Origin of the sequence: Microcoleus sp. BR0-C5, assembly GCF_036705045.1 — a bacterium.
Lineage (GTDB): Bacteria > Cyanobacteriota > Cyanobacteriia > Cyanobacteriales > Microcoleaceae > Microcoleus.
The window spans coordinates 85,326-141,303 of the sequence record NZ_JAUBTR010000008.1 but is presented as its reverse complement, the minus strand read 5'-3'; the positions used below and the strand labels follow the sequence as shown (position 1 = coordinate 141,303).

Annotated in this window: 42 protein-coding genes and 2 pseudogenes (1 of these 44 running past the window's edge); 18 read left to right on the top strand and 26 right to left on the bottom strand. The window is 43.0% G+C overall.

Features of this window, described 5'->3' with window-relative positions; genetic code table 11:
• The first annotated feature begins 137 nt into the window (after positions 1-137).
• Positions 138-281 (top strand): hypothetical protein, encoded by a 144-nt coding sequence (locus tag QUB08_RS06160; protein WP_333223934.1) that lies wholly within the window; start codon positions 138-140, stop codon positions 279-281.
• A gap of 130 nt (positions 282-411) precedes the next feature.
• Here QUB08_RS06160 and QUB08_RS06155 read toward each other — a convergent pair whose 3' ends face one another.
• Together QUB08_RS06155 and QUB08_RS06150 are read right to left on the bottom strand one after the other, a co-directional pair.
• Positions 412-1,932, bottom strand: a complete 1,521-nt coding sequence (locus QUB08_RS06155) for a tetratricopeptide repeat protein (protein WP_333223933.1) — start codon at positions 1,930-1,932, stop codon at positions 412-414.
• Between the two features lie 172 nt (positions 1,933-2,104).
• Positions 2,105-3,889: a putative capsular polysaccharide synthesis family protein gene (locus QUB08_RS06150; protein WP_333223932.1), complete on the bottom strand. Its 1,785-nt coding sequence runs from the start codon at positions 3,887-3,889 to the stop codon at positions 2,105-2,107.
• Positions 3,890-3,939: 50 nt separating this feature from the next.
• Here QUB08_RS06150 and QUB08_RS06145 point away from each other — a divergent pair, with 50 nt between their 5' ends.
• From QUB08_RS06145 to QUB08_RS06135, 3 genes are all read left to right on the top strand, one after another.
• Positions 3,940-4,812, top strand: coding sequence for a nodulation protein NodZ (locus tag QUB08_RS06145; protein ID WP_333223931.1), 873 nt, complete (start codon positions 3,940-3,942; stop codon positions 4,810-4,812).
• 79 nt (positions 4,813-4,891) lie between these two features.
• On the top strand, positions 4,892-6,361 hold the full coding sequence (locus QUB08_RS06140; RefSeq protein ID WP_333223930.1) for an FkbM family methyltransferase: 1,470 nt from the start codon (positions 4,892-4,894) through the stop codon (positions 6,359-6,361).
• 12 nt (positions 6,362-6,373) lie between these two features.
• Positions 6,374-8,128 (top strand): glycosyltransferase, encoded by a 1,755-nt coding sequence (locus QUB08_RS06135; RefSeq protein ID WP_333223929.1) that lies wholly within the window; start codon positions 6,374-6,376, stop codon positions 8,126-8,128.
• Here the strand turns inward: QUB08_RS06135 and QUB08_RS06130 are convergent.
• Both QUB08_RS06130 and QUB08_RS06125 read right to left on the bottom strand, forming a co-directional pair.
• Positions 8,121-8,306: a tetratricopeptide repeat protein gene (locus tag QUB08_RS06130; protein WP_333223928.1), complete on the bottom strand. Its 186-nt coding sequence runs from the start codon at positions 8,304-8,306 to the stop codon at positions 8,121-8,123. The genes QUB08_RS06135 and QUB08_RS06130 overlap by 8 nt on opposite strands.
• 31 nt (positions 8,307-8,337) lie before the next feature.
• A complete protein-coding gene (locus QUB08_RS06125) occupies positions 8,338-9,927 on the bottom strand; it encodes a tetratricopeptide repeat protein (protein ID WP_333223927.1) in 1,590 nt (529 codons plus the stop codon).
• Between the two features lie 450 nt (positions 9,928-10,377).
• On the opposite strand from QUB08_RS06125, the gene QUB08_RS06120 reads away from it, so the two are divergent.
• Both QUB08_RS06120 and QUB08_RS06115 read left to right on the top strand, forming a co-directional pair.
• On the top strand, positions 10,378-11,313 hold the full coding sequence (locus QUB08_RS06120) for a glycosyltransferase family 1 protein (protein WP_333223926.1): 936 nt from the start codon (positions 10,378-10,380) through the stop codon (positions 11,311-11,313).
• Positions 11,314-11,407: 94 nt separating this feature from the next.
• Positions 11,408-13,444: a sulfotransferase gene (locus QUB08_RS06115; protein ID WP_333223925.1), complete on the top strand. Its 2,037-nt coding sequence runs from the start codon at positions 11,408-11,410 to the stop codon at positions 13,442-13,444.
• A 991-nt stretch (positions 13,445-14,435) separates the two neighbouring features.
• On the opposite strand, the gene QUB08_RS06110 is transcribed toward QUB08_RS06115, so the two are convergent.
• Positions 14,436-15,047, bottom strand: a complete 612-nt coding sequence (locus tag QUB08_RS06110) for a DUF5678 domain-containing protein (protein WP_333223924.1) — start codon at positions 15,045-15,047, stop codon at positions 14,436-14,438.
• A 303-nt stretch (positions 15,048-15,350) separates the two neighbouring features.
• On the bottom strand, positions 15,351-15,503 hold the full coding sequence (locus QUB08_RS06105; protein WP_333223923.1) for a hypothetical protein: 153 nt from the start codon (positions 15,501-15,503) through the stop codon (positions 15,351-15,353).
• 120 nt (positions 15,504-15,623) lie between these two features.
• On the opposite strand from QUB08_RS06105, the gene QUB08_RS06100 reads away from it, so the two are divergent.
• The 4 genes from QUB08_RS06100 to QUB08_RS06085 all read left to right on the top strand — a co-directional run bounded on the left by QUB08_RS06100 (position 15,624) and on the right by QUB08_RS06085 (position 23,250).
• Entirely contained in the window at positions 15,624-16,649 is a 1,026-nt protein-coding gene (locus QUB08_RS06100) for a class I SAM-dependent methyltransferase (protein WP_333223922.1), read from the top strand.
• Positions 16,650-16,929: 280 nt separating this feature from the next.
• On the top strand, positions 16,930-17,706 hold the full coding sequence (locus QUB08_RS06095; protein ID WP_333223921.1) for a DUF1698 domain-containing protein: 777 nt from the start codon (positions 16,930-16,932) through the stop codon (positions 17,704-17,706).
• A 166-nt stretch (positions 17,707-17,872) separates the two neighbouring features.
• A complete protein-coding gene (locus QUB08_RS06090; protein ID WP_333223920.1) occupies positions 17,873-20,728 on the top strand; it encodes a tetratricopeptide repeat protein in 2,856 nt (951 codons plus the stop codon).
• A gap of 134 nt (positions 20,729-20,862) precedes the next feature.
• Positions 20,863-23,250 carry a tetratricopeptide repeat protein gene (locus tag QUB08_RS06085; RefSeq protein WP_333223919.1) on the top strand — a complete coding sequence of 796 codons (2,388 nt, stop codon included), beginning with the start codon at positions 20,863-20,865 and terminating at the stop codon, positions 23,248-23,250.
• 5 nt (positions 23,251-23,255) lie between these two features.
• Here QUB08_RS06085 and QUB08_RS06080 read toward each other — a convergent pair whose 3' ends face one another.
• The 10 genes and pseudogenes from QUB08_RS06080 to QUB08_RS06035 all read right to left on the bottom strand — a co-directional run bounded on the left by QUB08_RS06080 (position 23,256) and on the right by QUB08_RS06035 (position 33,459).
• Positions 23,256-24,020: a CmcI family methyltransferase gene (locus QUB08_RS06080; protein ID WP_333223918.1), complete on the bottom strand. Its 765-nt coding sequence runs from the start codon at positions 24,018-24,020 to the stop codon at positions 23,256-23,258.
• A 38-nt stretch (positions 24,021-24,058) separates the two neighbouring features.
• Positions 24,059-24,985 carry an NAD(P)-dependent oxidoreductase gene (locus tag QUB08_RS06075; RefSeq protein ID WP_333223917.1) on the bottom strand — a complete coding sequence of 309 codons (927 nt, stop codon included), beginning with the start codon at positions 24,983-24,985 and terminating at the stop codon, positions 24,059-24,061.
• A complete protein-coding gene (gene rfbC / locus QUB08_RS06070; protein WP_333223916.1) occupies positions 24,982-25,515 on the bottom strand; it encodes a dTDP-4-dehydrorhamnose 3,5-epimerase in 534 nt (177 codons plus the stop codon). Before rfbC ends, QUB08_RS06075 begins: the two co-directional genes overlap by 4 nt.
• The gene (locus QUB08_RS06065) at positions 25,512-26,744 is read right to left on the bottom strand and encodes a class I SAM-dependent methyltransferase (protein WP_333223915.1); all 1,233 of its coding nucleotides are present in this window, start codon (positions 26,742-26,744) and stop codon (positions 25,512-25,514) included. The genes rfbC and QUB08_RS06065 overlap by 4 nt, the downstream gene beginning before the upstream one ends.
• A gap of 44 nt (positions 26,745-26,788) precedes the next feature.
• The gene (locus QUB08_RS06060; protein WP_333223914.1) at positions 26,789-27,787 is read right to left on the bottom strand and encodes a GDP-mannose 4,6-dehydratase; all 999 of its coding nucleotides are present in this window, start codon (positions 27,785-27,787) and stop codon (positions 26,789-26,791) included.
• Positions 27,784-28,560 (bottom strand): glucose-1-phosphate cytidylyltransferase, encoded by a 777-nt coding sequence (gene rfbF, locus QUB08_RS06055; protein ID WP_333223913.1) that lies wholly within the window; start codon positions 28,558-28,560, stop codon positions 27,784-27,786. Before rfbF ends, QUB08_RS06060 begins: the two co-directional genes overlap by 4 nt.
• A gap of 90 nt (positions 28,561-28,650) precedes the next feature.
• Complete coding sequence (locus QUB08_RS06050; protein ID WP_333223912.1) at positions 28,651-29,610, bottom strand: GDP-mannose 4,6-dehydratase; 960 nt, start codon at positions 29,608-29,610, stop codon at positions 28,651-28,653.
• Between the two features lie 342 nt (positions 29,611-29,952).
• Positions 29,953-30,972 (bottom strand): type I glyceraldehyde-3-phosphate dehydrogenase, encoded by a 1,020-nt coding sequence (locus QUB08_RS06045; protein WP_333223911.1) that lies wholly within the window; start codon positions 30,970-30,972, stop codon positions 29,953-29,955.
• A gap of 191 nt (positions 30,973-31,163) precedes the next feature.
• Complete coding sequence (nadD, locus tag QUB08_RS06040; protein WP_333223910.1) at positions 31,164-31,880, bottom strand: nicotinate (nicotinamide) nucleotide adenylyltransferase; 717 nt, start codon at positions 31,878-31,880, stop codon at positions 31,164-31,166.
• Between the two features lie 370 nt (positions 31,881-32,250).
• Positions 32,251-33,459 (bottom strand): annotated as a pseudogene (locus QUB08_RS06035) (RNA-guided endonuclease InsQ/TnpB family protein).
• 686 nt (positions 33,460-34,145) lie between these two features.
• Here QUB08_RS06035 and murC point away from each other — a divergent pair.
• The 4 genes from murC (at position 34,146) to QUB08_RS06015 (ending at position 37,941) form a co-directional block, all read left to right on the top strand.
• The gene (gene murC / locus QUB08_RS06030; RefSeq protein ID WP_333223909.1) at positions 34,146-35,699 is read left to right on the top strand and encodes a UDP-N-acetylmuramate--L-alanine ligase; all 1,554 of its coding nucleotides are present in this window, start codon (positions 34,146-34,148) and stop codon (positions 35,697-35,699) included.
• Between the two features lie 150 nt (positions 35,700-35,849).
• Complete coding sequence (gene murB / locus QUB08_RS06025; RefSeq protein WP_333223908.1) at positions 35,850-36,806, top strand: UDP-N-acetylmuramate dehydrogenase; 957 nt, start codon at positions 35,850-35,852, stop codon at positions 36,804-36,806.
• A 62-nt stretch (positions 36,807-36,868) separates the two neighbouring features.
• Entirely contained in the window at positions 36,869-37,219 is a 351-nt protein-coding gene (locus QUB08_RS06020) for a YbaB/EbfC family nucleoid-associated protein (protein WP_006634273.1), read from the top strand.
• A gap of 221 nt (positions 37,220-37,440) precedes the next feature.
• On the top strand, positions 37,441-37,941 hold the full coding sequence (locus QUB08_RS06015; protein ID WP_333223907.1) for a low molecular weight protein-tyrosine-phosphatase: 501 nt from the start codon (positions 37,441-37,443) through the stop codon (positions 37,939-37,941).
• Here the strand turns inward: QUB08_RS06015 and QUB08_RS06010 are convergent.
• The 3 genes from QUB08_RS06010 to QUB08_RS06000 form a co-directional block, all read right to left on the bottom strand.
• On the bottom strand, positions 37,938-39,338 hold the full coding sequence (locus QUB08_RS06010) for a hypothetical protein (RefSeq protein WP_333223906.1): 1,401 nt from the start codon (positions 39,336-39,338) through the stop codon (positions 37,938-37,940). The genes QUB08_RS06015 and QUB08_RS06010 overlap by 4 nt on opposite strands.
• A gap of 58 nt (positions 39,339-39,396) precedes the next feature.
• Positions 39,397-40,131: a DNA-binding response regulator gene (locus QUB08_RS06005; RefSeq protein WP_333223905.1), complete on the bottom strand. Its 735-nt coding sequence runs from the start codon at positions 40,129-40,131 to the stop codon at positions 39,397-39,399.
• Positions 40,132-40,203: 72 nt separating this feature from the next.
• Complete coding sequence (locus QUB08_RS06000; RefSeq protein ID WP_333223904.1) at positions 40,204-41,796, bottom strand: glucose-6-phosphate isomerase; 1,593 nt, start codon at positions 41,794-41,796, stop codon at positions 40,204-40,206.
• A gap of 463 nt (positions 41,797-42,259) precedes the next feature.
• On the opposite strand from QUB08_RS06000, the gene dusB reads away from it, so the two are divergent.
• Together dusB and argF are read left to right on the top strand one after the other, a co-directional pair.
• Positions 42,260-43,270, top strand: coding sequence for a tRNA dihydrouridine synthase DusB (dusB, locus tag QUB08_RS05995; protein WP_333223903.1), 1,011 nt, complete (start codon positions 42,260-42,262; stop codon positions 43,268-43,270).
• Positions 43,271-43,369: 99 nt separating this feature from the next.
• The gene (gene argF, locus QUB08_RS05990; RefSeq protein ID WP_333223902.1) at positions 43,370-44,290 is read left to right on the top strand and encodes an ornithine carbamoyltransferase; all 921 of its coding nucleotides are present in this window, start codon (positions 43,370-43,372) and stop codon (positions 44,288-44,290) included.
• 285 nt (positions 44,291-44,575) lie between these two features.
• Here the strand turns inward: argF and QUB08_RS05985 are convergent, their stop codons facing one another.
• From QUB08_RS05985 to QUB08_RS05965, 5 genes and pseudogenes are all read right to left on the bottom strand, one after another.
• On the bottom strand, positions 44,576-45,157 hold the full coding sequence (locus QUB08_RS05985) for a Uma2 family endonuclease (RefSeq protein WP_333223901.1): 582 nt from the start codon (positions 45,155-45,157) through the stop codon (positions 44,576-44,578).
• Between the two features lie 202 nt (positions 45,158-45,359).
• A complete protein-coding gene (locus QUB08_RS05980; protein WP_333223900.1) occupies positions 45,360-46,976 on the bottom strand; it encodes a family 10 glycosylhydrolase in 1,617 nt (538 codons plus the stop codon).
• A 107-nt stretch (positions 46,977-47,083) separates the two neighbouring features.
• Positions 47,084-47,209, bottom strand: a pseudogene (locus tag QUB08_RS05975) (alpha-E domain-containing protein); the annotation flags it as partial.
• Positions 47,210-47,213: 4 nt separating this feature from the next.
• The gene (locus tag QUB08_RS05970; protein ID WP_333223899.1) at positions 47,214-47,996 is read right to left on the bottom strand and encodes a hypothetical protein; all 783 of its coding nucleotides are present in this window, start codon (positions 47,994-47,996) and stop codon (positions 47,214-47,216) included.
• The gene (locus tag QUB08_RS05965) at positions 47,989-49,359 is read right to left on the bottom strand and encodes an AAA family ATPase (RefSeq protein WP_333223898.1); all 1,371 of its coding nucleotides are present in this window, start codon (positions 49,357-49,359) and stop codon (positions 47,989-47,991) included. The genes QUB08_RS05970 and QUB08_RS05965 overlap by 8 nt, the downstream gene beginning before the upstream one ends.
• Positions 49,360-49,480: 121 nt before the next feature.
• Between QUB08_RS05965 and QUB08_RS05960 the strand changes: the two genes are divergently transcribed.
• Both QUB08_RS05960 and QUB08_RS05955 read left to right on the top strand, forming a co-directional pair.
• Positions 49,481-51,628, top strand: a complete 2,148-nt coding sequence (locus QUB08_RS05960; protein WP_333223897.1) for an Eco57I restriction-modification methylase domain-containing protein — start codon at positions 49,481-49,483, stop codon at positions 51,626-51,628.
• Between the two features lie 128 nt (positions 51,629-51,756).
• Entirely contained in the window at positions 51,757-53,121 is a 1,365-nt protein-coding gene (locus QUB08_RS05955) for an MFS transporter (protein ID WP_333223896.1), read from the top strand.
• Positions 53,122-53,479: 358 nt separating this feature from the next.
• Here the strand turns inward: QUB08_RS05955 and QUB08_RS05950 are convergent, their stop codons facing one another.
• Both QUB08_RS05950 and QUB08_RS05945 read right to left on the bottom strand, forming a co-directional pair.
• The gene (locus QUB08_RS05950) at positions 53,480-54,838 is read right to left on the bottom strand and encodes a calcium-binding protein (RefSeq protein ID WP_333223895.1); all 1,359 of its coding nucleotides are present in this window, start codon (positions 54,836-54,838) and stop codon (positions 53,480-53,482) included.
• Between the two features lie 215 nt (positions 54,839-55,053).
• A protein-coding gene (locus tag QUB08_RS05945; protein ID WP_333223894.1) for a calcium-binding protein crosses the window boundary here: on the bottom strand, positions 55,054-55,978 show its 3' portion. It continues 437 nt past the right edge of the window; the window shows 925 of its 1,362 coding nt (coding positions 438-1,362); its start codon lies beyond the right edge, outside the window — the gene reads right to left on this strand; it ends in the stop codon at positions 55,054-55,056.

The window sequence follows — 55,978 nt, the reverse complement described above, 5'->3', positions numbered from 1 at the left end:
TAATGGTTGCTCTACTTGCACCAATTATTATACCTTAAAAAAACCTCAAATCATTGCATAGCAATCATTTGAGGTTTGGAAAATTCTGAATTCTTTTCAAATTAAATCCGATCGAATATCTGCGGAATGTGGGTTATATGACTCAGGAACAAGTTGAGGCCTTCCAAATAAATATGTTTATAGAAGACCTTGTTTCAACACATATTGGTTACGAAACAGTTAAGAAAAATAAAATTTTTCGTAAGATTTTGGCAACACATCAGCTTGATAAATCTAACTAGGCTTTGACTAAAGTCAATTATTATGACTTTAACTTCAGGGGATGACAAGAAGGCTACAAAGGTTGCTGCATAAGCTTCATAGCCTTCAATCCCTTAGTTATCAAATTAAGTTTCAAGATTATCAAGATTTTCACGCTATTACAGCAAAATATTTATTATCCTTATTATCCTTGTAAACTTTCGGAATCTTCCGCAAATGTTTAGCTAAAGCAATCGCCACACTCATATCATACTGGCGATTCACATCATCTAAAATAATAGGTACATTCCAATTAAACAGATTCAGATAACTTAAAATACCCTTGCGACGATGCTGTGGGGGGCCATCTACTAAGATGAGATGATACTTCCTGTTTCGCAACTCTCGACCTAAAATCTCTCCGTCATACCACATATCATCAACCAAAGGAGCATAAATATAATGGGAATTATACTTATTTAACCAGTCTTGATTATGCTCAATAGAAACCATATTGTAATACTTAGATAGCTCCCAAGTTCCCGTGCCACTCCCTAGTTCTAGTATAGTCGAACCGACAGGGAAAGTTTCTAAAATATACAGAAATAAATCCTCTGAAATCGCCCATCCATTTAGATTATTAACGTCATAAGTTTGCCTGAACTTCTCGTATGGAAAAGAATAGTGAGGATTAATCAAACCCCACTTGCGATAAGCACTGATGGCTTGACTCAACTGCCCCCGTCCGAGAAAAATATCACCTAAAGTATCATAAACGCCATAACAATTAGGCAAAATATTATTAACCTGTTGTAGCAAGTCTACAGCTTCATCAACATTTTTAAAATCACCAAAATTAACCCGAGATTGTGACCCAGCCCTTGCGCCCTTATTATGATTATGATTGAGGTCTTCTAACAAAGGAACTACCAAATCACAGGCTAGCTTTAGCTTTGAATCTAAAATAATTTGCTTTTCATGATGCCAGGTTCTCAAACCCAAACGCAAGTAGTAAGTATCATAAGTGGTATTAAATGGATTAGTCTTAAACTCAGATAAATGTTTTCCAGATGTTGAAATTTCAATATAAGTACCTACTTTTTTATGAATGGAAATGCCTGAGTATGGACTTGGTATGAGTTTTTGATTTTTATCCAAAAACTCAACTTGTATTAAGCCTTGATTATAAGCGGGAGGCTGTTCAGAAGAACTTTGACCAATTATAGAATAACTCCTTAAAGGTTTAACAGGTAAAGTTACCCATCTAGGCTGTTCTGTTAATTCGATAAAATCTTCATTATCTGACAGACAAAAAACGCAAGATTCTTCTTGCTGAATAGCATCAAAAATTTGCTTGTAATTACCATCCAATTCATATAATAAATCTGGCTTAATCCGAATCCCTTGCCTCAAGTAGTTAATTCCTTCATTAAAACAATCTTTTTTAACAAGAACTCGACCCAATTTTATATATAACCAAGCCGACTTGGGATTAATTTCAAGAGCGTGATGATACTCAACGATAGCCTCATCTAAATTCCCCTGTTTAACCAAAGCATCGCCCAAATTATGATAAGCCCAAGCAAAATGGGGGTTAATCTCGATCGCCTGATGATAAAGTGCGATCGCCTCATCTAACTTCCCCGCCCGCTTCAAATGATTAGCCTGCTTTAGCAACTGACCTGCACTCATCGCTTGATTCTCCATCACAAATCCAACATTAACTTACACTAACATAAAGATATGAGCAGATCACGAATATATAGAAATATTATCACAAACAGAATGTACTATGCAATATCCTGATCGAGAAATTCCTTCAATAATATTATTAATTAATCCAAGCAGTGACATTTAAAAGTTTTTATCTGTTAAGATTTCCATAAAAACCCTCAATTTGAGACGAAGTATAAAAATGTTTGGTGAATTGTGATTTTAACATTTTATCCAAATATTCTTCAGAAATTACAAGGTTTTTATTAAAATTTTTAGACAGATTACCGTACCACTTCTGGGAACTAATATTATGGTTTTCTATTTCAAAATCTATCATCCCAGTAAACCCTCGAAGAATCTCCTGTTTTTGACTATCAATAAGTTCAGCTTGCATAATCAAGATATGATAGGACTGATGGAAATAGGTTTTCCATCCCAAAATCGAAAAAGGTTGCGAATAAACATCAAAATTAAAAGATTTATTAAACTCTCGCTCAAACCAACCCAGGGGATAGTTGGAGTTTAATGTCCAAAATTTGTCAATCAGTTCTTCAAAAGTTAACTGCTGAATTTGTTCTCGGGTTAAATGGGGATAATAAATCTCGATATTTTGAAAAAATCCCCCAATATTGACATCAATCGGATTTCTGACCAGTGAAATAACTTTCAAGGGTTTTCCTAACCAATTTTTTAACACAAAATAGCCATCAACACAATGACCCTTGTGCATATTATTATGCAAATAGGTTTCGTCTAAAAAATGAATATCATAGACCTGTAGAGCATACTTTTTTAAAGACATTGAAATAGAAGTTGAACCTACTTTTCCCATTGTATAGACTAAAAATCGCTGCTGATTGGCTTTTTCTTCAATCTTATGATTTTTTACACTTTGAATCCTCGGTTTATAATTTCTTAGTTTCTGCAAGCAGCGGGCTTTTTCATCGTTTAAATTCATTAAATCTGGTCTAAAATTAATACACTTTTCCCAAATCTCTAACGCCGATTCATACTGTCCTTGATTAAATAAATCAATAGCATTTTGTCGCAGACCCCTGAGATATTTTCGACCCGTAAACCTGACTTTATCAATCACTGCTTCAGCCTGAATATTAACTGTAACCTTCGTCGGATGGTGTAGAGGAAAATCAATAGATTGGGTGGGTAAATTGGCAATTTCATCTACTTCCCAAGTTGTATGGGCGGCATCTTCCCCAAAACCAACATTAGAAATTAAATTCTGATTAGGGAGTGCACATAAACCTTGATTAACAAAACAAGTAAACGTCCAAGCCCATCCCCAAGAATTAAAGCCATTATAGGTTAAATCAAAGATTTCCGCCCAATATTGAGCCGATGGGTAATCTCCTAAATAGTCTTGTAACCATTGACTTTCCCGTAGCTGTAGCCATTGTTTCAAACTTCCATCAAAATATTTCCAAGCTCGTTTCCAAGTAGCCCAACCCCAATAAAAGCTATAGGCTGAAAAGTAATAACTAGAATCTGAACAACGGTATCCATGAGTGTTTTCTCCTGTAATTTGAAAAACACGCTCATTATGGCGGTATCGCTCTAATAACTCCTGACAAAATCGAAAAAAACTAAGTTCAGGAATACAATCATCTTCTAAAATAATTGCTTCTTCAACTTGGCTGAAAACCCAATCCAACCCGCTAGAAATCCGCTTTTTACACCCTAAATTAATATCAGAGTAATTTTTATAAACTTCACACTTCCAGTCAACTCGATCGATAATCGCCCGTGTAGCTGCACATTTTTCAATTTCTCCAGGGTGTTCAGGGTTGGGGCCATCAGCAATGACGAATAACTGACAGGGTTGTAATGTTTGAATCACCTCAAAAACCTGCTTGGTTGTATGAGGTCTTTTAAAGATAATTAAAACAATAGGTGTTGTGAAAGGCGGCTGATTCATGGTATGATTACGACATCAAAAAATATTCAAGCATTAGTTAATTTAATGATATGGAGCAGTATATCATCCTTAAAGGAATAGCAGGACTAGGAAATAGACTATCGGCTTTAAGCGCAGCTATTAAATATGCTCAAACCACTAACAGAAAACTAATCGTTGAGTGGAATGATCATTGGTACAGTAGCCATTCCTCCAAAAATGTCTTTTTTGAATTTTTTCAGCTTGTCAATATAGATAGTAGTCTTCAGCATACCTATGATATTCCCAATTATAGCCAAAAAACTGTTGCTCCTGCAATGTGGTTTAATCATTTAACTGACCCTAGCGATCAAGTTATGCAATTTCCTCTTGTTTGGAAATTAAACGATCAATATTTAGGTCAAAAATGTGTGGTGGAATTAGATCGTTCTTACACAGAAGATATTGTCATTTTTACTTCTTATGGAGGATTAGATAGAAAAATTCTGAGTCATCATCTAAAACTTAAACCCGCTGTTCAAAAGATCGTGTGTGAATTTGCTGAAAAATATTTTTCTGAAAGTGTAATTGGTATTCATGTACGTTTTACCGACAAACAACCTAAACAACCTTTAAAGACGGTTTTTCAAAAAATTGATGACCTTTTATCTCTAGAACCTACAGCTAAAATTTTTTTAGCTACTGATAATCCTGATATCATTATTGAATTTAAACTCCGATATGTTAATCATATGCTAGTGAGAAATAAATGGTTCCCCTCCGATCACACACCAATCCATCGCTATCAATCTGGACGAATTCCTGAAGAAATCCTTCTAGATGCTGTTGTTGAAATGTTTTTGCTCAGCCACTGCAAATATTTAATTGCACAAGCTAATTCATCGTTTTCTAGGATATCAACTTGTTATTTTAAATCAGATAGCAATAATATCATGCTTTGGTAATTCATGCTAAAGTTGATTTTCCTCATTCTATCCCCTGATACAATAAATCCAAAACGCATAAAAATTCAAGGCTTCCTGCATGAAACTCGACTTCCTCAACCTCTGTCAACAACATAATATCACCCCACGCGGTATTATCTCCATAGGCGCTTACGACGGCAAAACCCTCAAACGCCTCAACCTCCCCAATACCATTAAAACCCTACTCATCGATGCCAACCCCGCTGCTGTTGAACGACTGCAAGAGAATTTTGTCAATAGTCCCAATATCCAAGTCGTTCAAGCTGCCATTGCCAACCACAACGACACCGTGACCCTGCATCTGACTTCCCTAGAGTCTAGCAGCTCCATCCTACCCTGGCAACAGTACAGCGAAATTTACCCCAATATTAAAGAAACGCAACAACTCACCCTCCCTTCCCGCACCCTGGATACTCTCCTGCAAGAACTGCATCTCTTTACTACAGACTTTAATATTCTGATTCTCGATATCCAAGGTGCTGAACTCCTCGCCTTAGAAGGCGCTACCCAACTCCTCAACACCCTAGATGCCATTTACACCACAGTTCATTATCAAGAACTGTTTAAAGGCGGGGCTTTAGCGGAACAAGTCGATCAGTTCCTCACCGACTACCAATTCCAGCGTGTAGCAGAGGAGACTCCCTACCATCCCGCTTGGGGAGAAGCGTTCTATGTCCGTCAGCCTGTTAGAACTGAGGATGGGGTGCTTCCCCTTCAACCCCTATCCCCAACCTCTCAACTGCTTCAGAAAACCCAACAGGAGTTAGAAACTTTACAGTTACAGTACCAAGAAACTTTGGGAACCTTGGAACAAACCCAAGATCAACTGCAACAAAAAGCAGATAATTTAGCTGAGTTAGAATCTCAACGGGATCAAATATTAGTAGAATTAGAACAATCTCAAACCCAACTTCAACAAACCCAAACCCAACTTCAACAAACCCAAACCCAACTTCAACAATCTCAAACCCAACAGGAACAACTCCAAACCCAACTTCAACAATCTCAAACCCAACTTCAACAAACCCAAACCCAACTTCAACAAACCCAAACCGACCTTAAACAATCTCAAACCCAACAGGAACAACTCCAAACCCAACTTCAACAAACCCAAACCGACCTTAAACAATCTCAAACCCAACAAGAACAATTACAAACCCAACTTCAACAAACCCAAACCGACCTTAAACAATCTCAAACCCAACAGGAACAACTCCAAACCCAAGTTCAACAAACCCAAAAAGAATCTGATCAATCTCGTTCTGAACTCCATGAAGTTCGAGAAGAATTGGAACTCACCCAATTCCAACTGGATGAAGTACAAGTTGAGTTAGAACAATATGTTGCTAAGTTTCATCAACAGAAAGAAGAAATCACCAAACTCCAAATGGAACTGGAACAAACTAAAACCCAATTAACTCAAGTTCAACCCCAACCTGAACCCACCGTTAGCACAAAATCTAAATCAGATAATGCAGCGATAGTCAAACTCTTGGCCAAAGTTCTAGCAGAAACCCTAGAAGATTAGTGAGGAGAGATTATGACAGCTAGCCCTTTATCAATTCTTCCTAATCTTCAACCCACACTAAACTTCACAATTTTTGCAGTCCCTAAACCCTTTCGAGGTCAGATTGGTATTATTCAACGGAATGCAATTCAAAGTTGGTTACACTTGCAACCCCAACCGGAAATTATCTTATTGGGAAACGATGAGGGAACAAGAGAAACTGCCAGAGATTTTGGTTTACGCCACATTCCCAACATCCAACTCAATACTCAGGGAACTCCCCTGTTAAATGATATTTTTTTCCAAGCTTACCAACAAGCGAAATACCCGATATTAACCTATGTTAACTCGGATATTATCTTAACCAGTGACTTCCTGCCAACGGTTCAACAAGTTGCAAACCAATACCAGCAATTTTTAATTCTAGGAAGACGTTGGAATCTGGATATCACTGAAACCTTAAACTTTCATCATTGCCATTGGGAACAAAATTTACGCGATCGCGTTCATCAATCCGGAACCTTCAGTGGCGTTGGAGCCTTAGATTATTTCGTTTTCCCCAAACCTCTATTTTCCCAACTACCAAAATTTGCCGTTGGACGCGCAGGGTGGGATAACTGGATGGTAGGAGAAGCCCTCAAACAGAAGATTCCGGTCATCAATGCCAGTCAATTAATTACCGCGATTCATCAAAACCACGATTACAACCATTTGCCTGGACATCGTTTAGAAGCATTTCAAGGAACCGAAGCACAACAGAATCAAACCTTTCTCCAAGGTCATTTTGCGGGTAATAGTGCCGATGCGACTGTTTACTTAACTCCTCTCTCTCCCAACCACACCCCTAGAGTTAGTGTGATTATCCCCGCCACCAATGTAGAGAAGCAAGATTTTGCATCTCTCCCTCTGCGTCAAAGCATTAACAGTGTTTACCAACAAACCCTGACTGACTTTGAAATTATCGTCGTTGATGATAGTTTTACGCAGGAAATGCGATCGCGACTCAAAGCAGAATATCCCTCCATCCGCTACATCCATCAACCCTCTCAAGGGATTGTAGCCGCCTTTAATCAAGGTTTGGACATCGCCCAAGGGGAATTTGTGACTTTTTTGAATACCTCAGAGGTATTTTTGCCAGAAAAACTCGCCCAACAAGTCGCTTGCTTTGAACAGAAAGCAGGTTCTTTAGAAATGGTTCTCAGTGCTTGGCAAACCCCTTCCGGCAGTAGGAGTCAGGCCATTAATATTGCAGCCTTTAATTCCGTTTTACAAGGACGGGAAGGGTTGCATGGCGTTCATATTTGGATGTTACCAACACTGTGGCAATTCATCCGAACTAACACAATTCTATTTCGGCGCAGTTGGTTACAGCGTTATGGTGGCTTTAACCCCCAACTCTCTCAACAAGCCGCTACCCTTGACCTGCTACTAAATTTATCCTCAAGGGGGGCGGCGGCGGTTTGTTTAGAACAGCCAACAGTTTGCTGTCGAGAACCCCAACCCTATACTCCTGAAACCATCGCTCAAATGGCGCAAGAGTCAGAACAACTTCTGCAAAACTATTTTTCACGCCCCACCGTTAAACCTTGGATGCGTCCCTTGGAGTCCCAGGCCTATACTCAAACATTCCTCTGGCTAGTACGCTTGATGTCAGATATCGGCAATGAACAGCAGAAAGCAAAATTCCTAGGCTGTTATCATTCTTATCTGAAAAGGAGTTTATCAATTGACACCAATGATTTAGATTCGATATCAAAGTCTAGGTTGGGTTCTGCTAAGCTCAAATAGCTTGCTCAAGTTCTAACAACGCTTCTCCTAAATTCCGATAGAACCATAAATGAATCGGTTCGCCCTGCAATTCCATCCCTTTGCGGTAACAATCAATGGCTTCTTTTAAACAGCCTTGACGATGCAATTCTTGTCCCAGCTCCTGATAAATCTCAGGAGCATTATGACGGTTTTTCAATATCTCTTGATATCGAGAGAGAGGCTCTAAATTAACTCCCTTTTTTTTTTGAATTTACACGACCCATCCCTTCATAAGCCAAATCAAAGTCCGGTTTGAGGCTAATTGCTTTTTGGAAATAAGCTAGTGCATCTTGATAATTTCCTTTCTGTTCTAATGCTTCTCCCCAATGTAAATTAATATCGGGAGAATCTGGATAAATCTCACAAGCGCGGCGATAACAACTAATCGCTTCATCCCACTTTTGAAGCATAGCAAAAGTATGACCTAAAACGTGATAAGCAACGGCAGAACCTGGGTTGAGAATATAAGCTCGACGTAAAGCAACAATAGCATTTTCAATTGCGCCTTGTTGTCGGAGGGTTTGTCCTAAGTTTTGATAGGACTCAAAGGAATCAGGATTAAAATCTTGACTGCGACGGTAGGAGGCGATAGCCTCTTCAAATTGGCGTTGTTTGCCTAAAATTTGTTCTAAGCGATTTTCAATGGAACGCGGATTGGCTGGATTTAATTCTAAGGCTTGCCGATAGGCAGCGATCGCTTCTTCCCATTGATAAAATTGTGCTAACGCCTGGCCCAATTCATCATATAACTCAGCCGAACTTGGGTTCAAAGCACAGGCTTGATGATAGACACTAATTGCTTCTTCCAAGTTATGATTTTGTACCAGTGCTTGAGCTAAACCCCATTGATGCTGACTAGAATTAGGATGCAATTCAACGGCTAGACGATAAACCCTAACCGCTTCTTCCCATTCATTTTGTGCAGCTAAAGCTTTTCCTAACTGCTCATAAGCCTCTGCTAAATTAGGATTAAGTTCACAAGCTCGACCTAATGCTGTTACAGATTCCTTCCACTCCTGTTGGTGCATTAATGCCGTTCCCAAATTATAGTAAGCAGTCGCCGAGTTAGGATTTACCTGACAACACCGACGCGAGAAAGTAATGATTTCATCCCATTGTTCCCACTGTTCTAATAATTTTCGTGCTTTTTCGTAAGCTTCTATTAAATTAGGATTGAGTTGACAAGCACGACGATAATGTTTGAGTGCTTCATCAGTTTGACCGCACTGTTCTTGAACTTTTGCTAATGATAAATAACATTCTGACCAATAAGGATTAATCTCTAACGCTTGATGGTAAGCCGCGATCGCCTCTTGCCCTTGGTTCTGTTGCGCGAGAGCCAGTCCTAGATTATAATAGGTTTCGGCATCCTTGGGTTTAAGCTCTAATGCCTTGTGAAACGAAGAAATCGCTTCTACAATATTGCCTTGCTGGGTGAGAGCAATCCCCAAATTCGTGTAAAATTCATAAAAGTTCGGCTCTAAGGCAATGGCTTGTTGAAAGCAACTGATCGCTTGGCTCAAATGTCCGGCTTGCAGTTCCACAGTACCTAAGCGGTCATAGAACCAAGGGGAATTAGCGTTGAGTTCAACAGCTTTCTGATAAGCTGATCTCGCGTCCTCAAAACTTCCCTGTTGACTGAGAGCTTCCCCCAAGTTATAATAAAGCCAGGGGGATGATGGGTTTTCTTGTATCCCCTGCTCATAGCTGAGAATTGCCTTTTCCAACTGGCTTGTCCGTAACTCTTGATTTGCTGTCTCAAAATGGCTAATGCTCATACCACAACTCTCGATTATTTCTAGGATTCAATTATATCATGTCTGCTAGCATTGAGCGTGTCAACAACTTCTCACAACTTCTTGGAGCAGTTATCTATTTCTATCTACGCTGCTCGGCGGTTAAATCTTACCAGCAGCAAGAAGGATACCAGCAGACACAATAACATTATATTGGTTATGGACACTTGAGGGAAGTTGCAAACAGTCACTCAACATTTAGAGATTGAGATGCCAGTCACTCCCTGGTGGTTACCGTCAAGTTTTTACCCCTCTCTATCCGTTTTTAATAACTTTATATATATGCCCTTGCCTTCGGAATTGCCAGAAATAAAAAACAAACTAGAGCGATCGCAGTCGTGGCTACACCAAATTAAAAGCGAGATGGCATCTTGGGAATCGCTAACAACTCTACCACCCTCATCCCCCTTAGCGGAACCCTCTCGTCAGTCGATGTTATTTTACCGAGATTATGGAGGTTTTACAGGTGGGCACTTAAAGGTTTGGGACTATTTTAATCATGTCAAATTTTCCCATACTTATGCTCCTTTTATTTATTTCACACCTCAAAGCAGTTGGGAACCCAACAATCCTTGGTTAAATTCAGATCAAACCGTTATCTTATCTGAACCCCTAGTAAATCCCGCTCTAATTTTTATGGAAGGATTAGATTGGCATTTCCTTGATGAACACTATAAAAATAATTCACCGATTCCGATTATTAATTTAATTCAGCACGTCCGACACGCCTATCCTGATAATCCTCGTTATTCCTTTCTCAAATATAGATCAATTCGCATTTGTGTCAGTCCTGAAATCAAAACTTATTTAGAAGAAACTCATCAAGTCAACGGAGAACTATTCGTTATTCCCTGTGGATTGGATCTGAGTGAACTACCCCAACCTTTAGATTGGGAACAAAAAAATTGTGATATTTTAATTTGCGCGTTGAAAGAACCTATTTTAGGACAACAGTTAAAAAAAGAATTAGAAACAACCGAAAACAAAGTGGAACTTCTCACAGCACAACTTTCCAGAGCAGAATATTTACAAAAGCTAAATAGTGCAAAGATGACGGTATTTCTTCCTAATCAACAAGAAGGAGAGGGGTTTTATCTTCCGGCTTTAGAAGGGATGGCGCTAGGAACACTGGTGATCTGTCCCGACTGTATTGGCAATCGCTCCTTTTGCCTTTCATGGTATAATTGTATCCGTCCAGAGTATCGGGTAGAAAGTTTATTGAATGCAATCCAACAAGCATTACAATATCCTCGAAGTAAAATTCGGGAAATTTTAACCCAAGCGAAACAAACCGCCAATGAGCATAATCTTCTCAAAGAGCGTCAGGCTTTTTTAGAAATTCTCGATAATATTCGGCAAATTTGGTAAGATTGTCTTACCTAAATTCTTTATAGTTTTGATTTACAGTCATCTAAAAATAGAACTCCATAAACCTTTACCTGAAGAAAACCCTTCTAAAATCATGCAAAAATCCAACACCGAACAAAGCGTTTTCATTATCACCGGAATGCACCGTTCAGGAACCTCCTTAACCGCATCTATTTTGCAGAGTGCCGGTATTCACATTGGTCGAAATTTGTTAGGTGCAGATCAGGTCAATATTAAAGGTCATTGGGAAAATATTGACTTCTATGAATTTCACATGAATATTCTTGACTCACAAGGAATCAGTAGTGCGGGCTGGACATTACAGGACAATTTAGAAATTAAGGAAGAATTTATTGAGCGAGCTAAACAAATTATAGAACACAATGCTTTAAGTTCTGTTTGGGGATGGAAAGAACCTCGAACCACTCTCTTTTTAGACTTTTGGGCAAAACTGTTACCAGAAGCCAGGTTTTTATTAATTTATCGCTCTCCTTGGGAAGTGGCGGACTCTCTATATCGGCGAAAAGATGAACTTTTTCAAAGTCAACCAGAATTAGCCATTAAATATTGGCAGCATTACAACCAAAAAATTCTCAATTTTTATAACCAGGAACAAAATCGTTGTCTACTTGCGAATGTTAAAACGATTATTCAATACCAAGCCACCTATATTGATACGATTAATCACAAGTTCAACGTTAATTTAAGTCATCCTGCTCCTACAGCTTACGATCCATCGATGTTGAGAACAGAGGTTTCATCCAATAGTCAGCAACCAACTGTAATTGATTATTACTTTCCTGAAGCCATTGAACTTTATCAGGAACTAGAAGGCAGAGCATGGCATCCTGAACAAACGCCGGATTTTTCTTGGCAAGAATTATTAAAACCGTCTCTCTATCGAACTTGGGCTTTTCAAGATTGGGCGAATTTGCGTCGATTAGAACAGGATAATAAATCCTTGAAAACTCAATTGCACGCACAAGAACCGGAATTGCAAAAATCTCAATCTCGTCAAACTGAATTAGAACAGACAAAAGCCCAACTGAAAACATCAGAAAATCTCCTCGAACAATCTCAATTTCAGTTACATGAAACAGAAAGCGTTTTAGAGAAATCTCAAACTCAGTTACAACAAACAGAGTCCGTTTTACAACAATCCCATGCTCAACTGAATCACAGTCGCAAGGAATTAGAACAGACAAAAACTCAACTTGGTCAAGCTCAATTTGATGTGATGCGTTATCAATCGCAGTTACATCAAACTCAAGAAGAATTAGAATACTATGAACTGCACCGCCAAGCTTGGGAAGAATCGCAATCTAAACTTTATGCAGCCGAGGTAGCTTTAAGTCAATTGATGAATCGGTTACAGAAAACCGAAAAAAGTGAAGAGCGTTTACATATTCAACTACATCAAACTCAAGAAGACTTAGAATACTATGAACTGCATCGCCAAGCTTGGGAGGAATCGCAATCTAAACTTTATGAAGCCGAGGTAGCTTTAAGTCAATTGATGGATCAGTTACAGCAAGCAGAAAAACGAGAAGAACGATTTAACATTCAACGGCATCAAACTTTAGAAGAGTTAGAGCAAACCGCAACTAGACTTAAACAAGAGCAAGAGAATTTTAAAGTGGTAAATCACAAATTTTTACAACTAAAAATAGAGTTAGAAGGAGAGATAAAACAAAAAGAAGCAGAAATTCATCAATGGCAAACAGAATTGAAGCAATCACAATCTCAACTCCACGAACTACAAGGGGAATTAGCTCAAGCTAAAACCTATATTGAGCAAATCACACAACGGCACAAATTAGAGCAAATCGTAGCTGAATCTCCCCAAAAGCAAAGCGAAATCGATTACAATCTGTTAGTTTGGGATGCCTGGAATGCTTACTGCAATGGTCAACTGCCTGTGATGAAGCAGCACCTTCAAAACGCTTTAAAATTAACTAAAACCTCAGCAAGCGAAACAATTATGAATTGGTTAGAGAGTTTTTCTAAATTTTCCGTGGCCAAAGGGTTGGAACTAGATTCGGAAAGTTTAACTAATTCCCTGGAATGGCAACAGTTAATGCGCCAAGTTATGGTGAAAAAAATGACGCCATTGCCTCTGATAAAACATTGACTAGAAACCCCATAAACATTTATCCAAATCTATTGGATAATGAACCTGTAGCCGTGAGGTAAGGGATCTCCTGAGCTTGAGGTGATTGTCAAAATAAAACTTCCCGTGCTACAGGGCAGACAGCCTGCGTGAGGGAGACGCTCACACTACCGTTTTTACCACCAATCCAGGAGAGCCAATCAAACTAAGTTCTGCACCTGAATCAACCAGAATTTTTACTGCTACGGTATTCTGAAATTTCAATAACAACTGGTATTTAGGTTGTCAATTGTAAGATTTTCATATTCTCATTCTGACTGGATAAAATCTGACTGGCTCGACAAACTCGCTTTCAAATATCCGTTCAATTACATCATCTAAACCTGCTCAACTCGGATCGATCGCATCCTTCATCTTTCGATAATCGCGATCGTGACTAATCGCCCCTTTGTTAGTATAAGCTATCCAATCGCCCGATATTTTTTTTAACTCCCGGCGATTAGGTTTATACTAATCATTAGGTGTAGTATATTGTGGTTCCATAATCAAACCACTTTTTTGTATTTTATAAAATCATCTGTGCTTGAGTTAATAATATTTTAAAAAACTAAAAGATACTGTACGCCAGTCGCGATCGGGCTTTGGCACCTCATTCTACTAAATAGAATAAGTTTTGCCCGATCGCCCCAATGAACTCCCAATGAACTCAAGCCGTTGCCTTGCCAAGGATATCAGACTTCAGCCCTCTGAGGATGTTCCCGCAACCAGGTATGATAGATGGGCGATCGCCCCCAAGCCATAAGCCATCGAGCTTAACAATAGATATTACATCAAAAATCAACACACGAAGACGATCGCACTCAAGCGATCGACTTTCCCCGTGCGATCGGGTAAACTAGAAAGGTCGATCGGGTTCCACCCCTGTGCTATTGACTCCGAGGCCAACTTGTGCATTAGAGTGAAGCACTGGACTCGGCACATACAAAATTAACTTAAACTCGATCAAGGCAGTTCACTGCGATCGCCGCTTAAAAATAATCATTTCCTCAGCTTGCTTAAATTCTATATCAAACAAATCAAATACCACCTCTCTGCCCAAAAGTATTTCCTGGCAAAAATCTGTTTGCGCCCAAGCGACAGGCGCAGTAAAAATATGACCATCTAACTCTATTTCCACCTCTCGTAATAAATATTCAATACTGCCACCAACTCCTTCTGCTTTATTATTAATTTCTCCTTCCGCCTTAGCACAGCCTAAATCCCTCCCTAGTTTCTTGGTGATTAAACTGAGTTCAGCGCCCGAATCAACAAGTATTTTAACTTTCACTGCGTTATGAGACTTCATTATTAACTCATACTTAGGTTGCCAATCGTGAGCTTTTAATGTCCTCATTCTCACAGGATAAAAGCGGATAGGTTCTACAAACTCGCTTTCAAATATACGCTCAATTACATAATCTAAGCTTGACAAGCTTGGATCGATACCACTCTTCATTTTGTCATAATCGCGATCGTGACTAATCACCCCTTTGTTAGTATAAGCTATCCACTCACCCCGATATTTTTTTAACTCCGGTCGATGAGCTTTATACCAATCATTGGCTGTAGGATACTCGGGTTCCATAATTAAATCACTTTCTTGTATTTTAGAAAATCATCTATCGTTGGGTCAATGATATCTGTCGCTACAAAATTTTATCAAACATAATTTACTTTTGTCGCGATCGGGCTTTTGTATCCCATTCTACTACATAGGGTAAGTTTTGCCCGATCGCCCCAATGAACTCCCAATGAACTCAAGCCGTTGCCTTGCCAAGGATATCAGACTTCAGCCCTCTGAGGATGTTCCCGCAACCAGGTATGATAGATGGGCGATCGCCCCCAAGCCATAAGCCATCGAGCTTAACAATAGATATTACATCAAAAATCAACACACGAAGACGATCGAACTCAAGCGATCGACTTTCCCCGTGCGATCGGGTAAACTAGAAAGGTCGATCGCATCCCCGTGCCATTGACTCAGGGCATAACTATAGCCTTTCTCATAAAGATGGACTACGCCGAAACCCTGTGTTGTCAAGCTTTTGAAGTTGAACAGTGTACCTCCTCTACCCAAGAACCGCTATAATGTTGACCTCACTCTCACTGAGGATGACCCATTACTAAACTAACGATAAAAAAATAGTTACGGATAGACGCTATGACAATCGAGCAAGACGATAATTTAATCTTGGCGATCGACCATTCGTGTTCTGATGACTGCGGACTCAGAATCCAAGGATGGATTGTGAGCAAGCAAGAAGGAATGCTAGATGAAGTATCAGTGTGCGTGGGAAATACTTGCGTACCAATTACTACATGGTATCCCCGCCCTGATGTGGCCGCAGCGTTTCCCCAATACTACAGTGATAACTGTGGTTTTGTTGTGAACCTGGATGATACCGACAAAGGTCGAGTCATCTTTGAGGCTAAAATTCAAGGAAAAATATTGACTAAAAGCGTAGCCATAGGTGAAAAAATAGAGGCTCCTCATAGAACTATTGTTACAGAAGAAAATGAGGTGTCCAAGCAATATTTTAAGCTCGATCTAGGCTGTGGGTCCAACAAACAACCAGGAACTTTGGGGTTAGATATCATCAATCAACCAGGAGTTGACTATGTAATAGATTTGCAGAATGAGAAATTGCCATTTCCCAACCGGAGCGTAGATTATGTCTACTCTGCTCATTTCTTGGAACATCTGACTCCACCTGCACCCATACCTATATTCCAAGAAATTAACCGTGTTTGTACTGAGGGAGCGCATTTAGAGTTTTGGACACCCTTCATGTGGCACAACGCAGGATTTATTTTCGGACATACGCAATACTATAATGAAGATCACTATATGCACCTGTGCGTATGGTTCTCCGAGTTTTGGGAAAAAGGTCTTGGGGCTAGATGGCTTCTCAAGGAATTCGTATACGTTGTAGATCCAGAAGTTTTAACAGAACTGTACAAGAACAAAGTTCAACTTGAATTTGCTATCAAGTATTATAAAGGTGTTGTGAAAGAATTTGGAGTTATAATCGAAGTTCGTCACGACTATAAAGGACAGACTATATCTCCTAAACGTACCTTTACTACAGAGCGGCATAAAGAACGATACCTGCTCAACTATTTTTCCAAAACGATTGATGAAAACGAGTTGCAGCAAGCAATTAATTGGTTTTCTGGCTCTGAATAGAAAAGGTTTGGCCGATGAAAAGAGGTCGCTCATTTAAGATAAAAATTTGAATGCTTTGAGGTATGTAACTGGTCAAAAAACAAAATGAGAAGTATATCGGGTGCATTGATAAATCTCGCTCTGAGGACTGTGCAATAAATATTACTTCAAAAATAGGTAAACGAAGACGATCGAACTCAAGCGATCGGATAACACCCGCGATCGAGTAAACTAGAAGGGGCGATCGCAATGTCCCCAAACTAATTGTAAATTCACTTAACCTCTAGCAAAACGCAACTGTATGGAAGTCCTCGATTCTTATATAAAGTTAGCACCGAGTAGCCAGAACGCACTGAATATTTTCCAAGGTGAGTGGGCATCTCGATTTGCCGGGAATTCGTCATTAGTAGCTGGAACTGTTCCACTGTTTGAAGATAACCGCATCACCTGGGCTGTTGACCAATTAAAGGGAGTTCAAGGCAAGGATATTGTTGAACTCGGACCACTCGAAGCCGGACACACTTATATGCTGGAAAAACTTGGAGCTGCTTCAATTACAGCAGTTGAGGCAAACAGCCGCGCCTACCTAAAATGCCTGATAGTTAAAGAAGTGATGGGACTGCAAAAAGCACATTTCCTGTACGGCGACTGTATAGAATACCTGCGAACAAGCCAGAGGAAATTTGATGTTTGCTTGGCTAGCGGTATTCTTTACCACATGGCTAACCCCGTTGAGCTAATTTCTTTGATTGCTAAAGCCTCAGACCAAGTATTTATTTGGACTCACTATTACGACGGCGATATTATCCACAACCAACCTCACCTCAGTCCCAAGTTTACGGCGCAAATAGCGACTGAGTACGACGGATTTAATTACACAGCATACCGCCAAGAATATCAAGTGGCGTTAGAGTATGCAGGCTTCTGCGGAGGTAGCAGCGCCTTTAGCCACTGGCTGAGTCGCGAGGATATCTTATCATGTTTGAAGTATTTTGGCTTAACTGACATTCAAGTCAATTTTGAGCAGATCGACCATGTTAACGGGCCATGCTTTGCCTTAGTAGCGATGCGGTCTTGATAATTCCCAATGAATGCTAATTTTTAGTAGAGGTGGGTTTTACCAAAGATATATTGGCTAGGTCAAAAGATAAGAAACCCGCCCTCCCGCGAACCCCACTCAGTTTAAACTGATAATTTGATATTTGTATATAAAAAGTAATCGCAGATATAAGGATGATACGGCTATGAGCGAATTCCACATGGATCGGCAATTGCAAGAGGAAGGTAATCTAGAAGAAGCGATCGCTGCTTACCATCGGAAACTTGAGCTAAATAGCGACGATCCCTGGACACACCACCACATGGGAGAAACCCTCGCGAAACTGAATCGATGGGATGAAGCCGTCACCGCCTACCGTCATGCAATAGAACTCAAACCAGATTTTTGTTGGAGTTACCACCACTTAGGGGATGCGCTAGCACAACAGCAACAGTGGGAAGAATCCGCTACAGCCTTCCGCCGGGCGCTTGAACTCAATCCCGAGCATTTTGGAACTTACGTGGGACTAGGTAATAGTTTAGCAAAATTGGGTCAACTAGATGAGGCGATCGCTGCTTACCGCCGTGCAAGTGAGTTGAACCCTGATGCTGATTGGATTCATTCTGCCTTGGCCAATGCACTGCAACAGCGAAATCAGTCCACTTTAGCAGAAGCGATCGCCTCCTACCGCCACATTATAGAACTCAATCCAGACAACGTAGAAGCTGATCACAATCTTTTGCAAATTCTACCCGATAACTGGGAAGTCTGGTTGCAGTTAGGAAATACTTTGGTAGAGCAGGGAAGACTAGATGAGGCGATCGCCACATATCGTCGTGCCCTAGAACTGAATCCTGAAGCCTATGAATGTCACCATCAGCTAGGAGAAGCTATCTATCAGCGGGTAATGGAAAACCCAGAAACCTTTTTTTCTCAATACAATCTGGCTAAGAATCCTCATAAAGACTACCAACTATTTGACCCAGAATTACCGTTCGTCTGTTTCCTCAATGACCAAGCCTTTTTGCAAGCTACCGCCCACCTGGATGATGCTACTTATACAGTGGAATGGTACAGAGTTTATCTAAGACGGTTTCTTTCGGAAGCGGAAAAACAAGGTTGCATTAATTGGCTACAAACTCCGGGTCATAGTCGGGAATTGGGGTTAAAAGTTTGGCGAGAAACCTTAGCAGAATTTCAGAATTTGCTAAAGCGTTCCTTCACGATAGTTGGTTTAGAAGAGGCTGTAAAATTTTATCATCGTGCCCTTGAATTGTCTCCCAATCATCATTCTTCATACTATCGCTTAGCAGAAGTGTTTACAGAACAGGGAAAACATGAGGAAGCCCTCGTTCTTTACCATCAATTAAGTCTTAAGTTAGCCGAAGCGGGTGAGATGGCAGAAGCAGTAGCCTGTTTTAAACAAGCCACTCATCCACCCCTTAACGAAGGAAAGATGTACGAGATGCTTTGGCGAGGATTAAATCAATTAGCTCCCCTAGAAGCCTCAGATTCCTATTATCCCACTGACCTTAAACCAGAAGCTATTGAACAATACTTCACTCAAACCAGTCAATATACTATTATGAACCTTTCGAGTTTAACCGAAGAGAACAAAGCTCTCCTAGAAAAAGAGGGATTTTTACTAGCAAATTTGCAGTTAATTGCTAAAGATAATCTTACCTTAGAAGAAATATATATTAATTATTTTTCTGATGATACAAATACTAGGCTTTCTCAACAATTACCCAAGCAAACTAATTATCAATTTATATATCAATCCCATTTAAATCAACCTAATTTTTATCAGCAAAATATCGTAGAAACAGGCTATATTTATTCATTTTGTCCGGTGAGTGGTCAGGTTATTAGGTCAGAACAATCTTTTTACGATGTAGCATGGCTACCCATGATGAATTATCGGTTTGTTGGAACTGAAATTTATTATTTAATCGTTGGACACTTTTGGGGCCCAAAGATGTTTATTTATTTTCCACGCTTAGAGCTAATTATTCACCTCAATCCATTTCTCCAAGGTTCTGAACCAGCAATTATTAACCGATTAAAAGGCTATATGGTTAGTTGTTGGCAACACAGCCTCAAATATATCTCAAAACCCCAGAAAAAAGGCGTAGTGGCAATTTTAGGCTTACTGACGAACATAGGACACTATTTTTGGAATGAAGTAACTGGACTTCAATTTTTGTCGGATAATGGTCTTTTGGATAAACTCGATAAAATATTAATCGAACAAAATGAGTATTTTAATGTCGCTGATGCTTTCCCCGAAATTGCTGACAAGATCATCAGAATTTCGGATAAAAAAAGTATGTTTAAGGCTATTATTGAAAATAATTATTTAGCCGTTAGAGTGACCAATGTTTTTGTTAGAGAAGAATTGGCCACTAGGATGTATGATGGTTCATTAAAAAGGTGTTCTCCACAATTCTTGGCTGAAGTAGATGGGGCAAAAAATAAACACTTTCCTTTGCTGTGGTTTGGTCTTCGCAGCCATGACAAATCTTGGGTTTCTCAAGTAGAAGGAATCGTTAATATTATCAAAAGTCTCGCGGTGGATTTTCCTGGTCTAGGAGTTGTCTTTGATGGTTGGTCTCGGATAGAAAGAGAGGATGAGCGTGGAGAGTTAATGATTGCTAAGGATAAAGCCACGGAGCAAGAAATTTTACAAATTTTACCACCTGATATTCAGGCTTATAGTACAATTGGTAGCATGAGCTATGAGAAAGTTGTCTGGGCTTATGCTATTGATTTATATGTTATACCACTTTCATCAGGAAGTACCGCCGTTTCCTGGATTGCTAATAAACCCGGTGTGATGCACGCAAACAGTTCAATAAATACACAACATCTGAGAGAACAAGTAACTTATAGTCGCGAAAATGTCGTACCCCCGGTCTTTGTACCGGTTGAGTCTATCGTCGATGAACAAGCTTCACCTTATATTTTATCAGTAGGCTGTCAAAATTATGATTTCGATTGGAGAATTGTTTACAATGAAACTCTGAAAATTATCAATTCGTTGAACCCGAACAGATATTAATTGTTCGGGGAAAGTAAAGGCAACAAATATCAACTTTTATTACGCTCATAAACAATAACTACTCAGAGAAATTTAGAGTCTGTGTCGGAAAACTTAACTCCTAAAAATTGTTAGCCCCCAAAAACGAGAGTAAGATGAACTCAGAAATTACTGTAACAGAAGTCAACAAGGCAAACCAACTGCAACAAGAAGGCAAACTAGAGGAAGCGATCGCTGTCTATCGCGGATTGACTGAAAAACTTTACCAGCAGTTAGGAAAACTCCTATCACAACAAAAAAATTGGAATGAGGCGATCGCCACATACAGTCGTGCCCTAGAACTGAATCCTGAAGCCTATGAATGTCACCATCAGCTAGGGGAAGCTATCTATCAGCGGGTAATGGAGAACCCAGAAACCTTTTTTTCCGAATATAACTTGGCCGAAGTTACCCATAAAGACTACCAACTATTTGACCCAGAATTACCGTTCGTATGTTTCCTCAATGACCAAGCCTTTTTGCAAGCTACCGCCAACCTGGATGATGCTACTTATACGGTCGAATGGTACAGAGTTTATCTGAGACGTTCTCTTTCCGAAGCGGAAAAACAAGCTTGTATTCAGTGGTTGCAAACTCCGGGTCACAGTCGGGAACTGGGGCTAAGAATTTGGCGAGATGATTTAGAAGAATTTCAGAAATTGTGGAAACGTTCGTGCATGATCGTTGGTTTAGAAGAGGCTGTCAAGTGTTATCGTAGTGCCATTGAATTATATCCCTGTCATCACCCCTTCTACAAGGGTTTAGTAGAAGCTTTGACAAAACAAGGAAAACGTGAGGAAGCAATCAGTATATATCATCACCTAAGTCTTCGTTTGGCAGAAGCCAACCGAATGGATGAGGCCATAGCTTGTTTCCAAAATATTCCCAAGATTCTATTAAGTAACGCTCAAAAAACATACGATTTAATATGGGAGGGACTAAATGGATTAAGACCGCTTGATACAGTAAATCTGTATTACCCATCTGAAATTAGTCAAAATTCAGCATACGAATATGTTGTCAATAGCAGTCAATATACAGTTGTTAATCTTTGGACTTTAAATGATTCAGATCGCTCGCTTTTAGAAAATCTCGGTTTATCTATAGAGAATTTAGGCTTGATAAAGCAAGAAAATATTGCTTTGGAGGAAATCTATATCAATAGTTTTGATGACCACCAAGGATTTCAGCTTTCAAGAAATGTAAAAAGACATCCCAAAATGTCTCGGTATTTTCAGTGGGACAAAGCTATTAATCTACAGCAAAGCATAGTAGAAACGGGTTTTGTTTATTCAGTCTGCCCTTTCACTGGTAAAATTCTGCGATCAAACCAGTCATTTTATGTTGAGCCATTTATATTATATCGTTTTGTGGGGAAAGAAGTATTTTATTTAATGTATGGTGATTGGATGGGAACTAAACAGTGTATTTATTTGCCTAACCAAGAGCTGATGATTGTTTTGGACAACTTTCCTGGGGGCAATTTTACGGGTGTAATTAATTTATTCAAAAGTTATGTTTTGAGTAATTGGCAACAATTTAAAGCCTATCTTTATCAAGAAAAAAAAGTGGTTTGTGCTGTTTTAGGTATAGCTTATAATGTAGGGCATTATGTCTGGAATGAATGCTCAGGAATTTACTATTGGTATAAAAATGGAACCCTCAATAATATTGATAAATTCTTGGTGGGTTCCCATGAGTATATTATGGTTGACGACATTTTCCCAAGCATACCGTCCGATAAAATCATCCGCCTAGATAGCTGCTGTACTGAGGTTATTTTCAAAAATATTATAGAAAATAATTTATTCGCAGTCCGACTCACAGACACTTTTATAGAAGAAGAACTAGCCAAGAAGATATATCATAGTTCTGTTGCAAAATGTTCTCAAGATTTTTTAGAAAAAGTAGAAATGGCCAAGAAGCACTTTCCTTTACTTTGGATTACACTTCGGAACTATAAAAGAACTTGGTTTTCTCAAATAGAAGGTACAGCCAACATTATTAAAAGTTTGCATACAAACTTTCCTCACTTAGCTGTTGTATTTGATGGTTGGTCTGTACCTGAAAGAGATAGAGAAAATGCCTCTAATGAGACCCATATCGAGGCATTAGAGAAAGATTGTTTACAACCTATCCTCAATCTCCTTCCGCCTGAAATTAAAACTTACAGCACCATTGGTCATCCCATTTATGAAACCATTGTCTGGGCTGAAGCAATCGACCTGTATGCAGTACCATTTGGAACAGGAATGACTTTTGTAACCTGGATAGCAAGCAAGCCTGGGGTAGGTCATGGAAATAAGGCTTACTATGATGCGGTTGAAGACTCATTTTCACCTGTTTATCGAGAAAATGCTGTACCGCCAGTGTTGATATCTAAAGAATATATCACTGAGGATGAGAATAACCCTGATGCCATGACTCGCAATTATGATTGTGATTGGCAAGTGATTTACAACGAGCTCATGCAAATCTTAGAAAACTTGCCAAAACGAGTCTAATTTTGTTATTTTCGCTTTAACCAAGCCCCTGGCCAGTGAGTCACATTCTCTGTCAAATCGCTCTCGCTAAACGGCCATTTAGGTTGCTCCAACATAAACTCAGGATGCTTTTCTGCAAACTCAGCAGCCGCCGCAGTAGGATGATCCCACTTCCACTCAGGATTCCCGCGCGGCACATCATCCAAATCCTTCATAATCCCATCCGTGGCAATTATATAGGAGCCTGGTGTCACCAAACTGCAATAAGCATCTAACTCGTCAGCAACGTGCTGTTTTGTGTGACACGAGTCAAGACTCACCAAGACAGTCTCCCCTGGATTAACCAGTTTTTTAACTTGCTCTACAATAGTGGTATCTGTAGAACTGCCTTCAACTAAAGTAATGAACGATGACAGTTCGTGTTCCTCTATAGCCTTGCGATTGTGGGGGCGAATTTCAATATCAACTCCTACAACCCTACCCTTGCCCATTGCTTTAAAAAGGCTAGCGTAATAAATCAGGGAGCCACCGTGAGCCACCCCGGTTTCAATAATTACATCGGGTTTAACCTGATAGATAACTTCCTGAATCCGAATCATGTCTTCAGGGAGTTGAATGATTGGTCGTCCCAGCCAACTGAAATTGTAGGTATATTTTTGATTCCAGCCTAATTTCACCCAGTAGTGAGAAAGGAGTTCAAAAGCTTCCTTAGAATAGAGCGGGATAGTTTGACACTCACCGTCTATTTCTTGAATCAATTTTTGGGCATCTGTATCTAGCGTTAATTTCATGATTTGTCCTAGTTATAATTGTATTTAGGTAATGAATCTTAGACACCATTTTTTGAGGACAAAAGCTGCTTTTCCCACCAGATTATAGCTTGCCTTAATCCGATTTCCCAATTAAACTTTGGTAGCCAACCCACCTCATTAGATAAACGAGTCACATCAGCCACTAACAAAGGTGTTTCTTTCGGAGGCGACGGAATAGCACCTAACTGCACTAAATCCGATCGCCCGATTATATCAGCTATTTTATAAACAACATCTTTAATCGCGATCGGCTGTCCAGATCCAATATTAACAGCTCCTGTCACCTCACTCTCCAAAAGAGCCACAAAAGCATCAGCCACATCCTGTACATACAGAAAATCCCGGATTTGATTACCGTGAGAGCAGCGAGCAGGCTCTCCCTTTAACAGAGAAAGAATGACTGAAGAAACCAGCCGATTTGGGTACTCGTAAGCACCGTAGGGAAAGAAAATACGTCCCCAAGCACTGCTGAGGTTTGTCGTCTCGGAATAGGAATTCACAATCTCCTGCAAAGCTTTTTTACAAATACCGTAGGGAGTATCTGGATTTCTCGGCGTTATAAATTCCGAGCAATAACCATACTTCCAATCATACTCGGCGCAGGTTCCGCCCATCACTAATCTCTCGCCACCTTGCTCTCGAAATTGCCTCAATAATTCCAAACTTGCCTGCACCCACAAAAAGTTATCTTCAGATTTCCAATATTGACCGGGTACAGTATAACACCAGGCAAAGTGCAACAAATGTGTTGGCTTTACTTTACAAACTAGCTCTTTAATGGATGTATGATCTAACAAATTGGCCAGATGCCACGTACAGTCAGAACTTAAAGTCGGCAAAGTCTTAGAAGCGACAGCATGAACCTCGAACCCGCGTTCCACCAGCGTCTTGATCGAGTGTCTGCCAACAAAACCCCCTGCCCCCGTAACCAGGACTTTTTTCATAGCACAAAATCGGGAAAATTGCGATCTTTTTCCGAAATTACGCGCTGAGATATCTCCGGCCAATCAATACTAAAAGTTGGATCATCCCACCGCACTCCCCTTGCTAATTCAGAATAATAAAACTCCGACATCTGGTAAAAAACTTCCGTATTATCTGCCAAAGTTTGACAGCCGTGAGCCATACCTTCAGGAATATATATCATCTTACGATTTTCGGAGCTTAGCTCTACTGCAAACCACTCTTTAAAAGTAGGAGAATCGGGACGCAAATCTATAATTACATCATAAATTTCCCCTTTGATACATCTAACCAACTTCGCTTCCTCGTGAGGTGTAGCCTGATAGTGCATCCCCCGCAAAGTACCTTTCTTCAGGTTAAAAGAAATATTGCACTGCACTAGGTTAGGATTCAAGCCCCACTCTGTAAACTCCTTTTGACACCAACTGCGGGCAAAAAATCCCCTCTCATCTGCTACGGGTTCTACCTCAATAACATAAGCTCCCTTAAGCTTTGTTTCAGTAAATTTCACGAAATTACCTCCACTTGAGGAATCAGCACCACAAACTTACCTCCCCACTCGCGGATATAATCCATCTGACTTACTATCTCATCCTTGATGTTCCAAGGTAAGATAGCCAAATAATCCGGTTTAGCCTCCCGAATTTTATCTGGATGATATATCGGAATCTGAGTTCCCGGCAAAAACAAACCCTGCTTGTGCGGGCTTAAATCCACCGTATAATCAATCAAATCCGTGCGGATACCGCAATAGTTCAGCAGCGTATTAGCCTTCGCCGGTGCCCCGTAACCCGCAATTGATTTGCCCTGATTTTTGGCATCAATTAGGAAACTGAGCATTTGGCGCTTCGTCGACTTAACCTGTTCGCCAAATCCTACATAAATTTCAATCTGATTTAGCCCTGCTTGCACTTCCTTAGATTTCAGTTGGGAAATGCGATCGCCAACTGCTATACTCTCAAAATCCTCATGCCTCCCGTAAATCCGCAGAGAACCCCCGTGCGTCGGTAATTCCTCCACATCAAACAAAGTTAAACCGTGAGTTGCAAAAACTTTCTCAACCGTCAACAGGGAAAAATAAGAGAAATGCTCGTGGTAAATCGTGTCAAACAGATTGTTTTTAATTAGTTGCAATACATGAGGAAACTCCATTGTCAAGACGCCGTTTGGTTTCAGGAGAATTTTCATCCCCGCCACAAAATCATTCAAGTCAGGCACATGAGCCAACACATTATTTCCCAACAACAAATCAGCCTGCTTGCCTTTTGAAACCAACTCTTTAGCCGTTTCCACGCCAAAAAAATTGACTAAAGTTGGAATCCCTTTTTCCTCAGCCACCTTAGCTACATTTGCAGCCGGTTCAATCCCCAATACGGGAATTCCTTTGTGCTGAAAATACTGGAGTAAATAGCCATCATTGCTAGCGAGTTCAATTACCTGACGGGTTTCGTCAAATCCAAAGCGCTCCACCATCAAATCAGTGTAATTCTTGGCGTGCCGCAGCCAAGAGTCTGAATAGGAAGAAAAATAAGCATAATCGCTAAAGATGCTATCCGGGGATTCAAACTCTTCTAACTGCACTAAAAAACAATTGCCACAGACATAAGTATGAAGAGGATAAAATTTCTCTGCACAATTCAGATGCTGTTGAGATAGAAAAGCATTCGCGAGCGGCGACATCCCCAGATTTACAAAAGTATACTCCAATGGGTGACTGCAAAAACGACATTTAGATGGCACAGAATTAGCCCCCTTTAAAAGTTTTGAGTTTTGAGTACGGTCAATCACACGCTGATGACACAGGGATTTTCATCCATCAAAAATTGTTCATACCACTCGATTGTTTCTTTCAACCCTTCTTCTAGAGGATACTTAGATTCCCAAGCGAGCATTTTTCGCGCCTTATCTGCCGAGAGGTACTGATGTTTGATTTCATTCTTGGCCCGATTCAATACGACTGGCTCTAAATGACTCTTACCCATCAATTTCAAAACATTATCTACCATTCCCCGCACAGAAATTTGCAACTCGTTGCTGAAATTAAATGCTTCTCCCAAAATTTCTTTCCTATCCATCTGCTCCGCCAAATGGAGATAAGCTAAAACTCCATCCTTCACATAAAAATAGTCCCGGATAAAAGTGCCATCACTGCGGATGACTACCGGCTTGTCTCGTAATGCCGATCGAATTGTAGATGGAACTATCCGATTAAAATTCAAGTCTCCGCCGCCGTAAAAGTTGCCGCAGCGAGTAATGCACACGGGCAAACCATAACTGACGTAATAAGCCCGACTGATTAAATCAGCACAGCTTTTAGAAACATCATAAGGGTGTTCTCCTTGCAGCGAAGTTGTTTCGCTATAAGGCAACACTAGCTGGTCTCCATAGGCTTTATCGCTGGATGCTATGACAATTCGAGTCACACCACCGACGCGGCGACAAGCTTCTAGAATATTCCAAGTACCTTTAATATTCGTTTCAAAAGTTGCAACAGGCTCTCTATTTGCAACTCCCACAATTGTCTGAGCTGCTAAGTGAAACACCGTATCGACTTCATACTCATTGATTGCTCGTTCTACCGTTGGCAAATCTTCGACACAACCGCGCACGATATTAATTTGCCGATACCACTCTCCAGCATAAAGTCGGGATTGTGGCACCAAGTCACGGACTAATCCCGTTACCAAGGCTCCTCTTTCCAGCAACTCAGCCACTAACCAGTTACCCAAAAGGCCTGTGCAACCTGTCACCAATACCGATCGATCGCGCCAAAATTCACTCATTCCCACACCCTCCAAGGAGCCTGTCCATTATCCCAAAGTTCGTTCAAATATTTATACTCGCGGTAAGTATCCATCGCAAAGAAGAAACCTTCGTGGCGGTACGCCATCAATTGTCCCTGGGCCGCTAACTGCTCTAGTGGCTCTCGCTCAAAAAAACAATCATCCCCGCTCAAAGCCTCAAATATGCTGCGGTGAAGTACCAAAAATCCCGCACTAGCCCAGCCATCTATTTGAGGTTTTTCCGTAAATTCCAGAACTTTGCCTTGGCTGTCCACATCTAAAATACCATATCGGGATATCGGACGAACTGTACTAACAGTTGCCAGCTTACCATGAGCCTTATGAAAATCCACCAAAGCTCCAATATCGATATCAGCAACTCCATCACCGTATGTCACCATAAAGGTATCATCAGTAATGTATTTCTCCACACGTTTCACCCGCCCTCCAGTCATAGTGTCCGAGCCAGTTTCCGCCAGTGTCACCTTAAAATCTTGCTCGCGATGCTCCTCGTGATAGGTAATCTGATTTTGGCGACCCAAGCAAATAGTAAAATCATTATTCATAGCTTCATAATTCAGGAAATACTCCTTAATCATGTTGCCGCGATAGCCCAAACACACAATAAAGTCCCGGAAACCGTAATGGGCATAGGTCTTCATAATGTGCCAGAGAATCGGATGCCCCCCCACATCTACTAGGGGCTTGGGACGAAATTCTGTTTCTTCTCGGAGACGTGTCCCCAAACCGCCGGCTAGTATAACTACTTGCATTGTTTCACATCTTGAAAAGGGTACACAACCGCTGATAATTCAGAACAGGTATTTATTGCAAACAAAGAGCTATCTTTTCTGAAACACTCTTCAAACCTTACCCATCCTCGCTTCTACCATCATCCGCACCACATCTGGCATTTTATACTTCGCCTCCCATCCCAACTTTTGCTTCGCCTTACCCGGATTTCCCCTCCCTACAGCAATCTCCGTCGGTCTGTAGAGACTCGCATCGTTTACTAAATGTTCCTGCCAATCCAAACCCGCAGCAACAAACGCTGTCTGCAAAAACTCCTCCAAAGGATAACTTACGCCCGTAGCAATGACATAATCATCCGGTTCATCCTGCTGCAACATCAAATACATCCCCTCCACATATTCCGGCGCCCAACCCCAGTCCCGCTGCACAGAAATATTTCCCAAATGAAGTTTTTCGGAACTGCCCGCAGCAATTCGGCACACCACAGATACAATCTTTTGGGTGACGAACCTCTCCGGGCGCAGTGGCGACTCGTGATTGAACAGAATACCAGAACACGCAAACAAATTGTACGCTTCCCGATAATTTGCTACTTCCCAAAATGCCGTTGCTTTAGCCACCGCGTAAGGACTTCTGGGGCGAAAGGGCGTGTTTTCATCCGCTGCACTGCCTCCGGTATCCCCAAAACATTCGCTAGAACTGGCATTATACAGTTTAATTTTGCCCCCGGTAAACCGAATTGCTTCTAACAGATTTAATGTGCCTGTCGCAATGCTTTCGAGGGTTTCAACGGGTTGTTCAAAAGACAAGCTTACGGAACTTTGACCTGCTAGATTGTACACTTCGTCGGGCTGAATTTTCGCTAGCACTTGCAAGACGCTGCGAAAATCGTTGAGAGACATGGATTCTAGTTTTACTCTGTCTCGGATGCCCAAACGGGCTAGGTTTCCGAAACTAGACATTTGGGCGTCCCTGGATGTGCCGCAAACTTCATAACCTCGATCGAGCAACAGTTTAGCTAAATAAGCTCCGTCCTGACCTGAGATACCCGAAATTAAGGCTTTTTTCATATCACATTTTGTTTTCCGAACTATACCGTAGCTGCTGCTATTTTTCCAGCTTTGTGAGTTTTATAGTCGTAATTTTTATTATTTTTAATATTTGGGATTTTTCGAGGAGTTACCAGAGTAAGTTTAAGCGCTTACTACAAACAAATTTCAGGATTTACGCCCGGAGGCTAAAGAAACCGGGTTTTTCACCGATATTAAGGGTTTCCACCAAATATTTGGGTGAAAAAACCCGGTTTCTGCCCCCCTGTGCGATCGCTAGTCAGCTATAAATCGACTCAAAAGTAAAAAATGTCAGCATTTTTTACCTTCTGCCGAATGACTAATGCCTTCTGCCTTCGGGTACTAGGCTTCCCACCTTTCGGCGACCAATTCAGCCAAGTCAACCACGCGCTGACTGTAGCCCCACTCATTGTCGTACCAAGCCAAAACCTTTACCATGTCGCCATCCATCACCAGTGTTAAGCTGGAATCCAGAATCGAAGAAGCATCATTTCCGCGATAGTCGCATGAAACTAAAGGCAAATCGTTGTACTCCAAAATCCCTTTCATGGAGCCAGAGGCAGCCTCTTTGAACACTTGATTTACTTGCTCGGTAAAAGTCTTTTTCTCTACCTGAGCCACAAAATCGACTACGGACACATTGGGAGTCGGCACGCGCATGGCGATACCGTTTAACTTGCCCTTCAATTCTGGAATCACCAAAGCCACAGCTTGGGCTGCTCCGGTAGAAGTCGGCACAATATTCATTGCTGCCGCCCGGGCCCGCCGCAAGTCGCGGTGGCTGGCATCCAGCAAGCGCTGGTCGCCAGTATAGCTGTGGGTAGTGGTCATCATGCCTTTGACGATGCCAAAATTTTCGTGCAGCACTTTCAGTACAGGAGCCAAACAGTTAGTAGTACAGCTAGCATTGCTGATGACTGTGTAGTCACTGTGCTTGTAGTTGTGGTGGTTGACTCCCATCACATAAGTGCCAACTTCAGAACCCTTGCCGGGAGCGGTAATTAGCACTTTTTTAGCGCCGGCAGTGATATGCTTCGATGCACCAGCTTGGTCAACGAAGACGCCGGTCGCTTCAATAATCAGATCAATACCCCAATCTTTCCAAGGCAAGTTTAGCGGGTTGCGATCGCTCACGCATTTAACTGTCTTCCCATTTAGGGTAAGGGAATTTTCATCCGCACTGATGTCCACATTCTTCAACGTTCCCATCATGGAATCGTATCTGAGCAAGTGAGCATTACTTCTGGGATCGGAAGTGTCATTAATAGCTACCAACTCTAGCTGGCTGTTTTCTCTGCCCAGCCAGCAGCGCGCAAAACTGCGCCCGATACGTCCAAAACCATTGATCGCGACTCGAATCACTTTAGTACCTCCTAACGATGGCAGCCCTTAGCTTAGGCTTAAATTTTGGAAAAATTTAAGAATTGACTTATGAGACAAGATCATATCGCAAAGGTCGATCCTTTCTAACTTTTTGTGTCGATCAAAAAAGCTTGAACTTTTCTAGAAGGCTGAAATTGCAAGGCAGAAGGCATTAGGCTTTCTGCCGCTGGTTACTGGTAAAGCTGATGGGCTGCAATATAAGTCCCGACAACTTCCGGGACTAAGTAGCGGAGGTCGATCCTTTCGGCGCAGCAGCGGCGGATGTGGCTCGACGAAATCTCGATCGCACGCATGGACAGCACTTCCCAGCGAATTTCCACGTCCAAAAGAGCCATTTGTTCGGCAACTCGTCGGCCCACAGCATTCGCCTGAACCTGCATCCTGTCCCCCCCGGAATCGAGGGGTTTTCCACCGGGACAATCTCCCCACTCGGACAGTCCCCCCATCTCCCCGCTTTCTGCTGTCACTCGATCTCCGTGACTCGGACGTGGGGCCACCAACCAGTCGCACAACCCGGCAATTTCGCCGCACCGGTGCCATTTGGGAAGACTAAGGAGTGCGTCACTACCAATAATCCAGTACCAGCGATGATCGCCTGGATACAATTTTTGCAAATACAGCAAGGTGTCGATCGCAAAAGAACTGTCGGAGGGATTTGCCGACAGGGGCGAAATTACGAAGTCTGGGCGATCGGCGATCGCCAAAGCCAGCATTTCCCGCCGCTGCTCAAAACTTGCCAAATCCGGGCGCCACTTGTGAGGAGGAGAGCGATCCGGTACCCAAATGACTCGATCGAGAGCAAATTGACTCGCAGCCGTTTCGGCTACCAAAACGTGACCCCAGTGCACCGGGTCAAAAGTCCCCCCCAAAATCGCTATTTTCCCCATATTTCCCCAAAATCAGGATTAATACAGACATCGCGCCAATTTTATGTTTATACGCTTTTAACCATAAGCTCGTTTATGAGAAAACCCTCGCTTTACATTGGGGACAAACCCCTGGACGACCCTAGTTTCGACGATCGTCCTGGACGCTGAAACCGGTTTTTTCAACCCCCTTAATTCGTCCAAACCTTCAATAAGACTTAAAAAACCCGGTTCTGAGCGTCGGAGTGGGTTCGGGACTGGATGATTAACCTTGCCAATATTAATCCCAACTTGTTTTGAGTGCGCGATCGACCGCCTGAGCATTCGTTTGTTGGCGGTCTAAAAAGTTTTGACGGTAGATATACTTATCGCAGTGTTGACACTCCCGGGCCTAAAGGCGTGGGGATTCTTTGTTCGCAGATCCAACTTGCTCAGACAGGATTGCTCCAGCCAAAGTAGAGGTCGAATCTCCCAAAGCGTTCGAGTCTAAGACCCAAGTTCCGGTATGCCCTACCGTACTTAATGCTAATTTCAGGATATTAACAGCGGCATTCCCTCTGTCCATAACAAGTCCACATTCACAAGCATGGGTTCTTACAGACAGAGATTTTTTAACTATTGCACCGCAGCTAGAGCATTCTTGAGATGTATAGGCTGGGTTGACAGCGACTGTCACCCTCCCAAACTTCACTCCAAAATACTCTAACCACTTCCTGAACTGATACCAACCAGCATCATTAATCGACTTAGCGAGACAGTGATTTTTAACTAGGTTTTTAATCCTCAAATCGACCTAGGCGACCAAATCGTTAGATTGGGTAACGCAACGCGCTAGTCTCTTAGCGTGTTCTTCACGTTGCCTGCTTATTTTGAGGTGTGATCGCCCTAGTCGATTAATGGCTTTCTTGCGGTTGGCAGAGCCTTTCTTTTTGCGAGAAACATGGCGCTGTCTAAATTTCAACCGTTTTTCACTCGTTCGATAAAACTTGGGGCTAGGTTCGGCGTGACCATCGGAGTCAATATAGAACTCTTTGAGTCCTACATCTAAACCAATCGTCTTACCTGTCGGTACTGTATCTACTTTGTTGTCAGCACTGATTAAGAACTGAACGTAGTAGCCATCAGCGCGACGTATTAATCGCACTCGTTTTATTTGATCGAGCTGGTAGAAGTTTAGATCCCACGTCCCTTTGAGTTTGAGCTTACCAATGCCTTTCTTGTCGGTGAAAGTGATTTGTTTCCGAGTTTCATTAAGTTTCCAACCGCTAATCTTATATTCGACAGAACGACAGTTTTTCTTGAACTGCGGATAGCCCTTCTTTCCGGGAACAGCTTTTTTGCAGTTGTCGTAGAATCGAGCAATCGCAGAATAAGCTCTTTCCACTGAAGCTTGGCAAGCGCTAGAGTTCAAGGCTTTGACAAAAGAAAACTCTTCTCTCAATAATGTGCTGTGACGATAAAATTATTTCTGCCCCACGCCTCGGTTGTCGATCCAAAAACGGATGCACTTATTCCGAACGAACTGAGCAGTTCTGATTGCCTCGTCTATTGCTACGTATTGATTTGGTTTTCCTTTAGCCTTGAACTCTAGGACAAACATTTTACGTGGGAAATCGTTACGTTAAAATGTTAGCACAAAGCCGTCCTAAAAGGACGGGGCTTTAGACCCCATTTTTTTGTAAAAATTTTAAGGGCTGCCAAGAACGTCCATCGGCTTCTCGATCAAAACCAATGATTTGGTTTGATCTATGACTTTGCGACTATTTCGACTAACTGCATAAATTGTATACATACAATAAATTAAAAATATATACTATAGCTGCGATCGTGTCAATCTCTGACTCTCAAGAAAAAATGACCGTAGGAGTAGATAAATGACTATAAAAGGAGCGAAATTTTGTTGTTCGTGGTAGTGTTTGTAAATCCTTATGGGTTTTACCCTCAATCTTGGTAGAAAGGTTGTGGGGCTTTTGCTGCCGTATCCCAGCACAGCAGGCGGATAGAAATAGAAAGAATGCAGGAGTATGCAACCACCCAAAATTAGTCTATTGGCACAGGCCCCAGACCGCGTTTTCTCTTACCTGCAATTTTCGAGCTGTGACTGTTCCGGAAAACTACTCGGTACTAAGTCATATAGGATACAAGACAAACATCTCTACAAGTCCCTCAAATCTAGGGACGCGCAGAGAATTTTGTACAAAATCTCTAGCGAACTGTATCCTGAAAAAACAATTCTTGATATGATATCGCGTGTTATTGGCGTGGTGTGGTGTGTGAGGAGCAAAGATGCCGAGTTCTGTTGATTTTAGCGGTAGACCATTTCATTTCATCGGCATTGGTGGGATTGGGATGTCAGCCCTTGCCTACATTCTAGCTAAACGCAAGTTGCCTGTGTACGGCTCCGACATTAAATCGAGTCACATAACCGAGCGCTTGCAAGGAATGGGAGCTCATATTTTTTGGAGTCAAGACGCCAGCAATTTTGAATTATTTCAAACGACCCTTAACGGTAGCAGTCCCGACTGCGGGCAACAGGAAAGGGCAGTATCCTCGATCGCGGGTACGGTAGGGACTTCTGTCGCGACAGCCAAAGCTCTGCAATTGAACGGCAACGGTTCAAGCGCCCAAGCAATTCTGGGATTGCCTCAAGTAGTATGTTCGACGGCTATTCACCCAGCCAATGCCGAATATCGAGCTGCTTTAGATTTGGGCTGTCCGATTTTTCACCGATCGGATGTGTTGGCAGCGTTAATTCAAGATTACCAAAGCATAGCCGTAGCCGGGACTCATGGCAAAACTACTACTAGCAGCTTAATCGGCTTCATGCTGATGGCTGCGGGTCTAGACCCGACCATCGTAGTAGGAGGCGAGGTAAATGCTTGGGAAGGCAATGCCCGTTTGGGGGAAGGCCCCTACTTAGTGGCCGAGGCTGATGAATCCGACGGTTCTCTCGTTAAGCTGGTAGCCAAAATTGGCATAGTAACGAACGTGGAACTGGATCATCCAGACCATTACGATACCCTTGACCAGGTAATAGACACATTTAAGGTGTTTGCCCAAAACTGTCAAACGTTGGTGGGCTGCATTGACGACCAAATCGTCAAAGACTGCCTTCACCCTCATGTCAGTTATAGCTTGCAGCCGGACAGCGGTGCTGACTATACGGCTTCGGACGTGGAGTACGGGGCCGAAAGTACCAAGGCCCGGATTTGGGAGCGAGGAGCTTTCCTGGGGGAAATGGAGTTGAAGTTGCTGGGCACACACAATCTCAGCAATGCACTAGCTGCAGTAGCAGTGGGCCGATTGTTGGGGTTAGAGTTTTCGGCGATTGCCAAAGCGATTGCTGGCTTTGAAGGAGCTCGCCGCCGTTTTGAGGTGCGGGGTTTTCACAATGACATCCTGTTTGTGGACGACTACGCCCACCATCCTAGCGAAATTCGTGTCACCTTGGCGGCTGCTCGCTTGCGGATCGAAGGTAGCGAAAAAAATCCCAAATCCCGAAGAGTGGTTGCAATTTTTCAACCCCACCGTTACAGCCGGACTCTGACATTTTTGCCAGAATTTGCTCAATCTTTTGGGGATGCTGATTTGGTTGTGGCTTGCGATATTTATAGTGCTGGGGAACCGAATTTAGGAGAAATTAGCGGGCAGCAGGTTGCTGATTTGATTGCTAAAGAAGGCCGAGAGGTTGAGTTTGCGCCTTCCCTGGAGTCAGTCACTAAGTTTTTAACCCAAAATCTGCAACCGGGGGATTTGGCTCTGTTTTTGGGTGCTGGTAATCTGAATCAGATTATTCCAGAGGTTATGGCTTTTTATCAACAAGCCGATCGCCCCGATTAGCTCGCGAACTGAGTAGAGTTGATCGACATTATGGCGTGGCACATTGTGCCGAAACTTCTGTCGGACGGCTCGCTCAAAGGGGCGACATAAGTTAGCTAAATGGATTTTCAACCACGTCTTCGAGCGAAGGTATTTTTAAGGATTTTCAAGATGGTGACTATCTCGAATGACTCCTCTGTTAAGGACTATCGACGAGTGTATTCTCCTATTGCTTTGCGGGGAACTGATTGCAAGATTAACTCCCAAGTTTCGCTGGCGGGCCTGACTTCGTTCCGAGTCGGGGGCCCCGCCGAGTGGTACGTTGCTCCCCGCAGTATGGAGGCTTTGCAAGCGACTTTTGCCTGGGCACACGATGAAGGAGTGCCGGTGACTCTGCTGGGTGCGGGTTCTAATTTGTTGGTGAGCGATCGGGGTTTGTCCGGTTTGGTCGTCGGCACTCGCTACCTGAAACAGGTGAATTTTAATCCAGAAACCGGTCAAGTTACAGCGGGGGCGGGGGAGTCAATTCCCCGCCTCGCTTGGTTGGCGGCTAAACGGGGCTGGAAAGGTCTAGAATGGGCAGTCGGCATACCGGGTACGGTGGGAGGGGCTGTGGTGATGAATGCAGGCGCTCACAGAGGCTGTACTGCTGATATTCTGGTCAACGCTCGCGTCCTATCCCCCGGCGGCAAGGTGGAAATTCTGACTCCCCAAGAGTTGGAGTACCGCTACCGGACTTCGATGCTGCAAGGGGGCGATCGGCTAGTAACAGAAGCGACTTTCCAGTTACAGCCGGGATTCGATCGATCGCAAGTAATGGCAGAAACTAATGACCATTTCAGCCAGCGGCGGACAACTCAACCTTACCACTTACCGAGCTGTGGCTCAGTCTTCCGTAACCCTGGCCCCAAGACGGCAGGTTGGTTCATCGAACAAGCGGGACTGAAGGGATATCAGATCGGTGGCGCACAAGTAGCTCAGCGCCATGCTAATTTTATTCTTAACTGCGGGTCGGCAACGGCCAATGATATTTTTCAAGTGATCCGCCACGTTCAACAGCAAGTCGAGCAGCGGTGGTCGCTGTTGTTGGAGCCAGAAGTTAGAATACTGGGAGAGTTTCCCTTCTAAGGCATCATTGAAGTAATACGGAAACGGCAGACTGCCAGCCCACACACCATCAAAAAGTAGTTATGACAAAATCAGGACAAGGATTTGGCTTCGGCCTGGGAAAAATGAAAGAACTGACTGAAGCTTTCAAAAAAGCTCAGCAGGTTCAAGAAGGAGCTAAAAAGCTCCAAGAAGAGTTGGATGTCATGGAAATTGAGGGAACTGCCGGCGGCGGCTTGGTCAAGGTTTTTCTCAGCGGCAACCAAGAACCCCGCCGCGTGGAAATCTCACCGGATGCCCTCGGTGAAGGTGCTGATGTGGTTTCTGAACTCGTCACGGTGGCGATGCAGGATGCTTACGCTAAGTCTACGATGACGATGCGGGAGAAAATGGAAGAACTCACCGGTGGACTAAATCTCCCCGGTTTCGGTTAGTCATTAGTCATTAGTCATCAGTCAATTGTCAATTGTTGACTGTTGACTGTTGACTGATTAAACTTTCTGGAAAACCGCTATAGTAAGGTGCGTCGCTGCTCCATGTTCGATGGAACTTGCAGATTGACTCTGAAAGCGACGCACCCTACAAATTAGCACTGTTGACTGTTGACTGACTAATAACTAATAACTAATAACTAATAACTAATAACTACTAACTAATGACTAAATTATTGTTTGTCTGCCTCGGAAATATCTGCCGATCGCCCTCAGCAGAAAATATTATGAATCACTTAATTGAAAAAGCTGGTTTGAGCGATCGTATTAGCTGCGATTCTGCCGGAACTGCTAGCTATCACATTGGCAGCCCCCCTGACAGGCGGATGGCATTGGCAGCGAGGAAGCGAGATATTGAATTGTTAGGCGAAGCCCGCCAATTTACCAAGAAAGATTTTGAAAATTTTGATTTGATTCTGGCCATGGATCGCGACAATTATCGCAATATTCTTGCCCTGGATGCCGCTGGAAAGTATAAAGATAAAGTGCGGCTGATGTGCGATTTTTGCCAGAAATACGACCTGAAAGAAGTGCCAGATCCTTACTACGGCGGCCCGGAGGGATTCGATCGAGTAATTGATTTGCTGCACGATGCTTCCGAGGGTTTGTTGGAGTACGTTGTCAGTCAGGAAAAATTAAGAGTTGGCGGCCAGCAATCACTTTAAAAAAGTGCCTTTTTCCGCCCGAATATTAGCAATACTGTAGGGGGGACAACGCTAACAAAACTCGTAACTAGGGATATCACAGTTGTTCCCGATCCCGCTCCCAAGATGATACTGGGTGACAAAGAAAAAGTTAAACTTGTCAATACAAAATGGGGAGAATTGATACTCAAAGCAGCAATTGGCAACAAAATAGATGGATACCAAGGCATTAGCCAAGGTGTAGCAAACAAAAACAAAGTCAGAGTCGTCCATCCTATATCTGATACCAAATTAATTTCCGAATCTTTTTTGCGGAATAATGATTTAATTAACGTCCCTGCATAGTAAACAATCCAGCTTAAATACACAAAATATTTGAGGAATGATAGAAGACTTTCCCGAGTTTCAAGACTTACATTTGGCAAAAAATTCAGAAATAAAGTGATCGCATGGTGAAAAGATCGAGCGGTCGCCCCGGCGGTTCCCGGATTTAAAAGACTTCTCCAAGCTGAAACTGTTGGCATAAATGTATGAGTTATCACCGCGATAATTAATAAATAAAGCAAGAATGATGCTGCTAAATCTTTCCACCGACGCTGCTTGCAGAGGAAAGCCAAAACTAAGGGAAACCAAATTACAGGTAAGGTTTTTACTAGAAAACCCACCCAAATTGCTAAAATGGCCAAAACATAACGTTGGTAATAAATACATCCTATTAACACAATCAATGTATTGGCCAGCAAAACGTCAAGATGAGCATTAACTATCTGCTGGTTCAAGAGCATTGGATTGAGTAGATATGCCATTGCGATCAGGCTGCGGTTCTCGGAATTTTTCAGTAATCGCCAAATCAAGTAAGCATTGAGTGTATGTACGCATAAACATATTATTTTAAAAATATAAACTCCCACTAACGGGCTAATTGGTACTGCAAGTGCTGATACCGAAAAAAAGAACATAGAAACCGGGCCGTATGTGGAAGTTTGAAACCAGTGGATGAACGGCGACAAGCTAGAGACAAAGCTAGCGGACGTATTCAAGTAAGGATTGATTTTATTTAAGCTCATGACTCCGTAATGCAAGTAAATATAAATGTCATTACTTAGGGGATAAGCTATGAGGGCAAGTGCCAGGAAGGGGATGGCATACTTGCAAATATCTAGAAAGGTTGAACCTACGTGTTTTTTTTGAAATAACCAGATAACATACACAACGAGTGCTATCAAGTAGGAACCGTTAATTATAAGTCGGATGAGACTGAAACCGCTGGTAGGGAAATCGTTATAGTTTTCTCCACCCTGTAAAACGCTGTAATACTTGGTGATTCCCATGGAGGTCATGGCCATACAGAAAATTATAGAAGCTGCAGCATTAGCAGCTTCTATAATTTTCTGATTTTTTAAGTAATTGTTGACCATGATGTTATTTATTCAGCGTGGTAAGTGCAGGTAATTTTCTTGCCCAGAGCATTTGCGGTTATCTGACTAAATGGTGTTCCATCGCAAAGCGAACGAGTTCTGCTCGGTTGTTGCTTTCTGTTTTTCTGAACAAGCTGCTGACGTGCTTTTCGATCGTTCGAGGGCTGAGGTGGAGTGTGGAGCCTATTTGAATATTAGAAAGACCTTCTGTCAGCAAATCTAGCACTTGTCGCTCTCGCTGAGTCAAAGTCGGAGCATTTTGGCTGGGAGATGCACGCGCGGCGGAGCTATCCCGTAGGGAATCGCCTGTGTTTGACTTGTGATTTAAAAAATCCGCTTCTGGCTTGCCATTGGCTCTGCTGGGTGCCTCTGTGGGCGTCGGTTCGGGTTCCGGGGAACGAGAGGGGGCCTGAGCGATTAGAGCGTAGCGATCGAGCAAAGAGCGAATAACCGCCCCTAACTCTGGGAGTTCAAAAGGTTTAGCCAGATAATTGTCGCACCCCATCTGATAGCCGCGAATCCGTTCCTGTGTGCTCGTGCGTTCCGTCAAAAAAATCACCGGCAGCAAGCGGAAAGCGGGACGAGTCCGAACTCGCCGGACGAATTCGTAGCCATCCATCTGGGGCATTGTAATGTCGGTAACAATCAAGTGGGGCTGAAATTCCTCTACCAAACCTAAAGCTTCTTTGCCATTCTCCGCAGGGATTACAGAGTATCCGGTAATTTCCAGATAATCGGTAATCGACAAGCGAGTCGCGAAATCGTCGTCAGCAACCAGAATCGTCAAGGGCATGAGGGGAATTTAAAAATTAAACCTTAAAAATTAAAAGTGACTAATTTCACTTTTAATTTTTAATTCTACTGTTTAATTCTGTTTATAACTTGCAGTTAAAGTAGCAGGCTGCGATAATTTGCCCTCCAAAGCTACGCCGCGCCCGTTGGCTGCCAAATGCCGCAGAGTTTTGTAAATTGTCTCGATTTGCTCTGATCTTCCTGCTTTTTTTGCTAGTTCTGCTACAGACAGAGGTTTTTGGGCGTCTTTGAGCACTTGCAGTACCCGTTGCTGCAAGTCCAATACAGCAGCGGCTGCTTTTTTGCCTGCTTCGACGCCCGGTTGGTGATAGGCATTGACATTCACCAAGGAACCGTAAAAACCTACTGCTCTTTCGTAGAGGGCGATTAATGCTCCTACTGTCTCCGGGTTGACTTGGGGAATTGTGACAGTAATGGAATCTCGGTGATTTTCGTACAAAGCTTGTCGAGTTCCCTGCAACAAACCCGACAAATAATCTCCTGAAGTGACGCCGGTTTCTACTTCTGGGGAAATGCCTTGCCTGTCTTGCAAAACTTCGATAAATGTTAGGAAGAAATTCGGCACGCCGTCTCGCAGTTGCTGGACGTAGGCGTGTTGGTCGGTGGTGCCTTTGTTGCCGTAAACTGCGATTCCTTGATGAACTGTGTTGCCGTCTAAATCTTCCTGTTTGCCGATCGATTCCATGACTAATTGCTGCAAGTAGCGGCTGAACAATAGCAGTGAATCTTTATACGGCAAAACTACCATATCTTTTTCGCCACGTCCGTTGCAAGCAAAATACCAGGACATTGCTAACAAGGCGGCGGGATTATGTTTTATTTCGGTGGTTCTGGTAGCTTCGTCCATGACTTTAGCGCCGTCGAGCATCGCCTGAATGTCGATGCCTTGCAAAGCTGCTGGCAAAAGTCCTACTGCTGAGAGTTCCGAAGTGCGTCCTCCCACCCAGTCGGCCATCGGGAAGCTGGCAATCCAGCCTTCGGATTTGGCTAATTTGTCTAGTTTGCTGTCACATCCAGTGATGGCAATTGCTTGTTTGGCAAAATCCAGTTTTTGGGCGGCGAAGGCTTTTTGAACTTCGATCATGCCGTTGCGGGGTTCGGGGGTGCCGCCGGATTTGGAGATTGTAATTACTAGGGTGCTGGCGAGTTTGTCTTTAATTTTGTTGAGGACTCGATCGATCCCGGCGGGATCTGTGTTGTCGATAAAATGTATTGCTAGGGGCGGAATGTCTGGGGATAAAGCTTCGGCGACAAATTGGGGGCCCAGGGCCGAACCACCGATGCCGATCGAAATTATGTCGGTAAATTGCGGAGCAAAGGGCGGTTTAATATCGCGGTTTTGAACTTTATTGACAAATGTTTCGACTTGTGCTATGCCTTCGACTATTTCTTGTTTTAATTCTGGAGTGGGAGCTAAATCGGGGTTTCGCAACCAGTAGTGGCCCACCATGCGGTTTTCGTCGGGATTGGCGATCGCACCTGCTTCCAAAGCTGCCATATCTTTGAAAGCTTTGTCAAATTTGGGCTTCAGTGCTGCTGCGAAAGCGTCGTCGAATCCCATGCGGCTGATATCGAGGTAAAGTCCCAATCCCTCGTGATAGTAAAGCCAGTCTTGATAGCGTTGCCAGAGTGCTGCGGCGTCCATAGGAATTCTCTACAATTTTTTGAATGTTCGATCGGCGTCGTCAGGAATCCACCAATTGTAGTTTAAAACGATCTGATGTACGGCTTTTGCAGAATCCCAATAAATTTAAGCATTAGTCGTCTGAAGGCAGCCGGAGCCGAAGGCAGCCATAGCATTCGGCAGAGTTAAACAATAAAAATATGAGTTGGGCAACACTCTTAGTAGGTAGATCCCTCATTAATGGTCACACCCCATAGATAGATCGAAGCGGCACAGAGATTTAACTGTGGTCGGCGTTGGCGTTTGGGCCCTGGTTTCACAATATTCAAATTCGGGCGATCGGGATGTGTAAAATAGGCATTGCGGTCAGGTTAAATATACTTTTAGCTGTCACTCAATAATCAGCTAAAAGTATATTTAACAACGGTCAACTATCTGAAGTGTAGTATAATATACAGATATTATAATTTAAGTGCGATCGACTATGCTTGCTCTATCTCCCGAATTAAAAGAAAGGTTAGCAACTCCGCTCAAAATCGGCGATTTTGAAGTTAAAAGCCGCGTCCTGCAATCGCCCTTATCCGGCGTTACCGATTTGGTATTTCGTCGCCTGGTGCGCCGCTACGCGCCGGATTCGATGATGTACACGGAAATGGTGAACGCTACGGGTTTGCACTACGTGAAGCAACTGCCGAGAATTATGGAAGTTGACCCGAACGAGCGCCCGATTAGCATTCAATTGTTTGACTGCCGGCCGGATTTCTTGGCAGAAGCGGCGCAGAAAGCAGTGGCAGAAGGAGCGGATACTGTTGATATTAATATGGGCTGTCCGGTTAACAAAATTACTAAAAACGGCGGCGGTTCTTCCCTGCTGCGAGACCCGGAAACGGCCGAGGCAATTGTACGGGCTGTTGTGGAAGCGGTAGATGTTCCTGTCACCGTTAAAACTAGAATCGGTTGGACTGACAAAGAAATTAATATTTTGGAATTTGCGAAGCGGATGGAAGATGCGGGAGCAAAAATGATTACCGTGCACGGCCGCACTCGATCGCAAGGTTACACCGGCCCGGCAAAATGGGAGTGGATTCGCCGAGTGAAAGAAGTTTTATCGATTCCAGTTATTGCTAACGGGGATATTTTTTCTGTGGAAGCAGCGATGCGATGTCTGGAAGAAACCGGCGCAGATGGAGTGATGTGTTCGCGGGGAACTTTGGGCTATCCTTTTTTGGTGGGAGAAGTTGATTATTTCATAAAAACAGGTGTAGAAAAGATAGCTCCGACACCAATTGAACGGCTCGAATGTGCTAAGGAACATTTGCGGGCTTTGTGGGAATATAAAGGTGAAAGCGGTGTTTGCCAAGCGCGCAAGCACTTAACCTGGTATGCTAAGGGTTTCCCGGGCGCTGGGGAATTGCGGGGCCTGTTGGCTGTGGTAGAAACGGTTGAACAAGGTTGCGATTCGATCGATCGGGCGATCGAGCAATTGCCCGCATAAACCTTACCCGCAGATGTCAACTAGGGATTACAGAAACAAAACCCACCTCTGCGGGCTAAGATTTAAGACACAGTTAAAAATTTGTGTGTGGGGGAAAGCATGGATTCCTTAAAAGGGCGAGATTTATTAAGTCTGGCAGATTTAAGTATTGACGAATTAAATTATTTGCTGGATCTAGCATCCAGTTTAAAATCGGGAATGGTCAAGCTGAAACGCAATAAAGTTCTAGGCTTGTTATTTTCCAAAGCTTCAACGCGAACGCGGGTAAGTTTTACGGTGGCCATGTATAAATTGGGAGGGCAAGTAATTGACCTTAATCCCAACGTTACACAAGTCAGCCGCGGGGAACCATTGGTAGATACAGCAAGGGTTTTAGACAGATATTTAGACATTTTGGCGATTCGGACTTTCGAGCAAAAGGACTTAGCAACTTTTGCCAATTATGCGAAAATTCCTGTAATTAATGCGCTGACAGATGACGAACACCCATGTCAAGTGCTGGCGGATTTAATGACAGTAAAAGAGTGTTTTGGCAAGCTAGAAGGATTGACCCTGACTTATTTGGGCGATGGCAATAATATGGCTAATTCGCTAATGTTGGGCTGTGCAATGACGGGAATGAATGTCAGAATTGCTTGCCCTCAAGATTTCCAGCCGAATGCTGAGATAGCGGAAAAAGCTAAGAATATTGCTAATGGAAAAACAGAAGTTACTGTGACGGCGGACGCAGAAGCTGCTGTGAAGAATGCTCAAGTGATTTATACTGATGTTTGGGCGAGTATGGGACAGGAAGAGGAAGCAAAAATCAGGATTCCTTTGTTTGAGCCCTATCAGGTAAATGAACAATTGCTGAAGTTAGCAGATAAGAATGCAATTGTATTGCACTGTTTGCCCGCACACCGAGATGAAGAGATTACTGATGCAGTAATTGAAGGCAGTCAATCGCGCGTTTGGGATCAGGCAGAAAATCGGATGCACGCTCAGCAAGCTTTGCTAGCAAGCATTCTGGAAAGCGATTAGGCTTGTAGTAACGACTTCAGTCCTTAAAGATGTTGTCAGTAAATATGTCGCCAGTTCGCCAGTCCGCCAGGGGTTTAAACCCCTGGCTCAAAGCTTAAGTCGGTTAAAACCGACTGCGACTATTAGATTTATTGTATCGATTTTTTAGGCGAATAAAATTGCCGATGAATTCAAAATAGTTGGCGGTTTTTACCAACAGATTAAATGCTTGCCTCTCTATCTTCTCTCTCTGCGCCCTCTGCGCCCTCTGCGGTTAATAAAAATTATTAAGTTCGCAGCGCGCACCTATGGCATAATTGGTGGCAACATTGCCAGAATTGCGATATTGAAAGCAGGAAATTCCAGCGGTGAAATGCTCGCGCTTTCTCCCAGAATAACCTCGCTTTGATACCCATCTTCCGCAGGTTCTCGAAAAACGTGCAGTTGTCTTTCGTTGACATTTAGCACCCAATAATCGGCAATTCCCGATCGCGCGTAAGCTTTGGCTTTAATTTCGCGATCGAAAGTTAAGCTGCTGTCTGCCACTTCGATAATGAGATATACCTCTGAGGGAGTGGGATGGTGAGTCGCATAGTCAAAAGGATCGATTCTGACTACGGCGATATCCGGTTCGGGTTCAGAATTGTCATCAAGGGCGATCGGGCTTTTATTATAAACAGCAGCCTGATTTCCCACAAGATTGTGCAGCAGGCTAGCAGTGCGTCTAGTGGCGGAAGCGTGAACAGTTCCTTTTGCACTTAATTTTATAATATTTCCTTCAATTAATTCGAGTCGTTCTTCTGGATTAAAAATTCCGATTTCTCCCAGCTTGTGATACTCTTTAACTGTCCATTTACGGAGCGTGAAAGCAGCTTCTGTTGTTAGCATATCTCGATTGATAAATTTATAATTTGATGTGGGATGATTTTATTTTAGCTTATGATATTAACTGATTTAACTGGTTAACTGGTTCCCAGGCTCTGCCTGGAAACCGATATCTAGAGGCTCTGCCTCGCAAGCTTTTATCGAAATTGGAGGCAGAGCCTCCGGATATGCGTTACCAGGCAGAGCCTGGTAACGAGTAAAGCAGTTAAGATGCTCCGAGATTGATTTTGGTGACTTCACCGGCGACAACATTAACTGTTTGTTGAATTTGACTTCCGTCAACTTTCAACAGATAAGTTCCCGGAGAAAGCTCGATCGCCCCAAACCATCCTTTACCATCGGCGCGCAGTTGACGCACCTGGCCAGCAGCATCGATCGACTGCAATGTCAAGCTCGCACCGTCGCAAGTTTGAGCGCACCGCTGCAAATTTCCGGCGATCGCACCTGTAGTCGGCCGCGACTTCCAAGGCATATCGGGAACCGCTGCGGTTGTCGCCCATACAGGCTGAGTTTCATAGGTTTTGCCCGTCGCAGCATCAACGTATTGACTCGGCTGCGACAGCGCGGTGTAAAACAAATCGTTGCTTTGGGGAACGTATTTCCAAGGCTGGCGGGGCAAATCACCGCTACCGCCCGATCGCAGTTCCACATTCGTGTACACGTTGCTGCTAGCGTAGGAATACAGCACCGTACCGGCTACGTGATTCCCTTTCGCAGAAGGTTGTTCGGCGCGGCGAATCTGGCCTAGAGTGTCTTCGATGTAGTTGAGGTAATTGCCGGGGCCGATCGCAATTTGGCGGTTGTACTGGTGGTCTTTGGCGAACTCAATCCAGTGGTCATAAGCGAGTTTTTGCGATGGTTTGTACTCGCGCTGGTAAGTCATCGGCATCGCCATGTCTACGATCCCTTCCTCCAGCCAAGCGCGCCAATCTTGCAATACTTCTTTGTAAGGCTGCGTTTGATACCACCCTGCATCGTTTTGCGGGCCGTCTCCCCAGGCGATCGTGGCGGCGGTAATTTTAACACGCGGTTTAATCGCAAGGCTTTCTACATAAAGCTTCCGCACTAAATTTGTCACCTGTTCGCGCCGCCACTGCATCCACGCGGGATCGGTGGGTGCGGGTTTGCCCGATCGACCTGTTTGCTGATTGAAACGGGCGATCGCAGTCGGATTGTAGCCCCAAGTCGGCCCGCCGTAGCGCACATAATCCAACTGTACACCGTCCACATCGTAGCGCTTCAGCAAGTCCAAATAGACGGAAACAGTATAATCTACGGCGTCTGGATGGCCGGGATCGAGGAAACCGGGTGATTCCCCCCCGTAAGTCAGCATTGCCCAATTGTCGTTTCCTGGGGCCGAAGGCCCGTGTTGTTGCCAAACGTGACCAGCGGGAAGTTTGCCGCCGGAAACCACCGGCAGCGTCACCATCCAAGCGTATACTTCAATGCCTGCGGCGTGGGCTTTATCAATCAAATCTTGCAGGGGATCGAAACCCGCAGGAACGTTGGGATCTAGAGTGCGGGGTTCGATCGCACTCGTGTAAAAAGCATCGCCACGGCGGCGGACTTGGGCGACGATCGCGTTTGCATTTGCCCGCTGTGCGTCTGCGATCAATTTTGTGACTTCTTGAGGCGTTTTGAAGCCGGGGTTGAAGGCGTCCACCCAGAATGCGCGAAATTCGGCGGTTTGGGTTTGCGGGGGCATAGTTGCGTTAGCGCGGTTTGGGAACCAGTTTGATAACCAACCAGGAGTCAGCAGAAAACTAATTGTTAAGCCAATCAGGAACAAGCTTGACAAAAAGAATATTTTGGTATTTCGCATCAGAAGTGTGTGAGAGAGCGTTTAACAGTCCTTTACGGACTTTTGGTTTGAGCGTCCGCTTGACATTTTCGCACAATGGTACATTAATTGGGCCGATCGGTAAATAGTTGAGTAATACCGCTGGGAGAGTCTAGAATGAGATTAAAATTGACCTCGGCAAAATGGGCGATATTTTCCGATCTTTCAATATAGCGGTTGAGCCAGTAAATTGAATCCGCTACACCACTTAACATAGTTTTACAGGCTAAATAGGGTTTTAATGATTTTCATTTTGGCTGTATCAATGCCGCATTCAAGTTTGGTAATTGGAGTTAGGCTTTTCCACTTGCCTTTATTCGCGGTGAAGATAGCATCGGCTGTTTTTTCGGCATCAATATTTTCAAAGCCGCCTATTTTATTAGTTGATAAGTAATTGAGGCGATCGAAAATTTCATCTCTTGATGCACGTTTCACACTAACCGCTTCAGGAGGTGGCGGTGGTGGTGGTGGTGGCGATATAGAAAACACTTTAGTAATACAATCTAATCTCGCCTTACTCAAACCACATGGTAGCTTAGTCAGAGGGATAAAATCTGACCATTGCTCCCGGTTAGAAGCTAAAATTTTATTGGCAGCTTCAACTGGTTTTACATTCTTCCACTTCTGTTCTTTAACTAAGTATTCAAGTGCAGCTATAATAGTATCTTTTGATGCTGTACTCAGATTGACTGTGGGATTTGCTTCTCGCGCTAGAATCTTCGCTTGTTCAATATTTGATGGTTTTGGGTCAATGACAATACACCATACTAAATCTAATTTGGCTTGTTGAGCTACAGCATAGACAAAGTGATTGCTCACAACTTGATACTGATAGTCGCCTGTTTCTTTAACGATAATCGGAATCCAATTGCGATTACCTGCTTGCAATACGGCTTCGGCGGCTCCGGCAATGATAAACTCTGACTCAGAGCAGGGTTCTGCTGACTCAATTTTAGATAACTTCAAGTGCATTAACTTACCAATGTTCTCAGAATTACTCATACAAAAAATACTCCTTCGCTAATTTTAAGTAATATTCAGCGGCTTTTTTGTGTTGAAAAACCGCTGGTTTTCGAGAAAAAGCTGCACTTGAAACAACTTCATATTCTGGAACATTGAATATAGTTGTGTCAATCACTGTTTTGGTAGATTTAGGCCAATAATAGGGTAACAAATTAGGATCGAGAATATAATTCTCTCCTTTCTTCAGTGTAAGAATTGCTTTAATTTCTGCATTGGCTCTTTTGATAGAAGCCTCTGTTTCTTTATGTTTATTAAAAAATATCGGCAAGGCAATAGGGCCACCGTCCTGCCTAAGCTTCTTAACTTCAGGTAAGAATCCTTTAATCACTTTAGCAGCATTCTTTAAAGATGAAAAGTTATTGTGTTCTGTTGGCATGAGGATTACATCGGAAGCTATCACACAGCTTTTACTAAAAAAAGTCCAGTTCGTAGGTGCATCAATTAAGATGTAATCATAATTACGAACAAAAATTTCAAGCAAATCTCGCAGCCTTGCTGAACCTTTCTCAATTTGTGCTTCATAATCATAAGCCATGAACTTCGATAATCCTGAATCAGATGGGATGACATCAAATACCTTAACTAATAGACCTGCTTTATCCTTCAGATTAAATGCTTGAAGAGTTTCTTTAACATTCAATGCTTCATCAACCAGGCAATCAGATAATTTGACTTTTCCCTCCTGTAAGCCTAATGAATCGGTTAAATCTCCTTGTTGTGGGTCGAAGTCAACAACAAGCACTTTTTTGTGCTGTTGTCGAAGAATCGCAGCCAAGTTGATTGTCGTTGTAGTTTTTCCCACACCTCCCTTATCATTATAGATGCAAATTGTTAAAGCTTTGGGTGGGTTTTCCAGCAAGTTCTTAATTTTAGTAATTATCTCAATAATATTATCTTTGGTTATCCTCATGCAGTCAGTAGCCGGCAATACGATTTTACCATGTTTACGGAATAACTGGATATCTGTTGAGTTAGTGATCATACCCCATTGAGATGTTTGGCACTTAGGAGCAAGAAGATAACCTGTTATCTGTTCTTTAGCTTTTTTGTACGTGGGAGTACCTTCTGCTAAATTCATGATTGCCTTTCCTGATACTCTCCCTTTAACTTCAATGATTAAGTATGGGTTAATCTTAGAAACTGAAAATTTATCCTCATCGTGATTCTTGCGAGCAGCAAAATCAGCAGAGCCCTTTCCTGTTTTAAACTGTTGTACCCACTCATCAGATGTGAATCCAAGTGCATTTAGAAGGCGTTTGACAAATCGATCTTCGACTTCGGGCTCTTCGGCATTCTCTGAAATACTATCTAAAACTTCATTCCAGTTGATAGTTGTCATCATTTACAGTTAGATACTTAAGTAAAATCATAACGCTTGGTTTGAGTTTGTGTCATCGTTAGCTACCTCCCGCTCTAGCTATATGAACAGTCAACATACTTTTGGATAAGTTATATATTTTCTAGTGCGCTTGACATTTTCGCACATCGGTGGAATTTTGGGCGAAAATAAACTGAACTCGCGATCGCACTTTTCTCAAAAAATGATAGTACCGCACTTTCAAACGCTAGCCCTTCCCGGTAACAGCTACTCAACTGCAAGCAATTTACTCGATCGAGTAGATAGCTGGCGCCAAGAAGCAACCCGAAAGTTGCAGCAAAGCCAGAGAGGAGAAAAGGGACAATTTTTAACACCTTCCTCCGTCGCAACTTTGATGGCGGGAATGTTTGAATTTAACTGTCCCGATATATCGCTTTTAGATGCCGGGGCTGGTATTGGTTCCCTGTTAGCAGCCGTTGTTTGCGAACTTTGCCAGCGCCCAAACAAACCGCACAGCCTGCACGTTACAGCTTATGAAATTGACCTTATTTTGATAGAATACCTCAAGCAAACCTTAGAATTGTGCAGTATTGAATGTCAGCGCTTTGGGATATCTTTTACCTGTGAGGTTCGCGAAATTGATTTTATTCAAGACAGCGCCGATATGTTGCAGCCAAATCTATTTACACAACCAGTAAAACGGGAATTTACCCATGCAATTATCAATCCTCCCTATGCCAAGATAGACGCTAAATCCCAAGCCCGAACCTTGCTGCGTTCTATAGGACTAGAAACCAGCAATCTCTACGCTGGCTTCACAGTTGCTGCTGCTCACCTGCTCAAACCAAACGGTGAATTAGTATCGATTACTCCCCGCAGCTTTTGCAACGGTTTATACTTTCGAGATTTCCGCAAAGTATTCCTGCAAATGATGGCTTTACGCCAAGTACACATCTTTGAATCCCGACAGTTGCCATTTCGCGATGATGCGGTGCTGCAAGAAACTATTATTGTGCGCGCCACCAAACAAATAGAACAGCCAGATACTGTACTAATTACCTCAAGCAGCAGCGTGGGCGACGACCTGGTTTTGTCTCACCAACTGCCCTATACCGCCCTAATTAATCCCAAAGACTCCGAGCAATTTATTCGGATTTTACCGGATTCGGTCAGCCAGAAAGTAGTCGAGCAAATAGCTCAATTTACTTGCACACTAGAGGAATTAGGCTTAACAGTTTCCACCGGAAAAGTTGTAGATTTTCGTGTTCGCTCTGACTTGCGCCTAAAACCTGAAAACGGTACAGTTCCGCTGATTTATCCCGCACACTTCTCGGCTGGCGCTGTTGAATATCCCACAGCAACGAGAAAGCATCAAGCTTTAGCTGTCACGGAAAAAACTGCTGCACTCCTCGTACCTAACGAACATTATGTTTTGAGCAAGCGCTTCTCGTCAAAGGAAGAGAAAAAGCGAATTGTTGCAGTTGTCTGGGATGCCACTAAAATTAATAGTTCTAGCGTTGGTTTTGAGAACCATTTGAATTACTTTCACCAACAGGGACGCGGATTAGACCTCACCCTAGCGCGGGGATTGGCCGTTTATCTAAATTCGAGTTTGGTAGATGCGTTTTTCCGACTGTTCAACGGACACACTCAAGTTAATGCTACGGATTTACGCAATTTGAAGTATCCTAATGTAGAGCAATTACTTTTACTTGGCGCTCAAATAAGAGAAATATTTCCTACACAGCGGGAGATTGATCAACTTGTCGAGAGACAACTGCCGAAGGCGACAAATCCGTTAGAAAATAGCCCAATGACAATCAAGAACCGTATTGATGAATCTCTAGAAATACTTGCAGCGCTGGGTTTTCCAAAAGGTCAGCTTAACGAACGTTCCGCCTTAACCCTTCTGGCTTTGCTTGACCTCAAGCCAAAGGATGCTTGGGAATCGGCCAAATCTCCACTTCGGGGAATTACACCAATTATGGAATTTATGGATCAGGAGTACGGTAAAAAATATGCACCAAATACGCGGGAAACTGTGCGTCGCCAGACTGTGCATCAGTTTCTAGATGCAGGTTTAATTGTTGTTAATCATGACAGTCCCGAACGTGCTGTGAATAGTCCAAAAACAGCATATCAGATAGAAGAAAGTGCTTTGGAACTGCTGCGAACTTACGACACTTCTGACTGGGACAAGAATCTTCGCGCTTACCTCGTTCATTTTAACGGAGAAAATTTTTTGCATGGTTATTCCAAAAATAGAAATATTTGTGAGTCCGAAGGATGCTAAAATACACTATTTATATGGCTGCCGCTGGCATCGGAATGACATATACTGTGATGCAAGCGGTTTAATTGACCGGAATTGTCGATCGCACTCAGTAAATCAAATAAGTAACTAGGTAAAATATCTCTGCAATGGAAAAAAAGCATAACGCTGGATTGTGGGTATCAGTATTATACTTCGCTCAAGGTCTCCCTTACACCGTCGTTAATTTAATGTCGGTGATTTTTTTGAAAGGTATGGGAACCAGCAACGAGCTCATCGGATTGACAAGTCTTTTGTCTTTTCCCTGGGTATTAAAAGGTTTGTGGGGCCCGGTAGTTGATTTGTATTCCACCAAACGCAAGTGGATTTTAACCACCGAAATCATTTGTGCTTTTCTGTTTGCTTTCCTGGCTTTTGGCGTATTGACGCCGGCACCGATTATTATATCGCTTGTTATCTTTACCGCGATCGCCTTTGTGTCAGCTACTCACGACATCGCCATTGACGGATTTTATTTAAACACTCTCAATAAAGACCAACAAGCACTATTTGTCGGGGTTCGCAACACGGCTTATAGAGGTGCTGTCATTGCCGGTAGCGGTTTATTGGTGTTCTTAGCGGGGAAACTGGCAGAACAGCATTTAGTCAGCGGAAATACAGGTGACACCAAAATATATCAAGACATTCCGCTGTCACTTTTCGGTTCGGATTTTAGCGTGTCTGCGCTTAACTACGGATGGGCGACAGCCTTTGGCATTTGTGCGATTATGTTTGTGCTGATATATCTTTTTCAGCGGTGGTATCTTCCCTATCCTAGAAATTACGATCTAGAATCCGGTGCCCCCCAACAAACAACCAGCTTTGTCGAAGCATTCAAAACCTATTTTCAGCAAGATAAAATAGGTTGGATTGTGGCTTACGTCTTAATTTTTAGGTTAGGCGATGCCTTGACGTTTAAAATGGCTCCGCCATTTTTAATGGATAAAGTTGAGAAAGGAGGATTAGCAGTTTCTACGTCGGATATGGGCTTATTATCCGGTACTTTAGGGGTAATGTTTCTGTTAATAGGAGGGTTGCTGGGCGGCTATTTGATTGCTAAACAAGGATTGAAAAAATGGATGTGGCCGACGGCAATTCTGCAAAATTCAACTAACGTGCTGTATTGGCTGTTGGCAATCAATCAACCGGGGATTGAATGGGCTTATGCTGTAAATTCGATCGAGCAATTTACATACGGACTTGGCGTAGCTGCCTATACAGTGTTCTTGATGCGGACTGTCCGCCCTGAATACGAAGCATCTCACTATGCAATTACAACGGCTTTTATGGCAGCAGGAGTGCTGATTCCGGGCGTTTTTAGCGGCTACTTGCAGGCGAGTCTCGGCTATCAAAATTATTTTTTGATGAGCGCGCTGGCTGTGATTCCCGGTATGCTGACGATTTTCTTTCTGCCCTTAGAAGATGAGAAAAAATTGGCATCCATGCCCAGGCCTGGACTGGACGATTTCGATTAAGATCAAGTGCGATCGCTATAACTATAAGATTCGGGCGGGTCGGGTCAACCCGCGTTGCACAATTTGAGGATGATTCTTGTGGGGAGTAGGGGTTAGCCGTCCCGCCTGCTGTGAAAATACACGCCTTCGGGCTCATGGGCCCATCCCACAAAGCAATCAAAATCATCCTGCAATTATGCAACGCCGGTTTACCAATGTCTGCACTACTTTTGAAGATTTCGGTCAACCCCTCCCTGCTGGAATATTGATGTTTTTAATCATCGAACGAGTATAAATTCTGTGCGCTTGCGTTCATAAGACAAAATAAGGACACAACATTGTTGTGTCCCTACCCAATATCTGTATTGCCAGCCGCCAACTAAATCGCAATAAAATCGCTAGCTGTTAGCGGACTACTTGAAAGGCCAGCAATACTGGCAAGAACTTCGCCATTACTGGCCAGTTCAATCGTCGTTATAAAATCGCCTGGAGTAACTCTCACTTGGTTGAAGGTCAAACCTCCGCTCAAACCGATTAAATCTTGACCCTTTTGAAAGTCTACAAGTGTATCTGTACCGGCGCCTACTCCTAACACTAATACGTCGCGTCCAGTGCCACTAATTAAGAGATCCGCACCCGCGGCGCCAATGAGTGTATCGTCTCCTTCTGCCCCGTTTAAATTGTCATCCCCTTTGCCACCGAATAGCTGGTCGTTGCCGCTGCCACCGCTGATAATATCGTTGCCTTTGTTGCCGCTGAGAGTGTCGTTTCCCCCATTGCCCGTGATAATATCGTCCGCTGCCAAACCTGATGCTGTATTGTTGGCATCGTCGCCTACTAAATTATTAATTTGGGAGAGATCGAGAGCAGTTTTCATTGCCACAACGTTTGCTAAAAAGGAGCTTCCCGGAGCGGTTCTTAATTGTTCTAAACTGCTGCGCGATTCCAGCGATGTTGCCAAGGCTGGCAGTGCAAAGTCTAAGCCCGCTAACAGTTCTAAATAATCTGAATCTGTGAAAGTGAAATCCTGGCGGTTCAACTGGTCTACAGAGATTTCGGCCTGATTTAAGCCGGGAGGAGGAGAAGTTAACAAACCGCTTTGGGTGTGCTTGTCTAAGACAAGTAGCGGGTTTATAATCGGGTTAGTAAATGTTTGAAGAACTACTTTTCCGGGGATAAAAGCTTCTCCTCCCAAACTAACAAAATCCCCGCTAACTATGTAGTGAGTTACATTTTTTCCGGCGCCGACTTTCTGCTTGAATGTATTGACGGTGCTCTGCTCCACTCCGGGAGAATTGAAGGTGACAACATCTCCGATAGTAGATGTAAATTCGGTGGCGGCTAGTTGGGTTATGGCGCCGCCTAAGCTGTGTCCGAGAAGGTCGGGTGGCAAGCGGCGGGGGTTTTTTGCTGTATCTTGGCTGATTTGTGTCAACCAATTTCCTAATGCTTGTTTGTTGGCTTCAAATTGGTTGAAACCGGCGCCGCGCGGGTCTGCGTTGGCAATATCGTCTACGGGCGAGTCAGTGCCGCGAACTACCAAAACAGGCGGTTTGTCTGGGGTGGTGGAAATTAAGCCGATCGCGTGAAATCCAGTTCCCGGATCGTCAAAGGTGCGATCGATTTGGTAACCAGCAGCGGTCAAACCTGTTTGAACTAAAGTTTGAAAATCGGGCTGGCTATCTATGTAAACAATTTGCTTGGCTATAGTTTCGTAAGCGGCGGGGGAGGAGGGCATATTTTTTTATTTCCTGTCGTTAGATTTGGAATTAGTGTTTAAGCTACTTAATTAAGTTTACTGTAAACTCCGGTTATTAACCATATTAATTGGTCATATTTCGTTGCTTTGTAGGGGCAGCTTTAGCCGACATTTTTTGTGGATAAAAACAATTTTGCTACAAAACCCACCCCGGTTTCGCACCACCAAAACTACAAATTTTTCTCGCCCTAAAGCTATACAAAATCTACCCGCGTAAGATCGCTGGCAACTACGCCTCTGAGAGTAGCAAGAATTTCCCCAGTAACCGGGATAGTAATTAAAGCTCCGTCACCACCTTGGGTTACTCTAACTTGAGGGAAAGTTAGACCCCGCGACAGTGTAATTAAATCTTGACTATCTTGAAAATCTAAAATCACATCTGCTCCGCCGCCGGATTCCAATACAAAGCGATCGCGCCCCGCACCACCCATTAAAAAATCGTTGCCAAATTCGCCGGAAACCAAATCGTTTCCGTCGCCACCGTCCAAATAATCGTTATCTCTGCCGCCGTACAAGAAATCGTCGCCATCACCACCGATGATGCTGTCATTACCTCGATTGCCTCTGAGAGTATCGTTACCGCCGTTGCCGGTAACTGTATCCTCTCCAGGGCCCCCCGTAGCAGTATTGTTGCGATCGTCCCCTGATAAATAATTCGGTTGTAAGGGAGCTAAACCGTATTGCATTTCTCTGATCAACTGCACAAAAGAAAATTCTGGTGCGGTTCTCACACTCTCTGCACCGCCTCTGCTTCTGATGGCGACTGACACATTGGGCAAGGCCAAATTCATGGCAGCGATAAACTCGTTAAAATCTGAATCGTTGTTATAAGTAAATTCGGGACTGTTTAATTGTTCTACAGAAATTTGCCTCTGCAAAAAACCCACGGGCGGAGTAGTTAACAAATTTTCAGTTCGATGTTTCGCCAAAACAGTTAAGGGATTAATACTCGGGTCTGTAAAGCTTTGGATAAATACTTTACCCGGAATAAATGCTTCGCCAAACAAGCTGACTACATCTCCGCTGACAATGTAGTGAGTGACATTTTTGTTGCCGACTCTGCCGAGATTTCTCCGAAAAGTGTTGAATGTACTCGCTGATACTCCGGGAGAGTTGAAA

Bases quoted from the DNA above. Each gene is read 5' to 3' on its own strand.
- QUB08_RS06160 (WP_333223934.1), top strand. From the start codon at position 138: ATGACTCAGGAACAAGTTGAGGCCTTCCAAATAAATATGTTTATAGAA.
- QUB08_RS06155 (WP_333223933.1), bottom strand. From the start codon at position 1,932: ATGAGTGCAGGTCAGTTGCTAAAGCAGGCTAATCATTTGAAGCGGGCG.
- QUB08_RS06150 (WP_333223932.1), bottom strand. From the start codon at position 3,889: ATGAATCAGCCGCCTTTCACAACACCTATTGTTTTAATTATCTTTAAA.
- QUB08_RS06145 (WP_333223931.1), top strand. From the start codon at position 3,940: ATGGAGCAGTATATCATCCTTAAAGGAATAGCAGGACTAGGAAATAGA.
- QUB08_RS06140 (WP_333223930.1), top strand. From the start codon at position 4,892: ATGAAACTCGACTTCCTCAACCTCTGTCAACAACATAATATCACCCCA.
- QUB08_RS06135 (WP_333223929.1), top strand. From the start codon at position 6,374: ATGACAGCTAGCCCTTTATCAATTCTTCCTAATCTTCAACCCACACTA.
- QUB08_RS06125 (WP_333223927.1), bottom strand. From the start codon at position 9,927: ATGAGCATTAGCCATTTTGAGACAGCAAATCAAGAGTTACGGACAAGC.
- QUB08_RS06120 (WP_333223926.1), top strand. From the start codon at position 10,378: ATGTTATTTTACCGAGATTATGGAGGTTTTACAGGTGGGCACTTAAAG.
- QUB08_RS06115 (WP_333223925.1), top strand. From the start codon at position 11,408: ATGCAAAAATCCAACACCGAACAAAGCGTTTTCATTATCACCGGAATG.
- QUB08_RS06110 (WP_333223924.1), bottom strand. From the start codon at position 15,047: ATGGAACCCGAGTATCCTACAGCCAATGATTGGTATAAAGCTCATCGA.
- QUB08_RS06100 (WP_333223922.1), top strand. From the start codon at position 15,624: ATGACAATCGAGCAAGACGATAATTTAATCTTGGCGATCGACCATTCG.
- QUB08_RS06095 (WP_333223921.1), top strand. From the start codon at position 16,930: ATGGAAGTCCTCGATTCTTATATAAAGTTAGCACCGAGTAGCCAGAAC.
- QUB08_RS06090 (WP_333223920.1), top strand. From the start codon at position 17,873: ATGAGCGAATTCCACATGGATCGGCAATTGCAAGAGGAAGGTAATCTA.
- QUB08_RS06085 (WP_333223919.1), top strand. From the start codon at position 20,863: ATGAACTCAGAAATTACTGTAACAGAAGTCAACAAGGCAAACCAACTG.
- QUB08_RS06080 (WP_333223918.1), bottom strand. From the start codon at position 24,020: ATGAAATTAACGCTAGATACAGATGCCCAAAAATTGATTCAAGAAATA.
- QUB08_RS06075 (WP_333223917.1), bottom strand. From the start codon at position 24,985: ATGAAAAAAGTCCTGGTTACGGGGGCAGGGGGTTTTGTTGGCAGACAC.
- QUB08_RS06060 (WP_333223914.1), bottom strand. From the start codon at position 27,787: ATGAGTGAATTTTGGCGCGATCGATCGGTATTGGTGACAGGTTGCACA.
- rfbF (WP_333223913.1), bottom strand. From the start codon at position 28,560: ATGCAAGTAGTTATACTAGCCGGCGGTTTGGGGACACGTCTCCGAGAA.
- QUB08_RS06050 (WP_333223912.1), bottom strand. From the start codon at position 29,610: ATGAAAAAAGCCTTAATTTCGGGTATCTCAGGTCAGGACGGAGCTTAT.
- nadD (WP_333223910.1), bottom strand. From the start codon at position 31,880: ATGGGGAAAATAGCGATTTTGGGGGGGACTTTTGACCCGGTGCACTGG.
- murC (WP_333223909.1), top strand. From the start codon at position 34,146: ATGCCGAGTTCTGTTGATTTTAGCGGTAGACCATTTCATTTCATCGGC.
- murB (WP_333223908.1), top strand. From the start codon at position 35,850: ATGGTGACTATCTCGAATGACTCCTCTGTTAAGGACTATCGACGAGTG.
- QUB08_RS06020 (WP_006634273.1), top strand. From the start codon at position 36,869: ATGACAAAATCAGGACAAGGATTTGGCTTCGGCCTGGGAAAAATGAAA.
- QUB08_RS06015 (WP_333223907.1), top strand. From the start codon at position 37,441: ATGACTAAATTATTGTTTGTCTGCCTCGGAAATATCTGCCGATCGCCC.
- QUB08_RS06010 (WP_333223906.1), bottom strand. From the start codon at position 39,338: ATGGTCAACAATTACTTAAAAAATCAGAAAATTATAGAAGCTGCTAAT.
- QUB08_RS06005 (WP_333223905.1), bottom strand. From the start codon at position 40,131: ATGCCCTTGACGATTCTGGTTGCTGACGACGATTTCGCGACTCGCTTG.
- QUB08_RS06000 (WP_333223904.1), bottom strand. From the start codon at position 41,796: ATGGACGCCGCAGCACTCTGGCAACGCTATCAAGACTGGCTTTACTAT.
- dusB (WP_333223903.1), top strand. From the start codon at position 42,260: ATGCTTGCTCTATCTCCCGAATTAAAAGAAAGGTTAGCAACTCCGCTC.
- argF (WP_333223902.1), top strand. From the start codon at position 43,370: ATGGATTCCTTAAAAGGGCGAGATTTATTAAGTCTGGCAGATTTAAGT.
- QUB08_RS05985 (WP_333223901.1), bottom strand. From the start codon at position 45,157: ATGCTAACAACAGAAGCTGCTTTCACGCTCCGTAAATGGACAGTTAAA.
- QUB08_RS05980 (WP_333223900.1), bottom strand. From the start codon at position 46,976: ATGCGAAATACCAAAATATTCTTTTTGTCAAGCTTGTTCCTGATTGGC.
- QUB08_RS05970 (WP_333223899.1), bottom strand. From the start codon at position 47,996: ATGAGTAATTCTGAGAACATTGGTAAGTTAATGCACTTGAAGTTATCT.
- QUB08_RS05965 (WP_333223898.1), bottom strand. From the start codon at position 49,359: ATGATGACAACTATCAACTGGAATGAAGTTTTAGATAGTATTTCAGAG.
- QUB08_RS05955 (WP_333223896.1), top strand. From the start codon at position 51,757: ATGGAAAAAAAGCATAACGCTGGATTGTGGGTATCAGTATTATACTTC.
- QUB08_RS05950 (WP_333223895.1), bottom strand. From the start codon at position 54,838: ATGCCCTCCTCCCCCGCCGCTTACGAAACTATAGCCAAGCAAATTGTT.